General features: G+C 57.8%; 39 protein-coding genes and 1 riboswitch (1 of these 40 running past the window's edge). Of the genes, 22 read left to right on the forward strand and 17 right to left on the reverse strand.

Going from position 1 to position 57,671, the window contains the following annotated elements; translation table 11 throughout:
* The 3 genes from ABSG47_RS00845 to ABSG47_RS00855 form a co-directional block, all read right to left on the reverse strand.
* A partial coding sequence (locus ABSG47_RS00845) for a TIGR03435 family protein (RefSeq protein WP_424165123.1) occupies positions 1-1,088 on the reverse strand: 1,088 nt, incomplete at its 3' end.
* Positions 1,089-1,694: 606 nt separating this feature from the next.
* The gene (locus ABSG47_RS00850) at positions 1,695-5,258 is read right to left on the reverse strand and encodes a carboxypeptidase-like regulatory domain-containing protein (RefSeq protein WP_424165125.1); all 3,564 of its coding nucleotides are present in this window, start codon (positions 5,256-5,258) and stop codon (positions 1,695-1,697) included.
* A gap of 31 nt (positions 5,259-5,289) precedes the next feature.
* Entirely contained in the window at positions 5,290-5,577 is a 288-nt protein-coding gene (locus ABSG47_RS00855) for a hypothetical protein (protein ID WP_424165127.1), read from the reverse strand.
* Positions 5,578-6,115: 538 nt separating this feature from the next.
* On the opposite strand from ABSG47_RS00855, the gene ABSG47_RS00860 reads away from it, so the two are divergent.
* Positions 6,116-10,546 (forward strand): DEAD/DEAH box helicase, encoded by a 4,431-nt coding sequence (locus ABSG47_RS00860; protein WP_424165129.1) that lies wholly within the window; start codon positions 6,116-6,118, stop codon positions 10,544-10,546.
* Positions 10,547-10,658: 112 nt separating this feature from the next.
* On the opposite strand, the gene ABSG47_RS00865 is transcribed toward ABSG47_RS00860, so the two are convergent.
* The 3 genes from ABSG47_RS00865 to ABSG47_RS00875 all read right to left on the reverse strand — a co-directional run bounded on the left by ABSG47_RS00865 (position 10,659) and on the right by ABSG47_RS00875 (position 14,046).
* Positions 10,659-12,515, reverse strand: coding sequence for a glycoside hydrolase family 15 protein (locus ABSG47_RS00865; protein WP_424165131.1), 1,857 nt, complete (start codon positions 12,513-12,515; stop codon positions 10,659-10,661).
* 43 nt (positions 12,516-12,558) lie between these two features.
* Positions 12,559-13,332: an SDR family NAD(P)-dependent oxidoreductase gene (locus ABSG47_RS00870; protein ID WP_424165134.1), complete on the reverse strand. Its 774-nt coding sequence runs from the start codon at positions 13,330-13,332 to the stop codon at positions 12,559-12,561.
* Positions 13,333-13,401: 69 nt separating this feature from the next.
* Positions 13,402-14,046, reverse strand: a complete 645-nt coding sequence (locus ABSG47_RS00875) for a DUF4230 domain-containing protein (RefSeq protein ID WP_424165136.1) — start codon at positions 14,044-14,046, stop codon at positions 13,402-13,404.
* A gap of 175 nt (positions 14,047-14,221) precedes the next feature.
* Between ABSG47_RS00875 and ABSG47_RS00880 the strand changes: the two genes are divergently transcribed.
* The gene (locus tag ABSG47_RS00880) at positions 14,222-14,395 is read left to right on the forward strand and encodes a Ku protein (RefSeq protein ID WP_424165138.1); all 174 of its coding nucleotides are present in this window, start codon (positions 14,222-14,224) and stop codon (positions 14,393-14,395) included.
* Between the two features lie 152 nt (positions 14,396-14,547).
* On the opposite strand, the gene ABSG47_RS00885 is transcribed toward ABSG47_RS00880, so the two are convergent.
* Together ABSG47_RS00885 and ABSG47_RS00890 are read right to left on the reverse strand one after the other, a co-directional pair.
* Entirely contained in the window at positions 14,548-16,263 is a 1,716-nt protein-coding gene (locus ABSG47_RS00885) for an ATP-binding response regulator (RefSeq protein WP_424165141.1), read from the reverse strand.
* On the reverse strand, positions 16,248-22,001 hold the full coding sequence (locus ABSG47_RS00890; protein WP_424165144.1) for a HAMP domain-containing protein: 5,754 nt from the start codon (positions 21,999-22,001) through the stop codon (positions 16,248-16,250). Before ABSG47_RS00890 ends, ABSG47_RS00885 begins: the two co-directional genes overlap by 16 nt.
* 217 nt (positions 22,002-22,218) lie before the next feature.
* Between ABSG47_RS00890 and ABSG47_RS00895 the strand changes: the two genes are divergently transcribed.
* Positions 22,219-23,127 (forward strand): penicillin-binding transpeptidase domain-containing protein, encoded by a 909-nt coding sequence (locus ABSG47_RS00895; protein WP_424165147.1) that lies wholly within the window; start codon positions 22,219-22,221, stop codon positions 23,125-23,127.
* A 44-nt stretch (positions 23,128-23,171) separates the two neighbouring features.
* Positions 23,172-24,884 (forward strand): SpoIID/LytB domain-containing protein, encoded by a 1,713-nt coding sequence (locus ABSG47_RS00900; protein WP_424165150.1) that lies wholly within the window; start codon positions 23,172-23,174, stop codon positions 24,882-24,884.
* Here ABSG47_RS00900 and ABSG47_RS00905 read toward each other — a convergent pair.
* From ABSG47_RS00905 to ABSG47_RS00925, 5 genes are all read right to left on the reverse strand, one after another.
* Positions 24,881-25,642 carry a hypothetical protein gene (locus tag ABSG47_RS00905; protein WP_424165153.1) on the reverse strand — a complete coding sequence of 254 codons (762 nt, stop codon included), beginning with the start codon at positions 25,640-25,642 and terminating at the stop codon, positions 24,881-24,883. The two genes, ABSG47_RS00900 and ABSG47_RS00905, sit on opposite strands and share 4 nt — an antisense overlap.
* A complete protein-coding gene (locus tag ABSG47_RS00910) occupies positions 25,642-30,333 on the reverse strand; it encodes an alpha-2-macroglobulin family protein (protein ID WP_424165156.1) in 4,692 nt (1,563 codons plus the stop codon). Before ABSG47_RS00910 ends, ABSG47_RS00905 begins: the two co-directional genes overlap by 1 nt.
* Complete coding sequence (locus ABSG47_RS00915) at positions 30,330-31,145, reverse strand: DUF1175 family protein (protein WP_424165158.1); 816 nt, start codon at positions 31,143-31,145, stop codon at positions 30,330-30,332. Before ABSG47_RS00915 ends, ABSG47_RS00910 begins: the two co-directional genes overlap by 4 nt.
* A gap of 128 nt (positions 31,146-31,273) precedes the next feature.
* Positions 31,274-31,744, reverse strand: a complete 471-nt coding sequence (locus ABSG47_RS00920; protein ID WP_424165161.1) for a GNAT family N-acetyltransferase — start codon at positions 31,742-31,744, stop codon at positions 31,274-31,276.
* Positions 31,745-31,835: 91 nt separating this feature from the next.
* Positions 31,836-32,870: a 6-phosphofructokinase gene (locus ABSG47_RS00925; protein ID WP_424165164.1), complete on the reverse strand. Its 1,035-nt coding sequence runs from the start codon at positions 32,868-32,870 to the stop codon at positions 31,836-31,838.
* A gap of 211 nt (positions 32,871-33,081) precedes the next feature.
* Between ABSG47_RS00925 and ABSG47_RS00930 the strand changes: the two genes are divergently transcribed.
* Positions 33,082-33,729, forward strand: a complete 648-nt coding sequence (locus ABSG47_RS00930; RefSeq protein WP_424165167.1) for a hypothetical protein — start codon at positions 33,082-33,084, stop codon at positions 33,727-33,729.
* Here the strand turns inward: ABSG47_RS00930 and ABSG47_RS00935 are convergent.
* Both ABSG47_RS00935 and gltB read right to left on the reverse strand, forming a co-directional pair.
* Positions 33,662-35,461 (reverse strand): AMP-dependent synthetase/ligase, encoded by a 1,800-nt coding sequence (locus tag ABSG47_RS00935; RefSeq protein WP_424165170.1) that lies wholly within the window; start codon positions 35,459-35,461, stop codon positions 33,662-33,664. The genes ABSG47_RS00930 and ABSG47_RS00935 overlap by 68 nt on opposite strands.
* Before the next feature lie 94 nt (positions 35,462-35,555).
* Complete coding sequence (gltB, locus tag ABSG47_RS00940) at positions 35,556-40,013, reverse strand: glutamate synthase large subunit (protein WP_424165173.1); 4,458 nt, start codon at positions 40,011-40,013, stop codon at positions 35,556-35,558.
* A gap of 319 nt (positions 40,014-40,332) precedes the next feature.
* Here gltB and ABSG47_RS00945 point away from each other — a divergent pair, with 319 nt between their 5' ends.
* The 9 genes from ABSG47_RS00945 to ABSG47_RS00985 all read left to right on the forward strand — a co-directional run bounded on the left by ABSG47_RS00945 (position 40,333) and on the right by ABSG47_RS00985 (position 48,699).
* The gene (locus ABSG47_RS00945; protein ID WP_424165176.1) at positions 40,333-40,803 is read left to right on the forward strand and encodes an arginine repressor; all 471 of its coding nucleotides are present in this window, start codon (positions 40,333-40,335) and stop codon (positions 40,801-40,803) included.
* Entirely contained in the window at positions 40,800-41,867 is a 1,068-nt protein-coding gene (gene argC, locus ABSG47_RS00950; protein ID WP_424165178.1) for an N-acetyl-gamma-glutamyl-phosphate reductase, read from the forward strand. Before ABSG47_RS00945 ends, argC begins: the two co-directional genes overlap by 4 nt.
* Before the next feature lie 13 nt (positions 41,868-41,880).
* Positions 41,881-42,663: an acetylglutamate kinase gene (gene argB / locus ABSG47_RS00955; protein ID WP_424165181.1), complete on the forward strand. Its 783-nt coding sequence runs from the start codon at positions 41,881-41,883 to the stop codon at positions 42,661-42,663.
* Between the two features lie 14 nt (positions 42,664-42,677).
* The gene (locus ABSG47_RS00960) at positions 42,678-43,940 is read left to right on the forward strand and encodes an aspartate aminotransferase family protein (protein WP_424165184.1); all 1,263 of its coding nucleotides are present in this window, start codon (positions 42,678-42,680) and stop codon (positions 43,938-43,940) included.
* A gap of 76 nt (positions 43,941-44,016) precedes the next feature.
* On the forward strand, positions 44,017-44,967 hold the full coding sequence (gene argF / locus ABSG47_RS00965) for an ornithine carbamoyltransferase (protein ID WP_424165287.1): 951 nt from the start codon (positions 44,017-44,019) through the stop codon (positions 44,965-44,967).
* 96 nt (positions 44,968-45,063) lie between these two features.
* Positions 45,064-46,476, forward strand: coding sequence for an argininosuccinate lyase (gene argH, locus ABSG47_RS00970; protein WP_424165290.1), 1,413 nt, complete (start codon positions 45,064-45,066; stop codon positions 46,474-46,476).
* Positions 46,463-46,984, forward strand: a complete 522-nt coding sequence (locus ABSG47_RS00975) for a GNAT family N-acetyltransferase (protein WP_424165186.1) — start codon at positions 46,463-46,465, stop codon at positions 46,982-46,984. Before argH ends, ABSG47_RS00975 begins: the two co-directional genes overlap by 14 nt.
* 182 nt (positions 46,985-47,166) lie before the next feature.
* Positions 47,167-47,850 carry a lipid-binding SYLF domain-containing protein gene (locus ABSG47_RS00980; protein ID WP_424165188.1) on the forward strand — a complete coding sequence of 228 codons (684 nt, stop codon included), beginning with the start codon at positions 47,167-47,169 and terminating at the stop codon, positions 47,848-47,850.
* A gap of 57 nt (positions 47,851-47,907) precedes the next feature.
* Complete coding sequence (locus ABSG47_RS00985) at positions 47,908-48,699, forward strand: hypothetical protein (RefSeq protein ID WP_424165190.1); 792 nt, start codon at positions 47,908-47,910, stop codon at positions 48,697-48,699.
* A gap of 511 nt (positions 48,700-49,210) precedes the next feature.
* On the opposite strand, the gene ABSG47_RS00990 is transcribed toward ABSG47_RS00985, so the two are convergent.
* Entirely contained in the window at positions 49,211-50,224 is a 1,014-nt protein-coding gene (locus tag ABSG47_RS00990; RefSeq protein WP_424165193.1) for a hypothetical protein, read from the reverse strand.
* A gap of 176 nt (positions 50,225-50,400) precedes the next feature.
* Positions 50,401-50,691 carry a hypothetical protein gene (locus tag ABSG47_RS00995; RefSeq protein WP_424165196.1) on the reverse strand — a complete coding sequence of 97 codons (291 nt, stop codon included), beginning with the start codon at positions 50,689-50,691 and terminating at the stop codon, positions 50,401-50,403.
* 294 nt (positions 50,692-50,985) lie between these two features.
* Here ABSG47_RS00995 and ABSG47_RS01000 point away from each other — a divergent pair, with 294 nt between their 5' ends.
* The 8 genes from ABSG47_RS01000 (at position 50,986) to ABSG47_RS01035 (ending at position 57,567) form a co-directional block, all read left to right on the forward strand.
* Positions 50,986-51,333, forward strand: a complete 348-nt coding sequence (locus ABSG47_RS01000; protein WP_424165199.1) for a FeoA family protein — start codon at positions 50,986-50,988, stop codon at positions 51,331-51,333.
* Positions 51,330-53,249 carry a ferrous iron transporter B gene (gene feoB, locus ABSG47_RS01005; RefSeq protein WP_424165202.1) on the forward strand — a complete coding sequence of 640 codons (1,920 nt, stop codon included), beginning with the start codon at positions 51,330-51,332 and terminating at the stop codon, positions 53,247-53,249. Before ABSG47_RS01000 ends, feoB begins: the two co-directional genes overlap by 4 nt.
* A 58-nt stretch (positions 53,250-53,307) precedes the next feature.
* Positions 53,308-53,580, forward strand: a complete 273-nt coding sequence (locus ABSG47_RS01010) for an AbrB/MazE/SpoVT family DNA-binding domain-containing protein (RefSeq protein WP_424165204.1) — start codon at positions 53,308-53,310, stop codon at positions 53,578-53,580.
* The gene (locus ABSG47_RS01015) at positions 53,580-53,972 is read left to right on the forward strand and encodes a PIN domain-containing protein (protein ID WP_424165292.1); all 393 of its coding nucleotides are present in this window, start codon (positions 53,580-53,582) and stop codon (positions 53,970-53,972) included. Before ABSG47_RS01010 ends, ABSG47_RS01015 begins: the two co-directional genes overlap by 1 nt.
* A 334-nt stretch (positions 53,973-54,306) precedes the next feature.
* Positions 54,307-55,908, forward strand: coding sequence for an ABC-F family ATP-binding cassette domain-containing protein (locus tag ABSG47_RS01020; RefSeq protein WP_424165207.1), 1,602 nt, complete (start codon positions 54,307-54,309; stop codon positions 55,906-55,908).
* Between the two features lie 48 nt (positions 55,909-55,956).
* Entirely contained in the window at positions 55,957-56,637 is a 681-nt protein-coding gene (locus ABSG47_RS01025; protein WP_424165210.1) for an MBL fold metallo-hydrolase, read from the forward strand.
* A gap of 245 nt (positions 56,638-56,882) precedes the next feature.
* The gene (locus ABSG47_RS01030; RefSeq protein ID WP_424165213.1) at positions 56,883-57,110 is read left to right on the forward strand and encodes a ribbon-helix-helix domain-containing protein; all 228 of its coding nucleotides are present in this window, start codon (positions 56,883-56,885) and stop codon (positions 57,108-57,110) included.
* A gap of 175 nt (positions 57,111-57,285) precedes the next feature.
* A complete protein-coding gene (locus ABSG47_RS01035; protein WP_424165215.1) occupies positions 57,286-57,567 on the forward strand; it encodes a PIN domain-containing protein in 282 nt (93 codons plus the stop codon).
* A 51-nt stretch (positions 57,568-57,618) separates the two neighbouring features.
* Positions 57,619-57,671, forward strand: a riboswitch (Fluoride riboswitch); it runs 27 nt beyond the window's last position.

Below are 57,671 nucleotides of genomic sequence, written 5' to 3' on the forward strand. Positions count from 1 at the left end.
GGCGGCACGGTCACTCCGGCGCCGCGAAACTGCGCGAACTGCGACTCGTCGGGCGTCCACTTGAGATGGAAGTCGTACTTGTCGGTTAGCCCGGTCTGGTCCACTACCGGCTTGTCCATCACGCCGGATTGCATCCACGAGGCGAAATCGGCCATGTTCAAGTTGCGCACCGACAGGTCGCCGAGCGCGCGCAAGCCGAACCCCTGCGTCGGATCACCAGCCGGGACTGAGGTCTTCTCCATCTTGGGTCCGCCGCCGGCCACGGTGAGGATGTAGACCGACAGTTCGCGCTTCTCATGATGGAAGGTGAGCTTGAACCGGTCTGTGAACAGCTTCTGCACCATCAGGGCCGTCTGCTTGTGGCTTGGCTGGCCCTCGACATCGGGCACGCCGTCGATATCGTAGAGGTCGGTGCCGAACCAATCCGGCGCGCCGATGATCTGCTTGGCGTGCAGCCCGTAGGCAAAGGCTACCAGGTCGTTGACGTTGGTGTTGAAAGTGCGAAAGTGGCGTCCCTGGAAGCCGAAGCCTTTGCCTGGCCGGTTGGGCTGGCTGGGTTTGATGGTGACCACGTCGAAGCTGGGATTAGCGTCGGCCGGCATGGTTTTCGGCGGCTCGGGGATGACCCATGCGGTATCGGCGTTGGCGCGTTCCAGCGTCAGCGGAATGGGGCTGCCCTGTGTGAAGGTGCCAACAATGGTTTTGCCGTCGGGTGACATTTTTCCTTCGAAGCTGGCCTGCAGAATGTCGGCAGTGAACTTGAGCCCGCCGTCCTCAAACGAGGCTTTGTTGGCCGGCAGCGGCTGCCCGCCCTGGTCGATGCTGTAGAAGACCACCTTCAGCAAGCCTTTGTCATCCTTGGTGATTTTGCTGACGATGCGCAGGTCGCGGTTAGCTTGAGCAAGATGCAGCGTGCCCTGCCAGGTGCCGGCGATGTCGCGCGGAGAAGCCACGGGCTGGGCCTGTGATGGCGTCTGCGGTGGTGGAGGCGGCGGAGCCTGAGCAAAGGCCGTGCAGGCAATCGTGAGCGGAGCTGCCAGAAACGCCGCACAGGCCGTGCGGCGGGCGAGAGCGAGACCCATCTTCATCGAGACCGTCTTCTTTCTCCGACCGCGATTAAAAATGCGGACGGCATCGAACAATTGTGCAGGGACACCTGACAGGACTGCCTTTATGACGCATTTACGAAAGACTCCGCTCCAAGGTTCCCGGTGTTTCTGTAAATTATCATGCGGCTCGCTGGCCCCAATGCGATCGGGTAGTCATTGTATCCGACGGGTATTCCGGGCGCTTGCACGGTAAATCGAGGTTGTGGGCTACTCTTTCTTAGACAGCGAACCGTGTTTTTTTGTTCCCAATCTTTTGAGAAACCGAAACAAAGCTCCCGCAACCGGCGGAGTATTCCCTGGGAATGCTTCGCCTAACCCGGATCAACAATCATTCCTCTGCCGCGGTGTATGAGCGGGCGTGCATCTGCAGGTCGCACAGCTTCCAAGTAGCCCGCTTCCCGATCCTCATCCTCGAAGCGAATCACAATCAGGGCTCAATGAGTGACCTTGCAAGATCTTTTCATCCAGCTCTTGTGCCGCCGTCAGTGCTTGCTCGTGCCATAGACTCGGAGAAACGATTCCACCGAATCGTAAGAAAGGTGGACTCCGCATGCCTGTTCGCTTTCAACCTGCAGCTCACAAATCTCAAAACGAGAATTTGAGCGCGCCCTGAAGAATACGCGGCGATGCGGCGCTGAGAACGTTACCGAATGTTGAGCTGCCAATGTTGCCATCCACCGCCTGCGGGCCGAAGAACTGCGCGTGATTCAAGACGTTGAACGCTTCTATGCGGAAGAGCAGACTCTTCGACTCCGTAAACGGCAGGTTCTTGGCAACCGCCATGTCGTAGTTGTTTTGGCCAGGGCCATAGAAGAAGCGACGCTTGGATGTACCGGGCTCTCCCAGCGCGTTCATGCTGAATGCCGTCGTATTGAAGTAGTTGTTTTTGTTACCGCGCGGATTGTTGCTCAGCCGCAATGCGCCGCCGTCGTAGTCGGGTTCATCGATGCTCGCGTTGTTCACACCGTTTGGATTGGTTCCGATGAGCGAATTGTCACCGTTGTTAATCATTGTCACCGGGAAGCCGGTGGAGAGATGTGTAATTCCCGAGAGCGACCAGCCTTTGGTGAGACGAGTCGGATGGAAGAATTGGTCAACGGGAAGCTGATAGTCGTAGCTGACAACAAAATTGTGCTTGATGTCGAAGGCGGATATGGCATAGCTCAATGCCGGGTTGAATGGGTTCACTTCTTCGCCGATATTCGACGATTGATCCATGGACTTGCCATAGGTATACGAGGCATCGAACTGGAGCCGTCCGGTTGTGTGACGCGCGCTCAACTGGAGAGCGTTGTAGTTGGCGTGGCCGATGTTCGACTGAAGCGCATTGCTACCGAAGTCAGGGCCAAGCTGCTGGCGCGTCCCGTTCACCGTTCCGCCCGCAGTGGGGTAGTAAACCGTATCTTCGCCGAAGGCGCCGCAGGTAAGTGTTCCAAACATAACGTCACTGGACTGGCTCAGGCTCAGGCAGAGCGCAGGGTTCCCCGGATTTTCCGCGATCAGCACGCGCTGGCGGTGCGTGGCCGAGCCAATGTAAGTCGCATCGAAGACAGTATTCGGGCCGGCCTGGCGCTCAATTGAGAGCGACCACTCTTCGGTATAAGGCGTGTGGTTATGAATGTCATATCCGGGAATGCCGCTGATTGGCTCATAGGACGCCCAGTTGATATTCGGATCGGGATGTGTGCGCGACGAATTGAGTGGTGCAAAGGTATAGGGGAACGGCTGACCGTTGTTCGCGCCGTCTGCTGCGCCGACGAACGGAGTTGCGAAGAGCGGTGGCTCAGGGCTGCTATAGGTTGTGCCATAAGGAGCATTGGCCGCAAGCACACTGATAGAAAGCGCATCGATGGCCGTGTAGAAGTCGCCGAAGCTTGCACGCACGCTGGTTGTACCTGGAGCGCCAAGAACCTTTTTGAGAAACGTACCGTCTGGGGCTTGCGGAGTCCACGCGATACCGACGCGCGGGGAGAAGTTAAGCTCGTCGATTGGCGCCAGCGTATTCGGAACACCGGGGTCGCCAGGATAGAGAGTTCCCGGAGGCGCGCCAGGGAAGACCACAGACTGCGCGCCGGGCACAAAGGTCGAGATCTGGTTGTACTTCTCTGACCACGGTGCGACACGATCCCAACGCAGCCCATAGTTCAGCGTCAGGTTTGGCAACACGTGCCAACTGTCCTGAGCAAAGACGCCGACGTATTTATTGCGAGCGTAAAAGGGATTCAACTGGCTCTGGTTGTACTGGCTGGGCACACCAATGAGAAAATCGGCGAAGTCCACGCCGGTCTCCTGCCCCGCAAAAACAAAACTTCCATTGAATTGCGCGATAGGATTTGCATTGATCTGGTCAATATGGAACTCCGCGCCAAACTTCATGGTGTGATTTCCAAGCACCATTGAAAAGGTGTCCGCTGTCTGGTACGTATTATTCGCCTGGGTAAGCTGGTTGGCGGCAGCACCGGTTGAATAGGCATTGAAGTTGAGGTTTTCTACGCCTTGCCCTCTTGGATCGAGCGCCACGATACTGTCCGATCCATCTGCATTCACAAAACCCTGGGAGGCCAGGCTTACATTCCATCCACCAATGGGTTGGCCAAGATTTGTGTTATCGCGCATGTAGCTCAGATGGAACTCATTCACCATCGTGGCGCCGAAGCTCTTTGCATCCCCAAGCATGAGCATTTGTGCGCGGCCGTTAGTGCCGGCTGAAAACCCCGGAACACTGGCTCCGCTCTGCGCAACCGGATAGGGATTGACGAGATAGAAATCGTCGATGAAGTAGTATGCCGACATCAGCCCCCAGCGCGTATTCGCATCTGCACGCGCGCCGGCTTTGTCATCCCGCACGGTTTGGTTGTTGGAAGACGTGGCAAAGGTTCCTGAAGCTGTGTTCGGCGCGGGGATGTATTGCAGCATTCGCTGCGCGGGAACAGACCACGCACTTTGCGGAATGATGGCATTCGGGAAAACGCAGGTTGAAGTGGACGTGCAACCAGACAGGTAGTATGGCTCGCCTGTTACAACTTGATAGCCCAGCTTCTGAGTCAGAATGTTTGCAAAATAGGGACCGCTTACGATACCTGAAAGCTGATTGCCGCTTGCGCCCGTTGTGAAATCGCCGAGGTTTCCCGCGCGGTCATTACTTGATGGCACCGCGATATTTCCGGTATCGAGGCCCTGCGTCTGCCGCGTTCCCTGGTAGTCGAGGAAGAAGAAGAGCCTGTCTTTGCGAATCGGCCCGCCGACGGTCCCGCCGAACTGGTTTTGCTGGAAGTCTCCGCGCGTGGGTGAAAAGTAATTGCGCGCGTCAAGGGAGGTGTTACGCAGGAAGTCGAACGCGTTGCCATGAAGAGTGTTGGTTCCCGATTTCGTAACGACACTGATCTGGCCACCGCTGAACTCACCATACTCCGCATCGAAGTTGCTGGTGACAATGCGGAACTCCGAAATCGCGTCGAGGTTGGGGATCACAGCGGTGCCGGCGTTTACGTCTTCTTCCACGTCGCTGCCGTTCACGCTGAAGTAGTTTGCCGTCTCGCGCTGACCATTCACAGATAGATTGCCGGGGTTCAGCGTTCCCGATGGGTTGAGAATCGTCGCACCTACATCCTGCACCGTGGTGTTTGTAATAGCTGTCTCCGGCGCAACGCCCGGCTGCAGAGAGAGAAGGTCAGTAAAACTACGGCCATCCAGTGGGACTGCTGTCATCTGCCGTCCGGTGATCACCTGGCCTAGTTGTGTGCTGGTTGTTTCAACATGCAGCGTGTTGTCTAATACCGTAACGTTGTCGGAAACTGCTCCTACTTGAAGTGCGGCATTGAGTGTAAGCGCAGCATCTGTATCGAGCGCGATATCTTTTCGCTCATATTTGCTGAACCCTGTGACCTCAACATCCAGCACATAGTGGCCGACCGGGAGAACCGGAAAGGTATAGTGGCCTTTGTTGTCCGTATGCGTCACATGCGAAATGCCTGTACTGGTTTCTTTCACCGTGATCGTCGCATTTGGAACGACACTTCCGGATGGATCTTTTATCGTGCCTGAAATGCTCCCACTTACACTGGCCCAGAGCACGGTGGCCGATAGCACAGGAACTATAAGAATGGCGCGAAGAATGGTAACTGCGAAATGAAGGGCTCTGCTCAACATGGTCTCTCCTTTTAGGGCGGGGCAGAAGCCCTTACTGAATGGTGATGGGAACGTTGAAGCTCGATTGGATCTGCGACGAGCCGCTTCCGGAAGTTGCGGTGACAACAACCGCATATCTAGCGCAAACCTGATCGGCGGCGGTAGTGCCTGCACCGGCCGGCGAAGCCAGCCTGGATAGATCCTGCGCGGAAACAGCTCCGCGGCCCGGATATTTGCGCTCTGTCTGGGCGCTGGATACAACGCCAAGCAGCGTGAAAAGGACAGCAATCAGATAGGGAGAACAAATACGCAATGACAGAGAAATGCCTGCCCGATTCATTACCTTGCCTCACAAAGAACGTGCTAAGCCCTGTGTGCGCGCGATCGCCGACACATGGGAATTGAAACTTTGCGGGCATATCCCTATAGTCAAAACAATCCCGCAGTAGATTTGGCTGGGGTTTCCAGGTCCTTGTGGTCTCCGCCAAGAGTTATCCACGAGGACCTGGCTCTCAATCTCAATGTTTCATTCGCAATTCAAGCCTGGTTTCAGCTCTTGATTTGCACTTTCTAGCAAAGTGAAATACGACCAAATTGGTCCCTAATTAATGTACGACAAATTTAGTCTTATATAAAGAGCATTTTGCACTCATTCACACAAATAGTCACTATATGGGATTCGTTGTAGCGGATTCGATTGACCGGCATACGGTCGCTATTTCACGGCATAGCAATGGTCGTTTTTACCGGGCGGCTGACGGGACTTGCGACGATCGGCACGGAGGGAACGATTTCGTCGAAGCGATTCTTTCAGCCGTGGATTTGGTTGGCAGCAGCATACAGCAGGCAAAGAAACAGCGAATACGCTAGAATTTGCCATGCAGATTCCGCCAGAGCTTTCGTGGGCTCACCCGGTCACGGGTGAATGGTTCACCCGCAAATTCGGCTCGCCGACAGAGCCGCAAATTGAAGGATGGCCGAGCATCCTGGCGGGCAATCCCACACTCATCTCAGCGCCGACAGGATCGGGAAAGACTCTCACCGCTTTCCTGGTTTGCATCGACCGCTTGCTTCGTCAGTCCATTGAAGGATCTCTTCGGCCTGTCACACAGGTGGTCTACATCTCTCCGCTCAAGGCACTCTCGAACGATATACAAAAAAATCTTGACGGGCCGCTTGCTGAAATTCAGCAACTGGCGCTCGATCGAGGCTATCTCTCCGCTGAAATTCGCACAGCCGTGCGCACCGGCGATACGCTTCCGCGCGAACGAGCCGCGATGCTGCGCAATCCGCCGCACATTCTTGTCACCACACCGGAGTCTCTCTACATCTTGCTCACTGCGGCTAAAAGCAGGCAGCATCTTCGGCACGTACAGACGGTGATTGTTGATGAGATTCACGCGCTCGCAGACGACAAGCGCGGATCACACCTTTCCCTATCGCTGGAGCGGCTTGATGCGCTTGTCTGTGGAGAGAACCGACTTTCGGACGATGTTTGTTTGAATGGCCTGATCGCTCCACCACAGCGCATTGGTTTGTCCGCCACGCAAAACCCGATTGAACTTGTAGCCAATTATCTACAAGGCTCAGATGAAAATCGGACGCCAGCAGCCATCGTGCAGGTGAGCCAACGAAGAAAAATCGACATCGCTATTGAGGTGCCTTCCGATCCATTGACTTCCGTGGCATCCACAGCCATGTGGGAAGAGATCTTCGATAAGCTTGCCGTACATGCACAAAACCATCGCTCAACACTGGTGTTTGTCAACACACGCAAGCTGGTGGAGAAAGTTGCGTACGCTTTAGCCGAGCGGCTCGGCACAGATGAAGTTGCCGCGCATCACGGCTCGCTTTCGCGCGCGCTGCGCCTGGATGCAGAGCAACGGCTAAAGAACGGTGCAATCAAGATACTCGTCGCCACTGCATCGCTCGAGCTTGGCATCGACATTGGCAATGTCGATCTCGTATGCCAAATCTCAAGCGCCCGCGCCGTCGCTGTGGCAATGCAGCGCGTCGGCCGAGCCGGTCACTGGCGCGGCGCCATTCCCAAGGGTCGTCTTTTTGCTACTACCCGCGACGATCTTTTGGAGCAGGCCGCACTGGTACAAAAAATGCGCGCTGGGCAGCTCGATGTCCTTGAGATCCCGCCTCAGCCCATCGACGTGCTCATGCAACAAATTGTCGCAGCCTGCGGTGCAGAATCCTGGGAGATCGAAACCCTTTACCGCGTCTTCCGCCGCTCCTGGCCATATCGCAATCTCACTCGCGAAGAGTTCCAAAAGCTTATAGAAATCCTCAGCAACGGCATTCAGTCGAGCCGAGGCAGATATGGCGCCTACCTCATGCACGATGGGGTCAACGGCCGCATCCACGCCCGGCGCGGAGCGCGTATGGTTGCCATTGCTAATGGCGGAGCTATCCCCGACAGCGCGCTCTATCAAGTCATCCTTCAGCCGGACGATGTCCAGATCGCCACCCTGGACGAGCACTTCGCCGTAGACTCCTCACCGGGCGATGTCATTCTTCTCGGCAATACAAGCTGGCGCATCCAAAGAATCGAAGCCGCAGGCCGCGTCCTCGTTGAAGACGCGCAGGGGGCACCACCCACGGTGCCTTTCTGGAATGGCGAAGCCCCGCAGCGAAGCGATATTTTGTCCGATGGCGTAAGCGAGCTTCGCGAGCAGATCTCTGAACGCACCGCCGGCATTACGCCTGAAACTCTTTCGCTTGCCCAGCCACAAGTTGCCGACACCACGCAGTGGTTAAGGGAAGAGTGCGGAGTTTGTGCCTCCGCTGCCCGGCAGCTCATTCAATACATTGTCTCCGGACGTGCTGTACTTGGAGCAGTACCCACCAAAAAGATAATCATCGCTGAGAGATTCTTCGATGAAGGCGGCGGCCAGCAACTCATTCTCCACGCTCCCTTCGGAGGCCGCATTAACAAGGCCTGGGGCCTGTCGCTGCGCAAGCGCTTCTGCCGCGGCTTCAACTTCGAGCTTCAGGCCGCGGCCACTGACAACGGCATTAACATTTCTCTCGCTGAGCAGCACAGCTTTCCGCTTATCGAGGTCTTTCAATTCCTCACAGAGCGCACTGCCAAGGAGTTGCTGGAACAGGCATCGATTGCCTCCCCCATCTTTAAAGCACGCTGGCGCTGGGCCGCAGGCCGCAGCTTGCAACTTCTACGCTTCGCAAAAGGTAAACGCATTGCTCCGCAGATTCAGCGAACGCGCTCAGACGATCTGATGGCCAGCGTCTTTCCCCAGGCAGCGGCCTGCTTTGAAACTATCGCCGGAGACATCCAGATTCCCGACCATCCTCTCGTCCGCGAGGTCATGCAGGATGTATTGCAGGAGGCCATGAATCTTGAAGGCCTGCAGGAAGTTCTCCGCGGCATTCAATCCGGTGCGATCCGCTGCCTCGCCGTCGACACACCGGTTCCATCGGTCTTTGCTCACGAACTCATCCATGCCAACGTCTACCATTTTCTTGACGATGCAGGCCTGGAAGAGCGTCGGGCGCGTGCTGTATCGCTTCGCGGTTCCCTTCCTCCCAGCGTCCTCGAACAGGCTGGCAGACTCGACCTACATGCCATTGAAACTGTCTGCGAACAGTGCTGGCCCGATCTGCGTAGTGAGCACGAGCTGCATGATCTTCTGCTGAATGTTGTAGCCTTTCCGCTTAACAAGCTGAGGCCGCAGGCTGAGTCTATATGGATGCAATGGTATGAAATGCTCGAGCACACTGGACGAGCCTCCACAGTCAATCTTGATGGCAACCCTTGCTGGGTTGCTACCGAGCGCATAGAGTTTTCTACCGCTCTGCATTCAGGCGCTTCCACTTCCGAAGCCGTTTTGCAAGCTGCGGATACAGTCGTCCGCGGCTGGCTTCAGATCCTGGGTCCAGTGACAGCCAGCGAGCTCGCGAGCCTGTTTGGAATCGAAGCCTCAACCATCTATCAGGTCTTCATTGCCATGGAGACGCAAGGCTTGCTCATGCAGGGAGCTTTCAAATATCCCGCCGCCGTAGAAACCTACAATATCGAGTGGTGCGAACGCCGCATCTTGCAAAGAATTCATCAGCTCGCCCGTAACACTCTGCGCAAACAGGTTGAAGCAGTCACTCCAGCGGCGTTCATGCGTTGGCTGCTCGCCTGGCAGCATCTTACCCTGCAAAGCAAGCTCACAGGCGAACAGGGACTCTTTCAAGCTCTTTCGCAGCTTGAAGGCTTTGAAGCACCCGCAATCGAATGGGAACGCACCATCCTGTCTGCGCGCATCGCCAACTACAACCCCGCTTGGCTCGACCAGCTTTGTCTCTCCGGTTCGGTGGGCTGGGGTCGCGTCTCACCACATGCAGCCTGGTCCGGTGGCAACGAATCTGCTCCCGTGCGCGTCATTCCGTCGAGTGCCGCACCCATTACCTTTTATCTCCGCGACTCTGCAGAGTGGCTGCCCTATGCCCTCGCAGAACAAAGCGTAGAAGAGTCAAGATTGCAGAAAGCATTGAGCGCGGCTGCGCTCGAAATCCGGTCCTGCCTCCAGCAAAGGGGAGCGTGCTTCGCTGAAGACCTCGAACGCTCTCTCGGTTTGAGCCGCACCGCAGCGCTTGAGGGACTGTGGGAGCTGGCAGCAGCGGGACTTGCTGCCGCAGATGGGTTCGATCAACTTCGCGCGATGATTGACCCGGCGCGTAAATCGGTAATGCGTCATGGATATCGCAAGATGCGTAGCACTGCGGGACGCTGGTCGCTCTTTCATCGCGAGTTGAACGACCGCTCGAGCGAAATCGGACAAGTCCGACATCGCGATCTGGCACTTGAATCTGCTGCGCACACGTTGCTTGCGCGATATGGCATTGTTTTTCGCGATCTCCTTGCACGCGAATCAAATTTACCTAAGTGGCGTGATCTTGTTGGCATGTTCCGGCGTCTTGAAGATCGTGGCATCATCCGCGGCGGGCGGTTTGTCAGCGGTTTCAGTGGAGAACAGTTCGCTCTCCCGGAGGCTCTCGATAGCTTGCGAGCATCGCGGCAGATTCATTCAGACGAAGTGATCACGGTCGCGGCTGCTGATCCAATGAATCTCGCCGGCATTCTGTCTGCGGGAAATCGCGCCGCCTCAATTCCCGGGCGCTCAGTTCAATATCAAAATGGCTTCGTCGCGGGAGAGTCAGAAGAGACGCAACCTCCGCGTAACCGGCGGCAGCGTTCGGGACAGATCACGGGCGAAGTTCTCAAGCGTATGCCAACGACCAAAATCGCGACAAAGAACGGTTCCATGTCTCTCTTCGACAATTATTCATCCTGAGTGTGTTCGCTTGGCATGTTCATCTCGTTCGCCCTCGACTGACGCTTACCTCTATCTCATGTTCAGAGGTTTATCAGCACAATATTTTCCCGCCTGTCTGTTTAAACTTTTCCTATTTTAGAGAGTCCGATGATTGCGAGGTGCGCGAGTTCGATCTTTTCGCCGTTTTGTGGTGAGCATTACGATGGGCGCGCTTGCGGATTTTGACGCCATCAGATTCAAGATCGAAGGCGGCATTGACCAGGGCTATATGGCTAAAGGCTTGTGGGAAATTTCCGACCATGCGGTTGTGCTCAAAGTCAAATTCTTCGCTGAGCAGTCCCACGTCATTACACAAGGCAAGCAGCTTTTCAAAGAGCTTTTTTGCATCCCGCTTTCGGCCAATGGCCTTGAGAGCAGAGACCATCCAGAAGCTGCAAGCGAGAAAGACGCCTTCGCCTGGAGGCAAGCCATCCTCGACCTTCGCAGTGTCGTAGCGCAGAACAAAACCATGCGGCATCAGCTCGCGTTCAATGGCTGTTACCGTGCCTTTCACACGCGGATCGTGACCGGGTAAAAAGCCCACGGCAGGCATCAAGAGCAGTGCGGCATCGAGTTCTTCTGAGCCATAGGCCTGTGTGAAGCTGTTCTTGCCATGATGGAATGCGTGGTTGCAGATCTCCGCATGAATGGCGTCGCGGATCGTCTTCCATGTTTCAATCGGCGCATCGTAACCGAACTGTTCGGCTAACATCACTGCGCGGTCGAAGGCGACCCACGCCATCATCTTTGAGTAAGTGAACTGCTGGGGACCGCCTCGTGTCTCCCAGATACCTTCATCGGGCTCCTGCCAGATCACTTCCAGACGCTTGAGCAGCAGAATCACCACGCGGAAGTTGTTTTGATCATGGCGACGCATTCTGTGCGCGGCGTGAAAAAAAGAATCAAGCACTTCACCGTAAATATCAAGCTGCATCTGCTCGGAAGCAGCATTTCCAACCCGCACCGGGCGGGAGTTTTCATAACCGGCAAGCCAGGGAATTTCGCTCTCGGTGAGCAACTGCTCGCCACGCAGACCATACATAATCTGCGCCTGATCAGGACTGCCGGCGAGTGCACGAAATAGCCAGTTGTTCCATGCTTCAGCCTCCTGATAGAACCCGCCATTCATGAGTGCAAGCAGCGTGAACGTAGAGTCGCGCAGCCAGCAGTAACGATAGTCCCAATTGCGGACGCTCCCGATTTTCTCAGGCAGCGAGGTGGTGGGTGCCGCCACGATGCCGCCTGTGGGGCGGAAGGTGAGGGCCTTGAGCGTGATTAACGACCGTTCAACCGCCGTACGATATTTTCCTTCGTACTTGAGATGGCGAGTCCAATTCCGCCAGATGCGCACCGTATCGTCGAATGCACTCTCCCAATTGATCTGCCCTGGGTCATCCTCCCACGAGTTGCCATAGGTCAGTGTGAACCAGACGCGCTCTCCTTTTCTCACTGTGAAATCAGCAACCGTTTTGAACCCTTCACCAAGAACCGGGACGGAGGCGTGCAGCATAGCGAGGTTGGGCCCGGCCACTGCGCGAATGCCATCGGGAATGCTTGTGACCCATGGAACTACGCGGCCGAATTCGAACCGTAAAGCCAGTTCCATCCGCATGGGCACGCTACCGCGAACACCTTCGATAATGCGGACGACATCGGAGTGATGACCGCGAGGAGGCATGAAGTCAATCAGGCGAACCGCGCCGCAGGAATGATTGAAGGTGGTTTCAAGAATGAGCGTGTGTTCGCGGTAACGGCGAGAGGAGCTCCACTCCCCTTCCAGAGGAGCGATGGTCCAGTTGCCATTCTCAGGTGAGCCAAGGAGCGCGGCGAAGCAGGCATTTGAGGAAAAATCGGGCCAGCACAGCCAATCAATCGAGCCATTGCGATCAACCAATGCAGCCGCTTCCATGTCCCCTATGAGCGCGTAGTCTTCGATTTTTGAGGCCATGAATCTCCAGTTGACGGATGTCCCGGAAAGTTCCGATTGTGATTTATTGTTCGTGATAGTTACGCATCAGTCCGCCATCTACGGTGTAGGTGGCACCATTGACGTAGGCAGCTTCATCCGAAGCAAGAAATGCGACGACGGCAGCAACATCCTCTGCGGTGCCGAGGCGGCCAAGTGGAATGTTCTTTAGAAGCGCCTCAAGCTTAGGCTTGTCTTCCAGGAGCGCCTTGTTGATGGGAGTAACGATAGCACCCGGAGCCACGTTGTTAATGGTGAAGCCCAAGGGCGCGAGCTCGACTGCAAGATTGCGCATGAGCATGCGCAGACCGCCTTTACTACAGCAATATGTAGAAAACCCCGGAAACGCCATGTCTTCATGCACGGAGCTGATGTTAATGATGCGGCCACCTCTGTATTGGGCATCCATCAGTCTTTGGACGAATCTTTGGGTGAGAAAAAACGGGCCGCGAAGGTTTACAGCCAGCACCTTGTCGTATTCCTCTTCAGTTGTTTCCCAGAAATTCGATTTGTGCTCCATGCCGGCGTTGTTGACCAGAATATCGGCCGAGCCGAACCGACTCCATGCGGCATCTATGAGCTTATCGACATCGGCACGTTGAGTAATGTCGGCCTGGACGATTTCTGCATCGCTGCCAGATTCACAGATGGCGCGTTTTGTCTCCTGGGCTCCTTCTGCGCTACCAATGTAGTCAATGACCACGCGGGCACCTTCGCTACCAAGCCGTTTGGCGATTGCTTGCCCGATGCCGCTACCAGCGCCTGTGATAATGGCAATTTTTCCGTCAAGACGTCCCATAATCCACCTCTCGGAGTTGAGGTGCATTCGAGCAAGCACCGTTGACGACTATTAACGCATGTTATCTAACTAATCGCATGTCACCTGAGTGAAATTCAAGCCGAGCAAGAGTTTGGTGACTGTGACGCACGCGTTCTGGTGAGCAGTGGCGAGGATGCCGGCTGCGAGAGCGGACTGGCGGAGATTTTCAGCAGCTTTCTCGCGAACTTCGCCTTCGAGACTTGGATCGACAGGAACGAGAAACCCGGTCTGGCGTTCGTAGACATGAGTTCTGGCGTTGTCCAAGGCAACGGTGAAGAGCTGCGCGGGCGGCAGATGAACATGGATTGTGCGAGCGTCAACACGGACATTCTGAGAAGAGATCTGAGTGAGGTCAACGCCGGCAATGGCCTCGCCATGAACCTCAAGCAAGACCCGGTCACCCGTGAGGAATGGAGGAAGGATGCGGCCTTCGCGGTCGCCGGTGACCATCTTATCCATAGAGTAAGACACGGATTCGAGGCGGGCGAGCCTGCGAATCTGCATGACAACGGTAGGTTGTGAAGTATCGATGCGAGTCATACGCGCGGATACGGCTGTTGCAAGCCGGTCCCAGATGCCGACTTTGGCGGAGTGGAGGAAGACGACGAGAAGCAAGATGCCTGCCAGCATACCAACGAGCCCTGACAAGGCGGCTGTAGTAAGGGTGCGCGTGCGGCGATCGGGTTCAGTCATTACGGGCACGTTGGGTTAGATGCACGATATGAAATTGAAGCTGACTAAAGAGCTAACGAGGCCGAGGATTTGTTTACTTGCAAAACAATTCTCCAGGTTCGTAAGTGAAGGATCCTGGTTCGCGAAGCAACCGATATTGAGATCAGGAATCTCAATATCAGAAGGTGTTTTATCGATGGCGTCCCATCATACGATTGAGCTTGAGAAGTTTGTGAAGACGAGCGAGATTGATCCTGCCTATTACGAGAAGCCATATTTTGTTTTGCCTGAAAATGCAGCGCAAGAAGAGGCACGCTATCCGTACGTTATCTGTTGCTCACCGTCATTGCCGGAACTGTTCCTGGTGTGAAGCGAAGAAAAACGGTCATCCCGCAGCACAGAGCTTCTGATTCCCACGATCCAGCGCAATGAGAGCGATATCAATATCGCGACGCTCTATTGACGGGACGGAAGCGAACAGTTTCTAAATGTCTTGTCTTCAAATTGGATACGAATAGCCGCTCAAGCGGCAGGCCAAGTGGGTGCCGGTATCTTTGAAAACTCCCGCAGGGATGACCGGTCGCCGGAGATTGCTTCCTGTTCGATCCGCAATCCTCCGCCGACAACCGTTGTTGGCGCATCCAATACGCCTTCGGCAGGAATAAAGATACGAAAAGAAGTAGCGCAGCCGGATGTATAAAAATAACTCCGGCACACAATGCGGCCATTATATTTCTGGATAATTCCTTTGCTGATCCAAAGCCCCAGGCCAGTTCCCTTGGCTGACTTTGTGGTAAAAAACGGCTCGAAGAGCCGGCTTTTATGCTCAGGCTGAATACCCTTCCCTGTGTCAATGATGGATATAGATACTCCGCGTTTATGGGTAACCAAGTCAATTTTATCTTGCACACTTAGCCGCAAAATGCCGCCTTTTGGCATTGCCTGTATGGCATTCGCGATCAGGTTCATAAATACCTGTCGCAGCTCAAACGAAAAGCCATACACGCTGGAAGAGCCGGAATACCGCTTCTGCAACACGATATTGCTGCTGTGAATCCGAGTCTCCTGAAGCTCAATGACTTCATCCAGCAGTTCTCCGATGGAAACTGATACTGGCTGCTTTGATTCACGATAGAAACTCAGCGTTTGACGAGTGATGTGAGAAACCCGCCGCAACTCCTGATCCGCAAGAGAGGCAAAATGCCGCGCTTCATCATTCAAGGATGCATGGTTCTGAAGCAGATAGAAAATGTTCGTAATGGCAGCAAGAGGGTTATTAATCTCATGCGCAATAATGCCGGCGACACGTCCCATTGCCGCGAGTTTTTCTGTCTCGCGCAGAGCCTCTTCCGCACGCAACTGGGCAGTAATATCTCTTCCTACTTCCAGAATTGCGTTGCTCTCCTGATTCACCGTCTTGCGGAAGGCGACTACGATCTCAGATCCGCTTCTGGTCTTCTGAAGCAAGTTCCCCTGCCAGGAGCTTTGCATTTCAAGCGTTGCGGCAACTTCTTCCCTGGAAGTAGGAAAGATCGTATGCAACAAAGCATGCAGGTCCCGGCCAATGGCTTCTTCCCTGCTCCACCCGTAGAGATTTTCAGCGCCAACGTTCCAGAGTTGGATTGTTCCGCTCAAATCCCGCACGATGATGGCCTCAGTGGCCAGATCGAGCAACTCTGCACGAGTGCGAAACGCGACTTCACGTTCCCGCAGCTCCTGGGTTCGCTCTTCAACGCGCCGCTCAAGATCAAGGTTCAGCTTTTCGAGCATCCGTGTCTTGCGGTGCAATTCGGCAAAGATGCCCACCTTGGCACGCAGTACTTCCGGCACAACCGGGACCGCGATATAATCCACGGCACCGCTACGATAGCCCTGAATTTTATCTGAGTCTGAGAGATGCACGCCGGAAATGAAGATGATTGCAGTTTTCTGAAACCGGGGATGCTTGCGAATGACATCCGCAAGCTCAAATCCATCCACGTCCGGCATGCTGACATCCATTAGAACGACAGCAATGTCGTTTTTCAGCAGGATATTCAATGCCTGAGACGCAGTGGTGGCCTTGATAAGATTCGCATCCAACTGCTCGAGAATTACCTCGTAACTGAGCAGTTTAGCCGGCTGATCATCCACCATGAGGATATTGACTTTTTGATCCCAAGTCATCGTTAGTCCCCTGGTCCCTTCTTGAACGTCTATAGTGAAACTGTAGTTGTCATCATTTACCGGTGAAGCCACAAACGCAATGCGGACAGCAATTGTTCAGTATTTACCGGCTTTGCAAGATATTCTGAGGCTCCTGCTTCAAGGCAGCGTTCGCGATCGCCTTTCATTGCCTTGGCAGTGAGGGCGATAATGGGCAGGCGCCGCAAGGCCGCATTCTGACGGATCATCTGCATTGTCTCGTAGCCGTCCATCTCCGGCATCATAATATCCATCAGCACAATCGCAAGATCAGGGGTCGATTCAATCATGTGGATGGCTTCGCGGCCTGTGCCTGCTGAAAGCACAGTCATGCCTCGACGTTCCAACGCGCTGCTCAAAGCAAAGATATTTCGCACATCATCGTCAACAACGAGCACCTTGCGTCCGATCAACGCTTCATCCGAGCGATGCAGCTTTTCGAGCATCTGCTGTTTTGCCGGAGGCAGATCTCCAACGACACGATGAAGGAATAGCGCTGTCTCATCCAACAAGCGCTCGGGAGATTCAACATCCTTGAGCACTATACTGCGCGCCAAGGTGCGCAACTGTAAATCTTCTTCTCGTGTGAGGTCTCTGCCCGTAAACACTATTACGGGAAGATCCTTTAAGTTCGGTCTGGTGCGAAGCTGCTCGAGAACTTCAAAACCTGTCATATCCGGTAACCGGAGATCGAGCACGACGCAATCATATTTTTGCTGGTCAAGAGCCCGTAACGCCGCTGATCCAGAATCCGCAATATCGAGATCGATATCGTCATGCCACAACAATTCCCTTGTGCTCAATTGCTCCGCAGGATTGTCTTCCACGACGAGCAAGTGCCTACGACGCGTATTTGAGAATTCCCGAACGTTCGTTAAAGCAGAATCCAGGTCTTCTGTCGAAGTAGGCTTGGTGATAAACGCAAATGCGCCGCGCGAAAGACCATGGTGGCGGTCTTCATCGAGTGTAAGCATTTGAACCGGAATGTGGCGGGTTTTGGGATCCTGCTTCAGGTGGTTGAGCACCGTCCATCCCAACATATCGGGCAAAAACACGTCGAGTGAGATTGCAGAGGGACTATATTCGCGCGCCAGAGATAATGCCTCAGTTCCAGTTTGAGCGACGAGGATTTTGAATCCTTTCGTACGGGCGAGATCACGCAAGAGGCGCGCGTAATGCGGGTCGTCCTCGACGATCAACAGGGTTGCATCGCCTGTCGACAGGCTTCCGCGATCATCCTCCACGCGAGATTCCTGCTCAACAACCGAAACCTTGGCGAGAAAGACCGGCACCTGCAGCTGCGCACCACTCTTTTCTGTCTTGGAGATATTTGGCACAGCCGGTCCCACATAGGTTTGTGGGAGATATAACGTGAATGCGCTTCCCTGACCGGGCGTGCTCTTCAACTGGATCTCGCCGCCAAGGAGATTGGCGAGCTCGCGGCTGATGGCCAACCCAAGCCCAGTGCCGCCAAACTTGCGGCTGGTGCCTGCGTCTGCCTGCTGGAAAGCCTCAAAGATGATGCGTTGTTTTTCTGCCGGGATTCCGATGCCCGTATCTGAAACCTCGAAGGCAATCACAGAGCCGGCTCCCCCCAGCAAAGGATGATCGGCGCTCCATCCAATTTTTGCACGCGAAATGTTCAACCGCACGCTGCCCTGCTCAGTGAATTTGAATGCATTCGAGAGCAGGTTTTTGAGAACTTGCTGCAGACGTTTTGAGTCAGTGACAAGGCTGCGGCCCATTCTTGGATCGCTGGTGACCTCGAAGAAGAGCTTGCGATTTTCCGCCTCGTGACGGAATGGCCGCGAAACAGCTTCGAGCAGCGACCCGAAGAAGACTTCCTCAGCTTCAACGGAAACGGTGCCTGATTCGATCTTGGAAAGATCGAGAATATCGCTGATGAGGTTGAGCAGATCGGTTCCGGCACCGTGAATGGTGCGCGCAAACTCAACTTGCTTGGCCGAGAGGCTGCCATCGGGATTTTCCGCGAGTTGCTGACCAAGAACAAGAATGGAGTTAAGTGGCGTGCGCAGCTCGTGGGACATGTTGGCGAGGAACTCCGATTTGTACTTGGAGGTAAGAGCAAGTTCGCGCGCTTTTTCTTCCAGGGCGCGCCGCGCCTGCTCGATTTCCTGGTTCTTGCGCTCCACTTCATAATTCTGTTCGGCAAGCTGCTGAGCCTTTTGCGCGAGCTGCTCGTTGGTCTGCTGCAGTTCCTTCTGCTGTGTCTGCAACTCCGCGGCAAGCTGCTGCGATTGTTTCAGCAGGCTTTCCGTCTGCATGGTGGCTTCAATGGAGTTGAGCACGATGCCTATAGAAGAGGTGAGTTGCTCCAGGAAGGCCAGGTGAGAAGCGGTGAAGGAGCTAAGGCTTGCAAGCTCGATTACAGCCTTGACACGATCTTCAAAAAGTACGGGGAGAACGATAACATTCTTTGGCTTGGCCTTGAAGAGGCCGGACTGGATGGGCGTTGTTCCTCTAGGTAATTCTGTAATGTGCATGCGGCGCTTTTCCGCAGCACATTGGCCGATCAGACCTTCGCCGATGCGCACTTCGCGGACATTTCTCTCGGGAGCATCAGCATACGTGGAAAGCGACACCAGCGTGCCCTCAGACGCAGAGGACTCGCTACCCATCTGGTAGATGACACCCTGCTGCGCATTCACGAGTGGGGCGAGTTCGGAAAGCAACATCCGACCGACAGTACTAAGATCCCGCTGGCCTTGCAGCATGCCAGTGAAGCGGGCCAGGTTAGTCTTGAGCCAGTCCTGTTCTGTGTTGCGGTCGGTGGTGAGCCGCAGGTTATCGATCATCGTGTTGATGTTGTCTTTGAGCTCGGCCACTTCGCCGCGGGCTTCTACCTGGATCGAACGAGTGAGATCGCCCTTGGTCACAGCAGTAGCTACTTCCGCAATGGCGCGCACCTGGTTGGTGAGGTTGTCGGCCAACAGGTTCACGTTGCCGGTAAGGTCTTTCCAGGTTCCGGATGCGCCGGGAACATTGGCCTGACCGCCGAGACGACCTTCCACGCCGACTTCGCGGGCCACCGTGGTGACCTGATCAGCGAAGGTAGCCAGTGTGTCCGTCATATTGTTGATGGTCTCGGCCAGCGCTGCGACTTCACCTTTCGCGTTCACCGTAAGCTTCTGGTTGAGCGCGCCGTTGGCCACGGCGGTAACGACTTTTACGATGCCGCGGACCTGTTCCGTCAGGTTCACAGCCATCACGTTGACGTTATCCGTAAGGTCCTTCCAGGTTCCAGCCACACCGGGCACCATTGCCTGGCCGCCAAGGTTTCCGTCTGTGCCTACCTCGCGGGCCACACGCGTTACCTCGGCAGCGAAGGCGTTGAGCTGATCCACCATCGTGTTGATGGTGTTTTTCAGTTCGAGGATTTCGCCCTTCACATCCACCGTGATTTTGCGGGATAAATCGCCACGCGCAACGGCCGTGGTGACTTCAGCGATGTTTCTCACCTGTGCGGTGAGGTTACCCGCCATCGAGTTCACTGAGTCGGTGAGATCCTTCCAGGTGCCGGCGACACCGGGAACATTGGCCTGGCCGCCAAGACGGCCTTCCGTACCGACCTCGCGCGCCACACGCGTCACTTCACCTGCAAACCGGTTGAGCTGATCGACCATCGTGTTGATGGTTTCTTTGAGCAGCAGAATTTCACCGCTAACGTTTACGGTGATCTTCTTGGAAAGATCGCCGCTCGCGATTGCCGTTGCCACCTCGGCGATATTGCGCACCTGCCCGGTAAGGTTCGAGGCCATGGAGTTGACCGAGTCCGTAAGGTCTTTCCACGTTCCCGCTACACCGGATACTTGGGCCTGACCGCCGAGCTTGCCGTCCGTGCCCACTTCACGCGCCACGCGCGTCACTTCGCCCGCGAAGGCGTTGAGCTGGTCCACCATGGTGTTGATGGTGTCCTTCAGCTCGAGGATTTCGCCCTTCACGTCCACTGTGATCTTGCGTGAAAGGTCGCCGCGCGCGACGGCTGTTGCGACTTCGGCGATATTGCGCACCTGGCCGGTAAGGTTGGATGCCATGAAGTTGACGTTATCGGTGAGGTCTTTCCATGTTCCTGCTACTCCGGATACCTGCGCCTGGCCGCCCAGCTTGCCGTCCGTGCCGACTTCGCGCGCGACGCGTGTGACTTCGCCGGCGAAAGCGTTGAGCTGATCCACCATCGTGTTGATGGTGTTTTTCAGCTCGAGGATTTCGCCCTTCACGTCCACAGTGATCTTGCGCGACAAGTCGCCACGAGCGACGGCCGTTGTTACTTCGGCGATGTTTCTCACCTGTGCCGTGAGGTTGCCCGCCATCGAGTTCACGTTGTCGGTAAGATCCTTCCACGTGCCGGCCACGCCGGGCACCTGCGCCTGGCCGCCGAGCTTTCCTTCTGTGCCGACTTCGCGCGCTACACGCGTCACTTCGCCAGCAAAACGATTGAGCTGATCCACCATCGTGTTCAGCGTTTCTTTGAGCTGAAGGATTTCGCCACGCACATCGACGGTAATTTTGCGGGAAAGGTCGCCGTTCGCGATAGCTGTTGCTACTTCAGCGATATTACGTACCTGACCGGTGAGATTGCCGGCCATGAAGTTCACATTGTCGGTAAGGTCCTTCCAAGTACCGGCGACACCGGGAACGCTAGCCTGGCCGCCGAGCTTGCCTTCCGTGCCGACTTCGCGCGCCACGCGCGTTACTTCTCCCGCGAAGGCGTTGAGCTGATCGACCATCGTGTTGATGGTGTCCTTCAGCTCAAGAATTTCACCCTTCACGTCTACGGTGATCTTGCGGGACAAATCGCCGCGCGCAACGGCTGTAGTGACTTCGGCAATGTTTCTGACCTGCGCTGTGAGATTGCCGGCCATTGCATTCACTGAGTCTGTGAGATCTTTCCACGTGCCGGCCACGCCGGGAACAACTGCCTGACCGCCAAGCTTACCGTCAGTGCCGACTTCGCGCGCCACGCGCGTCACTTCAGCGGCGAAGGAACGGAGCTGATCGACCATCGTGTTGATGGCTTCCTTGAGCTGAAGGATTTCGCCGCGCACATCGACGGTGATCTTGCGGGAGAGATCTCCGCTGGCCACGGCCGTTGCCACTTCAGCGATATTGCGAACCTGACCGGTAAGGTTCGAAGCCATGGAGTTGACCGAGTCCGTAAGGTCTTTCCATGTGCCGGCCACGCCGGGAACGACAGCCTGGCCGCCGAGCTTGCCATCTGTACCGACTTCGCGCGCCACGCGCGTCACTTCAGCCGTGAAGATCCCGAGCTGCTGAATCATCGTGTTGACGATATTGGCGGAGCGAAGAAAGTCGCCTTCGAGCGGTCGGCCGTCCACATCGAGACGTACGGTTTGCGTCAGATTTCCCTGGGCCACGGCAGCAATTGCACGGGTAACCTCAGTGGTGGGACGCAGCAGATCTTCGATGAGCGTATTGACTGAGACTTCCATGTCATCCCAGGCGCCGCGGTGCCGCTCGACACGGATTCGCTCACGCGTTTTGCCCTCTTTGCCCACAGCCTGGCCGACGCGCTTCAATTCGCGAGCCATCTCTTCGTTGGCCGTCACGATTTCATTGAAGATATCCGCGATTTTCCCAGGCAGACCTATCCACGTACCCGGCAAGCGGGTGCTGAAATCGCCGTCCTTCATGGTTTGGAGGCTTTGCAGGATAGCGGCCAGGCACTCGTGCGAAGGCAGTTCTGCTCCATTGGCCGGATACGAAGAGGTCGTTCCTCCCTCGTTCAGAGGGGGCTGTACGTAGGTCCCCATGCAAGGAACTCCTACCATATATATGAAATGTCAGGCGGTCGTTGATGCACGAAACATACCCCAGCCAGCTTATTTCTGGAAGCGCGGAAGCGCGTCTGCAAAAACACAAATGTTGAGATGCGAATATCCAATGCCAGGTTGTTTTATAACACTCTACGCCGATTCGAAAATCCATTTATTTGAGACATTTAGCTCTGGGGTCGTGGATACTCGTGGTGTGCGGCAATTGATTTGGCTGATAAGCGCTCTGATTATTGTGGCGAGAGGGCCGCTATGGGCGGCGCAGGCTACTGGGCAGGCCGTTGCGTGGCGGTGGGCTGTGGCAGATGCGGCGAAGAGCGCGCCGAACGCCGAGATTGCGGTTGTGAACCTAATGTCGGGACGCGTGGTGGCGGCGCGAAGGTTAGCTGAAGCGGCCCGAACACTGGCTGCGCCCGGCTCGACGCTAAAGCCGATTGCACTGTACGGACTGCTCGAGCAGGGAGGATGGAATCCCGCGCAGCGGATTGCGTGCAGCAGACAATTGCATGTGGCGGGGAGGGAGCTGAACTGCTCGCATCCGGAGATGCCGGCGCTGGATGCGCACGAAGCGCTGACATGGAGCTGCAATACATACTTTGCCGCTGTAGCAGGAAGCGTACCGCCAGCGAAACTTCGCGGGCTGCTGGAACGCTCGGAACTGCTTGGGACAACAGGGCTTGTGGAGAGCGAAGCTGTGGCGCGATTCCGTGAGCCGCGGACGGCGGATGAGACAAAATTGGCGCTATTGGGCATGGAGGGGATTGAGGTAACGCCGCTGGAACTGGTGCGGGCGTACCGGTGGCTCGGGCTGGAGTTTGCTGCGCATCCGAAGACAAAGGCAACAGAGGTAGTAAGCGCAGGAATTCGGGATTCGGCGAGCTTTGGAGTGGCGGGGGCGGCAGGTTTGGGTGGCGTGGCGGTAGAAGGCAAGACGGGAACGGCGAACGCAACTGCTGGCGGACGGACGCATGGTTGGTTTGTGGGGCTTGCGCCGGCGCAGAACCCAAAGGTTGCTCTGGTGGTATATCTGCCGGTGGGACGCGGCGCAGATGCGGCAGGGATCGCGGGAGAGGTATTGAAGCGATCGCCGCTGAGGACAAAGTGAGAACAGGGGTCAGAGATCCGGGAACAGGGATCAGAATCTTCCTTATGATTGCGGCAGTTGTGGCTACGGCGCAGATGGTCGGCGCGCAGCAAAGTGCTTCAACGCTGCGCGTGGGACTGTGGACGCTGTGGCACGACCGCGAAGTGTTGGTGCGAGCGGCGCAGGGTGAGAGTGCAAGTGTGCGAACGTGCGACCGATGTGGTGCGGTTCCGCTGGCGCAGGAAATGAGACTGCGCGCGGAGGACAGTGCGATTGCCTTTGGCGGCAAACACTCTACGGAAATGTGGCTGAGCGGGGCGCTGATCCTGGAAGCGCATGGAGAGCGTGTGGCACTTCCGTACCCTGTGCATGTGATTGCGCGGGGAGGCGTGCTGACGATAGCTGTAACAATGCCGGTGGAGCGCTATGTGGAGCGCGTAGTAGCGAGCGAGAGCGGCGCGGGTGACTCTGAGGAATCACTGAAGGCGCTGGCCGTGGTGGTGCGAAGCTTTGCGCTGCATGTGCGACATGGACACGCCGAATATGACCTGTGCGATGCGACGCACTGCCAACTGCTGCGCTGGAGCGCGACGGGGCGCGAGGCGGCAGCTCATGCGGCTGTGCTGAGAACCGCAGGCGAGACACTGTGGTTTCATGGACGGCGGGCCGCGGCGTGGTTCCACCAGAACTGTGGCGGGCATACGGCTGTACCCGCGGAGGTGTGGGGCGCGAAAGGGGACATGGCTCCGTGGCTTGTGGGGCGAGCGGACCCATATTGCATTGCATACGGTGTGCGGGAGTGGAGTTCGACGCTGACGCTGGAGGAGTTGACGCGAGCACTAGCTAGCGGAGGGCTCGTTGCGCCGGGATGGAAGACGCTGATGGTAGCCAAGAGAGGCGAGTCTGGACGGGCAGTAACGCTGATGGTGGGTGGAACAGCAGTTTCCACAGAAGACTTCCGGCTGGCGGTGGGCCGCGCGCTAGGGTGGAATCGGATTCCGAGCGCATGGTTTGAAGTGTCAAGACTGAGCAATGGGATCGGCGATGGATTTCTGTTTCACGGGCGCGGCGCGGGGCACGGCGTAGGGCTTTGCCAAGTGGGTGCGGCAGCTATGGCAGCACAGGGATTGGATGCGGGCACAATTTTGGCTCAGTACTTCCCCGGCGCAGAAGTGCGAGATGAGGCAAGCGGGCTGAGTTGGCGGAGCTTTGCGCGCGTGGGTTACACGCTAGAAACACTGGAAGATGAGGACCAGACGTATTTGCCGGAGCTGGACCATGCACTGACCGAGGCGCGGAGCCGGTCTGGGTTGGAGCTGACAGGAATTATTACTGTGCGGGAGTATCGGTCGACGCCGGAGTTTCGCGCGGCGACGCTTGCGCCGGGATGGGTTGCGGCGTTCGCCGAAGGCAGTTGGATTGGCACGCAGCCGATGCGGACACTTGCGGGTCGAAAGATGCTTGAACCTGTAATGCGGCATGAGATGCTGCACGCGCTGGTGGAGAGCACAGCGGGTGTGAAGGCTCCACTATGGCTGCGCGAGGGATTGGTGGAGGCTTGGAGTTCTGAAGGACAAGCCGCGGTTGCACCGAAGATGAAACTTGAGGATGTGGACCGCAAGCTGGCTCATTCTGCGAATGAGGGCGAGTCCGAAGCGGCACATGCGGCGGCGCGATGGTATACAGAAAAGCTGCTGGGAAGTTATGGGCGAACGCAGGTGGCTGCATGGCTGCGGAATGGCGTGCCAACGCAGGCTATGACTGCGGTGCAGCGTTAGAGTTTCGTTGCTTCCTGCTGTTTGAGCAGCGCGCAGACCCAGCCGAGAAGCAGAATCCAGCAAAGGAACATAAGCAGGTACGCGCCGATGAACTTGAGCGCGACGGCCCAGATCTGTGCGCTGAGCGTGCCATGCGGCAAGCCGTTGAAGAAGTGGCTGGGCAGGGCTACGCCAAGGAGCGCGAAGAAAACTACGGCGAAAAACCAGCGCCAGTTGTGCATGACGTGAAGCGTGCTAAGCCAGCGGAGACGCCAGGCGCGCACGGCAGACGCTGCGCCGAGAGGGATGAGAAGTGCAGGAATGACGATCCAGCGCAGGAACCACTCGATGCGTGTGAGCCAGAGTGAAAGATGCTGGAAGGTGAAGATGCGCGCTCGCCACCAGGCGGAGGCTTTGGAGTTGAGATACGCAGCCCACAGATAGATCTTGTCGTCCCAACGGTCCAGCAGCGCCCAGAGGAGCCAGGCAATGGCGATCCAGACGAGCAGGGAGAGCGCTCCCGAAATGAGTGAGACGCGAGGTTCACTTTCACTCATCATGCTGCGAACAATTCCTGCTTTGAGCGCGAGCGCGGCGGCGAGAAGCAGTAGTGGCAACAAGACGGAGAGCGCGAATTGCCACCAGTATTTGTCGGGCAGGCGCGTCCAGCCGATGCCGGCAATAGCGATCAGCGGGAAGCCGACGAACTGCGCGAGTATCCAGCCGCGCGCGGCGCGCAGGTTGTGTGCCATATCGCGCATAAGGTCACGTGCGGCCATCAGGGTTGCACCTCCAGCGTCGCGGGATCGGTGGTGGCGGTTACAGAAGGTTGATACATGGGGCCCGATTGCGCAGGACTGATGCCAAAGCGGCCAGGTGTAACAACTTTGAGCAGGTAGACGTACTCGGTGCGCCTGGTGAATTCGGTATTGAAAAAAGCTGCGCGATCATCGTGGAATTCTTTGCGCGTAAACCAGTCCGCCCACCAATCCGGCTTGTTGTTGAGTTTATAGAGATCGCTGCGCTCAAGGAATTCGGTGCCTGCGGGGATGGGATCTTCAGAGAGCATGTATTTCCAATCGGTTCCTGCAATGGCGAAGCGCACGGCGATAATGTCACCGACGTGAACGGGACCATGGAGCGGGACAAGATCGTAGGTGATGGGATCGTCGGGCTTGTCCTGCTTCTTCTGGAGCAGATAGTAGTCGCGCGTAGCGTTGAGAGAAAGCTGACCGTTCTGATAGAGCTTCTTATCGGCGCTGTACCACTGGTTTTCGGCGGACCAGTAGGTTATGCCGTCGCCGGTTTTGCGAATGGTGAGTTGGCCTCCGTTACCGATCTGTTGCGCGGGAATCTTGATCTTCCATGGGACATTGAATGCATCCGCCGGGGCGAAGCGATGGTTTCCGACACTTGCGCCATTGACGAGGATCTCCACGTCGGAACTATTGGCCAGCTCGCCGCTGAGAGCGAGATAGTCCGTAAGACCTGCGATGACCATCGCGGTCTGTTTGGTTGTCTCCCAGTAGTCGCCGCTGCGCTGCTGACCGAGCCACAAGACAGCTTTCGACACGAGACTGCTGGAGCGATCCTGGCGAATGAGCAGCTTGAGCGCTACGGAGGTAGCTTCGGGCGAGTTGTCACCCCAGTCGTCGAGCAGGTTGTCGTAGCGCGATTGCCACCAGGCATCGCCGCTGTTGACTTTGGCCCTGAATTCGAGAATCTGCGCTGCCTCAAGAGCGCGGCTGTCGCCTGCTGCATCGAGAGCGAGTCCTGCGAAGGCAAGAGCTTCTGTGCCGAGCTTGCCGCGGTCGCTCCAGAGAGGGTCTATTTGTTCCTTCGGGACGCCGCCAGTGGTGGCGAGCGCGTAGAGCGTGTATGCGCGGAGATCAGGAACCATGTCCGGATGCTGAGAGAGAGTCGTGAGCAGCCACTGGCGACCGCGGTTGAGGCGGTTGTCCTCGATCTTGTAGCCAGCGTTGCGCGCCTGGCCCAGGCCGCTGACGACATAGGCGGTCATGAAGACGCGACTGGGATCGTCTGGCCACCAACCCCAGCCACCATCGTCGTGCTGATAGTTGTAAAGACGCTCAAGACCGGCGTTGACCATCTTGTTAAGCGTGGCACGGTCGATGGGGGATTTGAGATGAAGCTTATCGACTGTCTGCGCAACGATGACGTCCGGCAGGAAGCTGGACATGGTCTGCTCGGTGCAGCCCCAGGGGTAGCCGGTGAGGTAATCGAGCGCATCGAAGACGGTTCCGGCAACGGAGGGCGCGACGGTAACTGTGATGGAGCGCGTGCCCGCGTCAGAGTTTGCAGGGAAGCTGTAACTCCACTGCGCCTGGCCTGAGCCTGAGAAGACTGTGCCGGAGCCGGCGTTACGCTGCTTGACTCCGTAGGGCAGTACAGGCAACGGGATTTCGATCGCGTCGGACTCCTCATTGGTGAGGGCTTTAGCTGTGAGCGTGGCGGAGCCAGTTGTGCGAGCGCGGACACGCCACTCCGCAACACTTTCACCGCGCGCAGGGATGTTGATCTTCGTGGTTTGGCCGCTGAGAACGTCGAGACCTGCAACATCAAGTGCGAAGGTGACGTCTTTGGCGGATTCGAGATAGTTGTGCGCGATGACTTTCAATGTGGCCTCATCGCCCTGGCGCAGGAAGCGCGGCGCGGCAAGACGGACGATGAGGTTTTTGCGAACGAGGACACGCGTGATGACACTGCCGGCTTTGCCATCGTCGGTCATGCCGCGAACAGTGGCGCGCCAGGTGGTGAGGGCGTCGGGGAAGGTGAATTCGACGCGCGCATGGCCGTCGGGGCCGGTGCGGACGGTGGGGTTCCAGTAAGCCGTGTCAGGGAATGCCTTGCGCACCTTGGGTACAACGAGATCTGAGCCTGGTTTGACTTGCGCCATGCGGGGATGGAAGAGGCCATCTCCAATGAGGCGCGCGAGAAGCGGGCTCTTTGTGCCGGCCTCGCCGTGGAAGTAGTACTCGAAGGACGTCTCGGGGTTAAGCCAGGAATAGCGCCGTGGATAAAAGAAGCCAAGGATATCGCTAGTGGTATCAGGGCGAACCGAGTAGAGGGCTTCATCAACCGCGCCTAAGCTCAGGTCTGCCTGCACGGGCTTGCTGGACGCATCCTGCGCGAGGATGTCAAAGGAGCCTTTTTCGCCGGGAAGGTATTTGTCCTTGCTGGGCGTGGCGGTTATGGTAAGGCGGCGCTCGGTGAGCGGCACGGAAAGACTCTTTTGCGCGGTGATGAGCTGGTCCGCATGGACAAGCATGGCGCTGACGGTGAGATTGGGCTGGGCGCGGTCGGTGATTGGCACATCAAATGCAATGCTGGTGCCTTTGCCGTGGAGTAGCTGACGCGACTGGATGCTGTTGCCCTCCGCTGTGACGACAGCCCAGAACTCCTGATCGGGTTTGTCGTCGAGACCGGTGACGAGGAGTATGTGGGCGGTCTCGCCGACTTTGTAAGACTTTTTGTCTGGAACGAGCTGCGCCTGGACGTTCTGGTTGTAACTTGCGCCGGCGCCGTTGTAGATCCAGAGCCAGGTGCGGCCTTCCACGGTACGTCTCTCCGGGGTGAAGGCCGAGGCTACAACGGTGAAACTGCCGCTAGTGCTGATGGGTAGATCCACAAAGACTGTTCCGTCCGCTCCTGTGATGGAATCGCGATTATCTACAACGGATTTAGTGGCCGTGCGCGTTACGGAGTCCCATTTTGTCTGGCTGGATTCAATGTGGATGGGGGTCTGCACAGGCTTGCCATCGTAGTCCTGCGCGGTGACTTTGACGCGTGGCGTCTGGCCGGGCGAGATGATGTAGCTGGTAGGTTCCACGCTCAGGCGGAAGGAGCCGTAAGTGGCGAGAACAGTAGCGTGGCCCGCGACCTCGCGGTTGGCTGCGTCGGTTACGCGAGCTTCGATGCGGAAGTCTTCGTCGTCGTGCTTGCGATCAAGCGGAACGGGTAGCGAGACGGTGAGGCGGCCATTGGCGTCGAGCACGCCCTCATGCTCCTGCTGCTCCTCGGCGCCCCAGGTCTCGTCGGAATCGCCGGAGTTATCCGAGCTGTCGGAATTGTCTGCGCCGGCCTGATCGCGTGCATCTTCTTCGCCTTCGTCCCACCACCAGTGTGTGGAAGTGTGCACGACGTACTTCACCTTGGCTCCGGCGACCGGCTCGCCGAAGAAGTAGCGCGCCTCAATGACGGCCTGGAGGGAGTTGCCCTGGAGGATGCGCCTGGCGGCAGGTTTGACGGTGACCTGATACTCAGGCTTCTTATACTCCTCTACGTAAAAGCTACCCGCCCCCTGAACCTGGTCGCCGAGCTGGATGTTGTAGTAGCCGAGTGAGGCGTCGGAAGCAAGCGTGAGATCTGCCGAAACAGTGCCGTGAGCGGAGACTGGCAGGTCTTTCTTGAAGATGGCCTTGTCGTCGGCGTCCCGCACGGTAAGCTGCACGGTTTTGTTAGCAGGCAGAAGCAGATTGTCGTCTTTCTGGCCGCGCAAGATGGCTTTGATGTGGACATCGTGGCCGGGACGATAAACAGGACGGTCGGTATAAATGAATGCGCGCGTGTTGCCTGCAGCGTTCTCATTGAAGCCGTAGCCCCAGGGCGTGACGATGGCAGCCTCGCTGCCCTTATGAGCGAGAACCCAGAGATTTTCCGGCTGTCCTGCATGCTCGCCCATGCTGAGCGGGGCAAAGCCTTCAGCACTGGTTTTTGCAGTGGCTTGTTGATTGCCGCTGGCCCAGAAAACCACGTCGGCGTCAGAGATGGGCGCGCCGGTTTTGCGATCGGCGACAAAGACCTCAAGGTTACTGTTAAATGACCGTTCCACCAGCACCATGCTGGTGACGATGGCGAGGGTGTAGGCCTTGTATGTGCCATCTGTGGCCTCAATGAGGTAGACGCCAGGGCCGGGATTGTCTATGGGCAGAATCTGCGTTTCGCTTACCAGCGAAGGCGGCATGATGAGCTTCCAGCGGGCAACGAGCTGGCTTTCGTTGAGCAGCGGAATGCCGGCGAATTCCGTAGCGCCGACGATGCGGCTGCGTTTGCCCAGGCTGGCCTGATGCTCGCGGACGCTGTCGCGGGCTTCCGATGTGAACTGGCTACGGAAGAAGTGACGAATGTTCCACCAGATGCCGGCTTTAAAGTCGTGCAGGCGTTCGATCAAGGTGCGCTTGTCAATCTGCTCGGATGGCGAGTAGCTCTGCGTGCCAAAGCTGTGCAGATCCTTGAGGCCGGAGAAGAACTTTTCCGTGTCGCGAACCTTGTAGACACGGAACTCGAGCGCGGACACGTTGCGTGAATAGAGCTGGATCTTCATCTGCTCGCCGGGAGCGAAGGTGCGCTGCGTGGAGAGCGAAAAAGAACGCGGCTCGGCCGCGTGGGCTGCGGAGCCAACGAAAAGGAGAGCAAGAACCAGAGCCAAGAGCAGCCGCGAAAATTTCATTCGGCCCCTCGCAAGATATTCCAGCGGTAGACGCCAAGGAAGTTAGGGTTAGAGGCGACCGGTCGCCACTGCGGCTCCGGATGATCGAGCAGCTCGGCGAGGAGGACGCGGCGTAGCTCACCGGGGCGTCCGTGATCGGGTCCGGTATGATAGACGACGCGTGCCTGCGTGCCGACGGCGGCAACGATCATCGAATGCCAGGGCGAAGACTGGCCAAATTGCCGGTAGAAGAGCAGATCGCCCGGCTGTGCGGCGCGTACGTCGCGGCTGACGAGGAAGGCATTGCGCTGGACAAGTGTTTTGGCGTCAGCGAATTGAGCGAAGCTGCCGTTGGTGAGGTCAGCGGGCTCAAAGCTGCCGGGCTGGACGCGGAAGAGCTGCGCACCGAGCGGCGTATCAGGATAATGCCATACACGGATTTCGCCGGGGAGTGCGTCAACTTCAATGCCTGTCGAGAGGAACCAGGAATCGTCATGCCGCTTGAGGGCTTCGCGGTAAGAGTAGCGCAACAGGCTGGCGCAATCGGTAATCTCGGTTGGGATCTGAGAGGCAGGACGCAGGGCCTGCTCATCCGCAATGAGTGCGAACCAGCGCCGGAAGGCAGCCTGGTCGGCAGGATCGGTAAGTCGGAGAAAATCCGGCGTGCCGTCTGAGAAGCGGTCGGTGAAGGCTGCCGTGCGAGCGCGGGCAGTTGTAGAGATGGCGTGGATGTGGGTGTGATGTGGGGCGAGGCGGCCGATCTGCATGAGCACCAGTATTGCCGCACCTAAAAGAAGGACTCCTGCGAGTGAGCGCAGAAGTGTGCGAGGCAACTCGCGTGGCCGGACTGTTCCAGTTGGCAGTGCGATCGGCAGCATATACGGAGACGAACGATATAGTAACCCAAATTCATTTCTGTGGAAAAATACAGAGAGGTGGAATCCCGCGCAGCGGGACCGCGCTATACTTTGCCGAGCGGCTTGGCATAAATCTCCGCGCCATGACTGTTTTGGTAGTAGCGGGGGTGGTTGCCGTGGCGCTTGTAACCGCAGCCGCGGTAAAGGGCGATGGCGGCTACATTGGTTTCATCCACGTGCAGCCAGATGTAGGTGGCATGGGCCTGGCGGGCAGAGCCTTCAGCAAGGCGAAGCAGTTCACGGGCGACACTGCGGCGGCGAAATGTGGGATCGACCTCGATGGTCTGGATGTAGGCGACAATGCCGCGCTGCATCCGTGTCCACTCCACGATAACGAAACCCGCGAGTCTGCTGCCTTCTTCGGCGGTCCATTCCGCGGTCCAGGTGACGCTCGAGGCACGCTCGGTGAGCTGCTTCATGTAGCGGCGGTCAAAGCGCAGGACGCCATCGAAGCATGCCTCTTCAATGGCGTAAAGCTGCTCAAAGTCCGCGGGATGGTAGAGGCGGTATTGCACGGATTCATCCTGACATGAATTCACGGTGCGAATGCGAATAAAAAGCCATCCCCTCCGGGATGGCTTTTCATATCAAATGGAGCGTGCTGCGCTAGACCTTGGCTTCAAGGCCAGCGATCACGTCGAAGAAACGCTGGTCAAGGCGGCGATTGGTGGAGATGGCTTCCTTGATGGTGATGTCAGTGATGTCCGTGCCCTTGAGGACGGCGATGCGGCCCCACTTGCTCTGGTGCACCATATCAATGGCGTGAAGGCCGTAACGCTGGCCGAGCAGACGGTCGTACGCCGTGGGCACACCGCCGCGCTGGGTGTGGCCGAGGTTCACGCTGCGGGTTTCAAAGCCGGTCTTCTCTTGGATGAGCTTGGCGAGCGCTTCTCCGATCCCGGAGAGCTGCGCGTGGCCGAAGGAATCGACCTTGCCTGAGCCGAGAATCTGGCCACCTTCCGGCAAGTGGCAGCCTTCGGCGACAACGACTACGCCATAATGCTTGCCATGATCGTAGTTGTACTTGAGTAAGGCACAGACGTGATCGAGATCGATAGTCTGCTCCGGTACGAGAACGACATGCGCGCCGCCCGCGATGCCCGCGGCCATTGCGATCCAGCCTGCGTCGCGGCCCATAACTTCCACAACGATGACGCGATTGTGTGAGTCGGCGGTGGTATGGATGCGATCCACGGCTTCCGTGGCAATGGAGACGGCTGTATCGTAGCCGAATGTCGCGTCGGTACCATTGATGTCGTTGTCGATGGTCTTGGGCACGCCGACCGCGCTAATCCCGTGCTCGGCAAGGAAGAGCGTGACGGACTGCGTGTCGTCGCCCCCGAGCGCGATGAGCGCGTCAATCTTGTTTTCTTTGAGAACTTCCTGGACCTTTTCGATGCCTCCGGGAATCTTCTTCACATTGGTGCGCGAGGAGTGAAGGATGGTGCCGCCCTTGAGCTGAATGCCGTCTGTGCTTTCGAGCGTCAGCGGAATCCACTGGTTTTCAAGAACGCCTTTCCAGCCGTTGAGGAAACCAATAAATTCGTCGCCGTAATGATTGATCCCCTTCTTCACCGCTGCATAAATCACTGCATTCAAGCCAGGGCAGTCTCCGCCGCCGGTCAACAAAGCTACACGCATCGAAAAGCTCTCCTAGTGAGGAATCTGTGGGGCGCGGTGGCCTGCAGGGCGCTTCTATTTCTCACGACATTCGTGAAGCGTTCGGCCAGTTCGACGCCATATACAGTGTACTCCGAGAGAGTCAAGAGAAAGTGTTGGCGGCCACGCCCTTACAATCAGGGACAGTTTGCTTTTCACTCGGAATTTACAGGCTGGGATGTTCCAATAAACTATGCCCGGAACCGGAGCACTGCTCTTACTCGCCTTTGCAAGTTTCGTCGTTGCGGTGCTTCTGGTGCTGCTGCAATTGACGCGGCTGGGCTATCTGATCCGCGCTACGATTCCAGACCGTCCGCGGCGGCGGTTGTTTCTGGCTTCAGTCTCTTTCCTGATTACGTTCATGGGCGTGCGCTTCATTGTAGACATGGTTGTGCGGGATCGCGGACCCTTTGACTGGGTGACGGTGCGCGGAGTACACATCCATCACCTGGTATGGGGAATCCTGATTCTGCTGCTGGTCGGTTATGGATGGCTGCTCGATGTGGGCCGCTCGCACTCGCCGATTTCTATTTTTCTGAGCAGGCTGATGTGCGTGAGTTATGGAGCAGGCGCGGCGCTGACACTGGATGAGTTTGCCCTATGGCTGAATCTGGATCCGAATACCTACTGGACGCGCCAGGGACGCGTCAGCATTGACGCGGTGATCCTGTTTGGCGGACTGCTGGCCGTGAGCATGTGGGGCGCCCCGTTCTTTCGCGGCCTGCACCACATGTGGACAAAGCGAGGAATCTTTGGTCGCGGTTTGGTTTCGCCTATTCGCCGCGTGAGGTTGCTTCGTCCGCGTAAATCTCGGCGACAAGCGAAGCATAACGCTCCGTAATTACGCGGCGCTTGAGCTTCATGGACGGGGTAAGCTCTCCGGTCTCTTGCGTCCACTCCTCGGGTACGAGCCGGAATCGCTTCAGAGACTCGAAGCTGGCGAGATCCGCATTGATGTCATGAACGATGCCGTGATACAGCTTATGCACTCGACTGTCTACGACAAGTTCAGCGCGGCTGGAAAAAGCGACTCCCTGCTGGCGAGCCCAACCTTCGAGAGCTGTAAAGTTGGGAGAAATGAGCACGGAGATGAACTTGTGCTTGTCGCCGATCAGCGCCGCATTGCCGACGAGGACGTTCGTCTTGAGCTTGTTCTCAATAGGTTGCGGAGCCACAAGCTTGCCGCCGGATGTTTTTAGCAGTTCCTTCTTGCGGTCGGTAATGTAGAGAAAGCCGTCGGCGTCCTGATGGCCGATGTCGCCGGTGTGGAACCAGCCTTCGCCGCTGAAGCACTCGGCATTGGCTTGCGGTTTCTTCCAATAGCCCTGAAAAACGATGGGGCCGCGGATGAGTAGCTCGCCGTCCGATGCAAACTGGATTTCGATGTTGGGCTGGAGTGGGCCAACTGAACCGAGGCGTTGCGCGTTAGGATTGTTGAGCGCAATGACAGGAGATGTTTCCGTAAGGCCGTAACCTTCCCAAACGGCGATGCCGGCCGATGCAAACCAGCGAGCGGTGTCTACGCCGAGCGGCGCACCACCCGAGACGAAGTACCGTACACGCCCACCGAATGCCTCCTGCACCTTGCTGTAGACGAGCTTATTGGCGAGCTTCCATCCAAACGCGGAAGGCTTATGGCTGCGATAGACCTCATCGCTGTGCGCCAGGCCCATCTTGAGCGCAAGAGCGAGCAGTCGCTTGCGAATGGGGCTGGCCGCAGACTTGTGCTCGACAGCCTGACGGATCTTTTCATAGACGCGCGGAACACCCACGAAAAAGGTTGGCCGAATTTCCTTCATGGCCTGCGGCAGCTTATCGAACTGCGCGCAATACGCCACCTGCGCGCCGGCGTTGTACATGGCGTAATCCAGTGCGCGCGCAGTAATGTGCGAGAGCGGTAGAAACGAGATGCAGGTGTCGCTCGGAGAAATCTCGTAACCGCCAATGCAATAGCACTGGTTGGCGGCGATGTTACCGTGCGTGAGCATTACGCCCTTCGGTTCGCCGGTGGTTCCTGACGTATAGATCAGCGTGGCCAGGTCTTTCGGCTCGGCGGAGTGCGCAAGGGCATCGAAGACTGGATCGCGTTGCGAGCCAAGCGAGTCTGCGCCTTCGATAAGACTGCTGTAAGGAATCGCGCCTTTGGGTGCGTCGGCATCCATCATCACGATACGCTCAAGCGGCGTCTGATTCCGGACGGTGTTAAGCTTATCCAACTGCGCGCGCGTAGAAACAAATGCGATACGGCAGTCTGCATCCGTGAGCAACACGGAAATCTGCTCACCGGTAAGCGTGGGATAGACGGGCACGTCTGCCGCTCCGATGGCAAGAATGGCGAAGTCCGTAACGGCCCACTCCCAGCGATTTTCCGAGATGAGTGCGACACGGTCGCCTTTTTTCACGCCCCATTCGAGCAGCCTGGAGCCGACAGCGCGCACGCGCTGATAAATCTGACCGGATGAAAGCTGCTGCCACTGGCCTGCGTGATCCTGGCACAGAACGGCGCGCGGATTGGCAGCGTCCGCAATGCGAAAAAAGAGATCATTGATGGTGCTAATGGGAGCCGATGTCATGGGTGCGCCAAAAGTTGCGGGATGATTCACTCCAAGTCTGTTTTCAGACCAAGCGAAGTGTATCAGTCTCGCACCTGTTTGGTCGCTATGCGAGCTACGCTTGCGGCTTTGGTGTGAGGCGCACAAAGCGCTGCGACTCGGTCTCCCAGTTCGCCAGCAACCACCGCGCGCGGAGGCTCTGCGTCTTGGCGGCGTGCAGTTCCACCAGTTCATAGATGGATTTGCGCGCGGCATGGTCGAGGTCATCCCACGTTTCCGGCTGCAGGAAAGAGTTGTGAAAGCGGCCTTTGTTGAGGAAATCGCCCTCCTCGTCATACACCCATGCGAGACCGCCGGTCATGCCTGCGCCGAAGTTGATGCCAGTTTCGCCGAGGACAACGGCGAGGCCGCCGGTCATGTACTCGCAGCCGTGATCGCCCACGCCTTCCACGATGGCCAGCGCGCCGGAATTGCGAACCGCGAAGCGCTCGCCGGCACGGCCGGCAGCAAAGAGCCATCCGCCAGTGGCCCCGTAGAGAGCCACATTGCCTAGCAATGTATGGGCAGCAGAATCCTCCGCAGCACGACCCACGGCACGCAAAATCAGTTCGCCGCCGCTGAGACCTTTGCCGACGAAATCGTTGGCAAGCCCATCGAGTTCCAACGTCATGCCAGAGCCGGCAAAGGCCCCGAAGGACTGGCCCGCAATGCCGTGCATCTTGAAGACAAGCTTTGAGCCGGTCGCTGCCGGATTCTGTGTTTTAAAGAGCGCCAGCTCGCCGGAGAGCCGCGCTCCGAGCGTGCGGTCTTCATTGGTGACGCGCGTTACAAGACGAAATGGCTTGTTCGACTTGAAGGCTTCGAGCGCCGGCTCGACCCATGCGTTGTCAATGGGAATGTGCTGCTCGGGGCGATCATTGCGGCTACCCTCCCAGCGGATGGCGCCGCCCGTCTCCTCTGCAATGGCCACGGCCTTCAACATGGGCTTAAGATCGAGACCTGCATCCCAGCGTACCTGCTCAAGCAGATCTGCACGGCCCGTGGCTTCAGAGAGTGAAGAAAGACCCAATTTGCCCAGAAGCTGGCGGACTTCCGCGGCCAGTTCGTCAAAGAAGCGGACCACGTGCTCCGGCTTGCCGCGGAACTTGGCGCGCAGCTCAGGCCGCTGCGTGGCAATGCCGGTGGGGCAGGTGTTGAGATGGCACTGGCGCGCCATATCGCAGCCAAGCGCGACAAGAACTGCCGTACCGAAGGCGTACTCATCCGCCCCGAGCAGCGCGGCCATAACAATGTCGCGCGCTGTGCGGAGACCGCCGTCCGTCCGCAGGCGAACGCGGCCACGCAGCCCATTGTGCACCAGCACCTGCTGTGCTTCGGCCAGGCCGAGTTCCCAGGGGTTGCCCGCGTACTTGATGCTTGAAAGCGGCGATGCGCCGGTTCCACCGGAGTTGCCGGCAATGACGATGTAATCGGCATACGCCTTGGCCACGCCGGCAGCAATGGTGCCCACGCCGCAGCCCGAGACGAGCTTGACGCCCACGGCAGCGCGCGGATTTACGCGCTTTAGATCCCAGATGAGCTGGGCAAGGTCTTCGATGGAGTAAATATCGTGGTGCGGCGGCGGGGAAATGAGCTGCATTCCCGGCTGCGCGTGACGCAGGCGCGCGATCAGCTCCGTTACCTTGTGGCCGGGAAGCTGGCCGCCTTCACCGGGCTTCGCGCCCTGCGCGACCTTGATCTCAAGCTCTTCCGCATGGGCCAGATACTCGGCCGTGACGCCGAAACGTGCGCTGGCTACCTGCTTGATCTTGTTATTGAGCAGCGAGGGCGCGCCGTTGATCGGAGAATAAACGGCGGGATCTTCTCCGCCTTCGCCGGTGTTGGAACGCCCGCCAAGCAGGTTCATCGCTTCCGTAATGGTCTGGTGCGCCTCCGGCGAGAGCGAGCCAAAAGACATAGCGGAGGCAATGAACTTCCGTGTGATATTGCCCGCGGATTCGACGGACTCGACGGCAACCTCAGGGCCTGCTGGACGGATTTCAAGCAGATCGCGAAGATTCTGCGGCTCGGTCTCTGTGGCTTGCGCAGCGAAGGATGCAAACGGGGTAAGTGCCAGGGCCGCGCCCTGTTTGGTGGAGCCGACAACGGTCTGTAATGCGCGTACAATCTGCGGCTGCCACTGGTGCAACTCGGCGCCGTCAGCCTTGCGGAAGCGAATGAAGCCGTAGTCGGACAGATCCTTGGTCTGAGTGGTCACCTGGGCCGCGGCCACAACGGTTGTCTCGTCCTCAGAAGGCTCGTCGGCGCTATCGGAACCGGACCATGACTGGCGCACATGAGACTCGATCTGCTCGAAACCGATGCCGCCAATGGGCGCGGGAACACCCGGGAAGCATTTATCGACGATGTACTGCGCGAGGCCGATGGCGTCAAAGAGATGCGCGCCGCGGTAGCTGTCCACCACGCTGATGCCCATCTTCGACATGACCTTGGCCAGGCCCAGCTCCATTGCGTGAATCAGATTTGTCTCGCCGTTTACGGCGTTAAGGTCACGCGCTGTTTCAAGCGCCAGCCACGGGCACACCGCGCCTGCACCCATGCCCAGCAGCACAGCCAAATGATGAATCTCGCGGCAGTCGCCAGCTTCGACAGCAAGGCCCACCTCCGCACGCACGCCGCCGCGAATAAGTGCATGATGCACGGCTCCAGTGGCCAATGCCATGGGAATCGGCAGCGCGTCCGGCGATGCATGGCGATCCGTAAGCATAAGCAGAGCGGCTCCTGAGCCTACCAGCTCGACGGCGCGCGCTGCGAGGATGTCTACAGCGACTTCGAGTGAGGTATCAGGCGTCCAGGTGCAATGCAGAATGGCGTGCTGCATCTTGCCGGACTGCGCGTGGTCGCCTTCCATAAGCGCGTGCATCTGGCCGAGCGTAAGCAGCGGCGAGTTGAGGCTGAGGCCGGGCAGCGGCTCACGCAGCTCAAAGATATGCGGCCAGGGGCCAAGGCGCGTATGCATCTTGAGCACCACGGCCTCGCGCAGCGGATCGATGGGCGGATTGGTGACCTGGGCGAAGCGCTGGCGAAAGAAGGCGTAGAGCGGGCGCGGAGCCCTGGCCAGTGGCGCAATGGCAGTGTCGTCGCCCATGGACCAGACAGCGTCCTTGCCCTCGGCGGCCATCGGAGCCAAAACCATGCGCACATCTTCACGCGTATAGCCGAAGCTGCGCTGCAGGCGGTTCAACTCCGCGGCAGCGAGTGGCGCAGGTGCGCCGGCCGCATCCGTGAGCGGAACGTCCTGCTGGATTAAATCTTCGTATTGCCGCTTCTGATCGTAAATGTTGAGAATCTCATCATTCTCAAAGAAGCGGTTGAAGTCGAGATCGGCCACGATCATCTGGCCAGGGCCCAGCCGACCGCTATGGACAATATGATCCGGGTCCATGTCGACGAGGCCCACCTCCGAGCCCGCGACCACGAGGCCGGTGTCATCTACGGCGTATCGACAAGGACGCAGGCCGTTGCGGTCAAGGATAGCGCCCACCTGGCGGCCATCTGTAAAGGCCAGCGCAGCGGGGCCGTCCCACGGCTCAATGCAGTCGCCGCTGTACTGCAAAAATGCGGAATTATAGGCAGGGTTTGCGGGAGGCAGCAGCATACGCGCGGCCTCACCCACGGTTCGGCCATTGTTAGCCAACAGTTCCACGATCTCATCAAGCGAGGTCGAATCCGAGCCGCCCTCGCTCAGCACCGGATACAGATCGAGCGGCAGGGTGGCTGCGCGAGCTTCCATGCGCGCACGATTGCCCCAGATGGTGTTGATTTCGCCGTTGTGCGCCAGGGTGCGGAAAGGCTGCGCGCGATCCCATGAGGGCAGCACGTTGGTAGCGTACCGCTGATGGAAGAGTGTGATCGGAGTCTTGAACTCCCGATCCGCGAGATCGGGATAAAACTCCTTCAGCAGGCGGCCCGCGCACAGCGCCTTGTAGATCATGGTCCGCGAAGACATGCTGCAGATGTAACCAGGCAGAGCTGAACGCTCAAACTGTTTCCGCGCCAGATACAGCCGGCGGTCGAAGTCTTCCGCATTGCGCGTGGTGATGAGCAGTTGCCAGATGGCCGGTCGCGAGGAGTTGGCGATCTCGCCCAGCACCTCCGGCCGCACAGGCACCTGCCGCCAGAAAAGCTCGTCGAGATTTTGTGCAGACAGGGCCGCAGCCATCTCGGCGCGTTGCGCGGAGTCATCCTGCGGCAAAAAAAACACAGCCACGCCCAGCGGCTTATGTTCGACCAGAGTAAGGCCTACCTGCTTCAGCAGCCACTCACGCGGCACCGTGGTAGTGACACCCACCCCGTCGCTCGACTTCCCATCCGCCGCAACCGCGCCGCGATGCTCCAGGCGCGAAAGCGCCGTAAGCGCGTGAGCCAGAATCTGGTGCGAGGGCTCGCCTGAAAGTCGGGCCACAAAACCTACGCCGCAGGAATCGGAATCAAAACGCGGATCAACCAGGCTGCCCTGAAGATGGCAGGCGGTCTGCACTGGATATGAAGCAGCACGAGCATAAACTTCCATGAATAACTGTAGCCCTTAAATTGTTAAATTTCGAGTCTGCTACAAAATTTTGCCGCATTTTTCGATTGAATACATATTTTCTTGTCATAAAAGAAGAAATGTTCCGGGCCGTCTCGAAGGTGACACAAGGACGGAATCCAAAACTAAGAACAAAATTCAATCGGCACAGCTCATGAGCCAGAAAGCGCCAGGACTTTCAAGGAATCTTCTTTGCATAGTTATACAGTTTCGTTGTATATTTATGCAAGCGCGGCACCTCACGGAGCCGCGCTCATTCTTTTGCTCTGAATTGCACGAACGCATGGGCGAGGCGGCGAAGTTGAAGATACGGCGACACAATGCGATACGCGAAGTTGTTGCCAACTCTCCGGTGACGAATCAGGATGAGCTGCGCCGCAAGCTGCGCCGCCGCGGCATTGCCGTTACGCAGGCCACACTCTCGCGCGACATTCACGAGCTGCATATTTACAAGGGGCCCGCGGGCTACTCGCTGCCGAACGGCAACGGCAATGGAGCTATTGCGGCAGCAGCCGAAAAGGATGACGATACGCCCCCCTCCGTACAGGAAGTAATCGACAGCTTTGGCCTGCGCGCGCTGCAAGCGATGAATCAGGTGATTATCCGTACAGTGATGGGCGGAGCGCAGCCGGTAGCTGCCTCACTCGATTACGAGGAATGGCCCGAGGTGGCCGGCACCCTCGCGGGAGATGATACGGTTTTGGTGATTTGCAAGGACGCGCGCCGCGCCGCCGGAGTGGAAGCACGGTTGAGGATAATGCTGGAGTCATGAGCAACGGGGTACAGACAGCGGTAATCGGCGTAACAGGATATGCGGGCGCGGAGCTTGCGAGGCTGCTTCTGCGGCATCCACGGCTGAAAGGAACGCCTCCGATCTTTGCGGGCAGGCTCGATCAGCGCGAAGCTGAGCGCGGCGGGGTCCCACTCGCCGAGATTCATCCGGAGCTTGTAGATTCGAAGGGCAGCGGCGACTTGCGGCACCAGCCGTTTTCATGGGAGCTGCTGTTAGACCACGACGTTGAGACGCTGTTTCTCGCCACACCGCATGAGTTGTCGCGCGAATGGGCTCCCGAGGCGCTTTCACGCGGAATGCGCGTGATTGATCTGAGCGGCGCATGGCGACTGACCGAAGCGGCCAACCGCGCAATCTACGCCTTCGAGGATGAAGGCTCTGCGCAGGCGCTGAAGATTCAGGATGAAGCGGTGTATGGAATGCCGGAGCTGCATCGCGCAAAAATTGCCGGTGCGCGGCTGGTAGCGAATCCAGGCTGCTATGCGACGAGCATAATTCTGGCGTTGAGGCCGCTTGTGGCAGCAGGACTGGTGGATGTAGAAGCAGGAATTGTGGCCGACTCCAAAAGCGGCGTAAGCGGCTCGGGTAAGGCCCCCACTGCCAAAACGCACTTTATGTATGCGGCGGACAACCTCTCCGCGTATGGAGTCTTCGGACATCGGCATACGGGCGAGTTACTTGAGCAGATTGAAATTCCAGGCGATGCAATTGTGTTTACGCCGCATCTGCTTCCGATTCCGCGCGGAATTCTGTCTACCATCTATCTGCGCTTTAAGGAGCCGCAGACGCGCGATAAAGTGCTGCATACCTACAAGACGTTTTTCACCGGCAGTCCGATGGTTCGGCTGCACAAAAACGGGCTGCCGCAAATTTTGCACGTGGCGCGGACCAGCTATGCGGACATTGGTTTTCAGCTTTCCGCCGATGGTCGTCGCGCGGTGATTGTGAGCTGTCTTGACAATCTGTTGAAAGGGGCATCCTCACAGGCGGTGCAGAACTTCAACGTTATGCATGGCTGGGATGAGCAGCAGGGGCTCGAATGAAGGAAGGTCTCGGATGAAGTATGTGGTAAAACTCGGCGGCGCGGGACTCGAAATACCTGAGCTGCTGGCCGGCTCGCTGAAGGCGATCGCGGACCTGGTGCGCGATGGCAACCAGGTGGCAGTAGTGCATGGCGGCGGCGTGCAGCTTACCAAAACGCTTAAGGCGCTCGGCAAGCAGAGCGAATTTATCAACGGCCTGCGTGTAACCGATGCCGAAACGCGCGATGTGGCGCTGATGGTCTTTGCCGGACGCGTGAACAAGCAGCTTGTAGCCGGATTAGGAGGTCTGGGGCAGCCGGCAGTGGGACTTTCTGGCGGCGATGGGCTGACCTTTCGGGCGCGCAAGAAGCGCACCTCACCGGATCTCGGTTATGTAGGCGAAATTGCCGCAAGCGATCCGCGCTTGATTGAAGCGATCTGGCAGATTGGCGGCGTGCCGGTATTCTCGTCGATGGCGCTGGGCTTTGATGGCGATTACTACAACATCAATGCCGATGAGATGGCCTCAGCCTGCGCGATTGCCTGCCGCGCCGATGCGCTGATCTTTCTCACCGATGTACCGGGCGTGCGCGGTGGCAGCGGCGAAACACTGCGATGGCTCAGCATTGACCAGATTGCCGAGATGGCGAAGAACGCCATTATCTCCGGCGGCATGCTGCCCAAGCTGAGCGCCTGTCGCGAAGCGCTTTTGAATGGAGTGAAGCGAGTACGCATTCTGCCCGCAGAGGCTGCCAGTTCTCTTCCCGATCTGACAAGCACGCGCGTTACTTACGGCACTGAAGTCATGGTGGCATAGAGGAGATTAAGAGCATGTCGAAGCTGGAACAAATTAAGGCTGCGGAAGCAAAACTACTGCTGCATACATACGATCGCAACTCGATTCTCTTTGTGCGCGGCGAAGGCGTACACATTATCGATGAGAAGGGCGACCGCTATCTCGATCTGCTCAGTGGCATTGGCGTCAACGCACTGGGCTACGGTCATCCGGCGATTGAGCGGGCGATCCTCAATCAAAGCAGAGCGCTGATTCACACCTCAAACCTCTTCTATCACGAGGGACAGGCAGAGCTGGCACTCCGGCTCACCGAGCGCGCGGGCCTTGACCGGGCCTTCTTTGCCAATACCGGAACTGAGGCTATTGAAGGTGCGCTGAAACTGGCGCGCGCGCATGCCGGCTTACTGCGCAGCGAAGGCAAGCTAATCGGCACCAAGGTGCTGGCGCTTGAGTGCGGCTTCCACGGGCGTACCTTCGGCGCGGTCTCCGCCACGCACAAGGCCAAGTACCGCGAGCCCTTCGCACCTGTGGTGCCTGGCTTTGAATTCGTGAAGTTCAATGATGTAGCCGATCTGCGCGAGAACTTTTCAAACGAAGTCTGTGCGATTCTCGTCGAGTCGATACAGGGTGAAGGTGGCATCCGTCCGCTCACGCAGGAGTTCTTCGCTGAAGCGCGCGAGCTCGCGTCGTCCACTGGCGCTTTACTGATTTCAGACGAAATTCAAGCGGGTCTGGGTCGCACCGGCAAGTGGTTCGGCTATCAGCATTACGGCATTTTGCCGGACGTTACCACACTGGCCAAACCGCTTGCGGGCGGCCTTCCCCTCGGGGCGATTCTCTGCACGGAAGAGGCTGCGCGCGCCATTCACGCAGGCATGCACGGCACCACCTTCGGCGGCGGTCCACTGGCCTGCGCCGTAGCGATTGCCGTTCTTGAAACTATCGAAAGCGAGGGCCTGCTCGCGCATGCAACTGAAGTGGGCAACTACTTCCAGCAGCAACTGCGCACACTGGCAAATAAGCACGAAAGCATCGTTGAGGTTCGCGGCAAAGGTTTGATGATCGGCGCTGAACTCGATTCCGCCGATCTGGCCAAGCTCATCGTAGCGGAGATGCTCAAGCGACATATCGTCATCAACTGCACCAGCGATACGGTGCTGCGCTTCCTTCCGCCGTACATTCTGGAGCGCGCGCATGTGGATGCAACCATTGCCGCACTGGATGAAATCTTTACCGAACACGCAGCCGCATTCAGCGGCACAGCGGCTTCGCAGGCCGCAGGAGGAAACCGTGTCTAGCAAAGCAACCCTGGAACGTTTGCATCTTGAAATTGACGTCGCATCCGATCCCGACATTCTGACCGCTGCCGCACGCATGGCAGGCGAAGATCTGTGTTCGATCGCGGATCTTTCGAGCTCTGAGGTGCGCGCGATGCTTAAGCTCGGCCATGACGTGAAGCGCAATCCGCGCGACTACCGTCATGCGCTGGATGCCAAGCAGATGGTGCTGATGTTTGAGAAAGCCAGCCTGCGCACTCGGCTCAGCTTTGAAACCGGCATCAACACCATGGGCGGCAACGCAATCTTTGTTGACCAGACCAACTCGCCGCTGGGCGAGCGCGAATCGATTGCCGATGTGGCCAAGAACGTGGAGCGTTGGGTGGATGTAATTGTGCTGCGCACCTATGCGCATGACACCATCACGGAGATGGCTGCGAACTCGCGTGTGCCGGTCATCAACGCGCTCTCGGATTTTGAGCACCCGTGTCAGGCGCTTGCCGATTTCTTGACACTGCAGGAACATTTCGGCACTGTTAACGGCTTGAATCTCACTTACGTGGGGGATGGTAACAACGTTTGCCACTCGCTCATGCTGACCGGCGCGCAGCTTGGCGCGAATGTTACCGTGGCAACGCCGCGCGGGTATTCGCCAGACATTGAGATTGTGACCAAGGCGCGCGAGATGGCCGACATCAATGGCTGCGAGATTAGATTGCTGCAGGACCCGCATGCAGCCGTCGAAGGCACGGATGCAATTTACACAGACGTCTGCGTGAGCATGGGAATGGAGCACGAGTCTACGAAACGAGCGCCCATCTTCCGGCCCTTCCAGGTAAATGAGGCGCTGATGGCAGATGCCCCTTCGCATGCCGTCTTCATGCATTGTCTTCCGGCACACCGCAACGCTGAAGTTTCAGACGCGGTGCTGGATGGACCTCAGTCGATTGTTTTCGATCAGGCGGAGAATCGCATGCACGCGCAGAAGGCTCTGCTGCTTCTGCTGCTGGGCGGGCTGCCGAGGGTAACTAAATACGGCGGGCGATAAACTTGTGACGGTGAGCAGCGGAATACGCGGCGTCATGTCGCATAATTGCTATTCGTTGTTCACTCTGCGCTATTCACTGGAGAGATTAAAGTGAAGATGTGGTCGGGCCGCTTTCGCGAGCCCCTCGATACTGAATTCGAGCAATGGCAGAGGTCGATTGTCTTTGACTGGCGACTGCTTCCGCAGGAAGTTGCCGCGAGCAAGGCTCACGCCTCTGCTCTTTGTGCGGCTGGAATTATTACAGAGAGTGAAAGAGCGGAACTCCGCGCGGCGCTGGACGCAATTGCCGCGGAACACTCGTCAGATACAGGCAAGGCAGCGGTGCGCGATCACGCAACTGCCGAGGACATTCATCATTTTGTCGAGCTGTCGCTGGTGGAGCGCGTCGGCTCGATGGGCCTGAAGCTGCACACGGGCCGTAGCCGCAACGAACAGATCGCAACCGATCTGCGGCTGTATGTTCGCGAGCAAATTGAGCTGACTATTACATCGCTTGCCGCATGGGCCAGCGCGCTTGTGGAGCAGGCGAAGCGCGCAGGCGAGGCCGTGATGCCGAGCTATACGCATCTGCAGCGCGCCGAGCCTGTGCTTATCGCGCACTGGCTGCTGGCTTATGCGGAGATGCTGCTGCGTGACGTATCGCGGTTGCATGATTGCTCCGTGCGGCTCAACTACTGCCCGCTCGGTTCCGGTGCAATCGCCGGGGCAACGCTGGCGTTGGATCGCACAATCGCCGCGCGTGAGCTTGGCTTCATCGCGCCGACTCCGAATTCGATGGATGCAACGAGCGACCGGGATTTTGTGCTCGAGTATCTCACCGCGCTCACCTTCATCGGTCTGCATGCCAGCCGCTTTGCCGAAGAGATCACTCTCTTTGCCACGGCTGAGTTTGGATTTGTAGCACTGCCAGAGGCATTTTCGACCGGTTCCAGCGCGATGCCACAGAAGAAAAATCCTGATCTGACCGAGTTGTTGCGCGCGAAAGTCGGCCGCATTCACGGCGCGGCAGAGGCCGTAACGCTGCAGATCAAGGGATTGCCGCTGGCCTACAACAAGGACTTGCAAGAGACGCAGGAGCAGGCTTTTGCTGTGGAGTTTGTTCCTCAGATGCTGGCCCTGGTGGCGCGTTTTACCCTCGCGCTCAAATTCAATCACGATGCGATGCGGACTGCTGCGCAGAACGGCTATCTGAACGCGATGGCCGCGGCTACGTACCTCGTCTACAAGGGCGTTCCCTTTCGCACGGCGCATGAAAAGATCGGCAACGCTGTTCGCTATGCACTTGAGAAGGGCGTGGAACTGAACGCGCTATCGCTCGCGGAGCTGAAAGAGTTCGGCCAGGAGTTCGATGCGGATTTCTTTCCCGCCATCGATCTGAATTCCACACTTGATTGCCATGATGTGATCGGTGGCACGGCACGCACACGCGTGCATGAGGCGTTGCATGCGGCAGAGTCCAGGATTGCGGCACTGACGCATCAGCGGGAGGCCATGCATGCTGGTGCGTAAAGCCCGGCTGCATGACGCGTCACACGTCTACGACCTGGTGAACTCGCTCTCGCATGATGGCACACTGCTCAAGCGTTCTTTCGCGGAAGTCTGCGAGAACATTCGCGACTTCACCGTGGCAGTCTCCGATTCGGGTGTCTTTCTGGGCTGCGGCGCGCTGCATTTGTACGGCCCGCATCTCTCTGAGGTGCGCTCCATCGTTATTCAACCCGAGGCGCGCGCACAGGGCGCAGGCGGCCGCATCCTGGGCGCGCTCATTGACGAGGCCGAGGAACACGGCATCCAGTCCGTATGTCTTTTTACGCGCATTCCGGATTTCTTCTTCAAATACGGCTTCCGCGTGGTGGAGGATAAGACCGAATTACCGGACAAAATCTTCAAGGATTGCCAGAGCTGTCCCCGGCTGCACCGCTGCGATGAGGTGGCGATGGTGCGCGGCAGAATTCCGCGCGTCTCCATCCTTGGGCCGCGTATCGAAGCCGAGCAACTGGTTCGCATCGGTGGTTAATCCCCATTCCATACGCCCGGCACGGGCAACCAATTCTTCAGAATCGGTCATTTATTCTTCAAAAGCTGTTATCCTTTGCCACGTGCCCGCGACTTGCCGGTTGCGGCAACGTTCAGTGCATTCCGGAGTGGCGCAGAAGGCGCGAAGCGGTTTCCCGTTGCTACACAAGAGGAGAAGATCGCATGAAGAAACAACTGATCGTTTTGAGCGCGGCGCTCTGCGCCGCTTCCTTTACATGGTCCGAGTCACGCGAAGACGCAAACAAACGGCTGCAGAATGCAGCCGAGGTTCTGACAGCCATTACCACGGCGCCGGATAAGGGCATCCCGCTCGAGGTTCTGAACAACGCCAAGTGCATTGCGGTGGTGCCGCACATGCTTAAGGGTGGATTCATCTTTGGCGCGCAGGGCGGCCGCGGCGTGACCACTTGCCGCACGGCCAAGGGCTGGAGCGCGCCGGCCTTCTTCACCATCGCGGGCGGAAGTTGGGGCCTGCAGATCGGCGTCGAGGGCGTAGACCTGGTGATGATCGTGCAGAACCAGCAGGGCATGGATCACCTGCTTTCGGGCAAGTTCCAGATCGGCGCAGACGCCTCGGCTGCCGCCGGCCCGGTGGGTCGCCATGCTTCGGCGGGCACGGACTGGAAGATGAACGCCGAAATCCTCACCTATTCGCGCGCCAAGGGAATCTTTGCCGGGCTGACACTGAACGGCAACGGCGTAAGCGCTGATGGCGATACGAACAAGGCTGTCTACGGCACGGATGACGAGCGGGCCATTCTTACAGGCAAGATACCGCCTACGCCCGCAGGATTGACCTTTATCCACTCTGTCCGCCGCGCCCGCGATGCAGCCGCCGGCAAGTAACGGCGTCCGCGTTTTCACCCATCCCCGGCCCGCCGCGCGCGTGCCGGGGATTTTCATTTGCCGCTGCACTATACTGCACACGTGATGCTTTTTCCCGGCGACTGGAAACTTGATGCTGCGCTCGGCTCCTGCCTGCTGTTAGGGCTGCGCCACGGTTTCGATTACGACCACCTGGCCGCCATCTCCGACATTACCGCCGTTCAGCGCAACTGGCGCAGCGGTTTGCGCCTGGGCATGACCTATGCGCTGGGCCACGCCTTTACCGTAGCGGCGCTCGGCATAGCCGTGCTGCAACTGCATATAGGCCTGCCGGAGGGACTGGATCACTGGATGGAGCGGCTGATTGGCCTCACGCTCATCGTGCTCGGCATTGGCGTCGTGGCGGGAATTCTGCGCAGAGACGCACACGGACACGCGCATAGCCGCATCGAAAGCCGGCTGGCGATCGCCATCAACGGCGTTCGCTGGCTGGGTTGGCGGACGCGACGCATGTGGAACGCCGAAGCTCCGCGTCCGGAACGTTTTCAGTGGATGTACACCGGGAAATCGGTCTTTCTCATTGGCGCGCTGCATGGCGTCGGCGCGGAAACTCCCAGCCAGCTCGCACTGTTTTTCCTGACTGCGAATCTCGGCGGGACATCGCGCGGGATGCTCGGGCTGGCGGCGTTTGCTGTGGGCATGGTAGCGATGAATACGCTGATGACTGCCTCTCTTGGCGGAGCCTTCCAGGCAGGGATTGGCCATGCGCGCTTTTACCACATCATTGCGTGGACCGGCGCAGCCTATAGCTGCTTCATCGGCACCATCTTCCTCTTCGGCCTGTCGGAAAAATTGCCGCCGCTCGGCTAGAGCGAATCCTGCGAGGGTGTGCGCCCCGGAGATTTGCGTAAGATTGCGGCCTGGGGCTGCAGCATCTGAGGATTTGCCGGAACAACTTTCGCTTTTTGTTTTCCCGGCCAGGCTGTTTTTCGAGGGGTGAAGAATTATGCCGCTATGTAATTATTTTTGTGTAACTTACCGGTGATTTATGGTGTTTACTACTTGATTATCATGAGCGGTTACTTTTGGGGGGACACCCTCGAAAAAAAAATTCTGGGCTGCCTTGAATGAGCTACGGCCCGAATCTTTTTGGGGTTCGGGCCGTGGCTTTTTCTTCCGCTGATTCTGAGTAAAGCATAAATGGGGTTAATTGCATGCAAAGTTTCTGAAGGAGGTGGGGTTACGAAAGGGTGGTGGACTTTGGTAATTAAGGACGAGGGACGAAGGACGAAAAGGCACGCTCCGCCTGAAAGACGGGTACGCATAGATACAAGGAGGACGGTCGTTTGTTGGGGGCTCCCGGCGCTTGTACACTACGGGCTTATTTCTGCCGCGGCCATGCTGCCTGCACAGCTTCGCTCAGTTTTTCCTGTCCCGCTGCATTCGGGTGTATAGCGTCGCTCATCTCAGCGCTGGTGGCTTGCAGATACTGGCGCGTATCGAAGAGCAGCACGTTCAGCCCGTCTCCGGCAAACATATTTATGTCCGCCAGAATATCGCTGTTGTAGGCCAGGCAGGGCGCGTCCGTGGACTGGCATCCAACGTTCTGGCCGGTATGCAGTTGATATGGAACCGTGCCCGCAAGCACGGTAGGAAGCTGGCCTGCCGGCAAAGCGGATGGCGCCCCGATGCCCACGACGGAAACTCCAACTGTACCGGCGCTGGTCTGTATGAATGTGATGGTATGCGAGCCCGCCTGAACCCACGGCCAGCGCAAAAAACCCAGCGAGCGCGTGGTCCCATTCTTTGTAGCAATCTGTGGAGTGGTCTGCACGGCGGAGGTTCCGGTCTCCACCCCGTCCAGCACATAGCCATAGGTCGCTGTTGAGGCATCGTCGATCAACGGCCACGCATAGATCGGCCCTCCCGTTGCCAGAGTGACAGTAAAGCTCACCGTCGATCCCTGCCCCTGCGTGGTCCAGGCATTCCAGCCATTTGTGGTGTCTATCTGGCCGGGTCCATCGGCGACAAAGCCCGCGGCCCCTGCCAGTACTTTGCCTTCCGCGGGCAATGCCAGCCACGCCAAAGCGGCCTGATGGCATTGGATAAAGACTTGCTCGTAGGCTCCCTGGCCCTGGTTGTCCACGTCATTGACGCCAATCAGCATGGAGTATGTGGAGTGATAGGCCATGGTGGGCGAAATGCTGTTGGGAAAGATCTGCCGCGCGGACACGTCGCAAGCCTGATCGCCCGCGATGGCCAGATTGGTCATGGGCGCGTTCTTCTCATGTGAAACAAGCGCCGGATACGCCTGCTGCAAGGGATTGCTCAGCATGACGCCGTCGGTGATAAAGTCTCCCAGCGCAAGGTACGAGGCATTGGGATTCAGCATCACCCCAGCGCATCCGGAAAGGCAAGCGAGAACCGCAAGTAGAGCAAGGGACGCAACCAGGAATCGCAGCTTCATAACAACAGATTGATCGGCTGCAAGCACGAAGAGCTTGCGGTCACACAGGTAATATGTGGAACGCTGAATTCCAGATCTGAACCTATATCTCAATTCGGGAGAAGCTATTGCTCGCTAAGCCCCTCCACGAGCGCCTGCCACTCTTCTTCGAGAGATGGCCGCCGATATGTTTGCCCGGCGCAGCGATACCAATAATCCGCATTCCCTTCCTCACCTTCTTTGCGGTGCAGATAGGCATGGACCGCCATCGCTTCCGGCGTCTCCAGCTCGTCTACCAGGCCGTGTGCGCGTGGCCAGTTCCCTTTGGCGTCCCACCAGAGTGCGGCCAGTGGGGTGCTCAGCCCAGCCGGAGGCTCGTGATTCTGCAGGCTTTCGTTGAATTCAGCTGCCTTCATTCCGTCCTCCGATCAAAAGACGATGTGAGATCCGTTACATTCTGCGCTGCGCCTACATTCGCAGGGCCTAAAGGCCAGACTCTTTTTTCGATATTTACGGCACGACTCAAGTCGTGCCCTGTTACAAAGCTGGTCCGATTTGAGTTTTTCCGCAAGCTGTGAAGGCGTGCCCTGTTACAAAGCAATTCAGATTGAGACACTGCCCCAGGCGGTCCTTGTAACTCAGACCGTTTCGGTCGTATACTGAACTCCGACTGTTCTGGTCGCAGATTCAGGTTACGCGGAGTTTACCGGGTGAGCGTGCTGAGCGAATTGAATGTTGGTCAACACGGTGTGGTAATGGCGCTCGAGCTGCCGGAATCTGTCCAGAACCACCTGATGCACATGGGATTTGTGCCGAGCGCGCTGGTGACGGCGCTGCGGCGCGCTCCGGCCGGCGACCCTATGGTCTATCTCGTGGATGGGCTTGAAATCGCGCTGCGGCGTGAAACCGCCAAGTCGATTCGAGTGAAGATTCCGCGTACGCTGAGCCGCCAGCAGGAGCAGGACCTGCTCGAATCCGCTCGGCAGGCGGCACAGGCCGATCCCGTTCAGACCGATTCCTCTCAGCTTGAGGCTGCCCCGGTTGAGGCAATTCGATGAACAGTTGTTGCGAAACTCCGGCCTTTGTTCCGCCATCGGCTCCTGCGCCGGGAGGAGTGCTGCGGACGATTGCGCTGATTGGGCCGCCGAATGCCGGTAAATCCACGCTCTTCAATCGCCTGACCGGCCTGCGCCAGAAGGTAGCCAATTATCCCGGCGTGACGGTGGAGCAGCGCATGGGTTCCATGGCCGGTGTGGGCCGGCCCGATCTCACGTTGATCGATCTGCCCGGTATCTACTCGCTTACGCCATATTCGGAGGACGCGAAGGTTGCCGTGGATGTGCTGAAAGGGCGGATGACGGGTACGCCCAAGCCGGATGCGATCATTCTCGTTCTGGATTCGCTGCACCTGATTCGCCAACTGATGCTCGCGGCTCCGGTGCTGGCCCTGCGGCTTCCTACGCTGGTGCTGTTGAACATGAGCGACCTGATGGAGTCGCGCGGCGGGGCCGTGGATGTGCTGCAACTGGCGCGCGAGCTGGGGGCTCCGGTGGCGCAAATCTCCGCAGCGCATGGAATTGGCATCGATGCGGTGCCGCTGTTTCTGAACCAGCATGACCGGCCGGCTGAGGCGCCGCAGCGGCCGCTCACGCTGCCCGTACTGGGCAACGCGGCCAGCACACATAGCTGGGCTACGCAGGTGAGCCGCAACACAGGCTACCGCGCCCCTCTCTCCGCTGCGAGCACGCGCAGGCTGGACGACATTCTGCTGCACCGCATCTGGGGACCGCTGCTGTTTCTCATCGTTGTGGTGGCCGTCTTTGAGGTAGTCTTTGCGCTCGGACAGCCGCTCTCAGACGGCTTTGGCGATCTGCTGACCAAGATTGGCGATCTGGCGCGGCCATTTCTGCCTGCCGGATGGATTCAATCCCTGGTGCTGGACGGCGCATGGAAGGGCATCGGTTCGGTGCTGGTCTTTCTGCCGCAGATTCTGCTGCTGTTTCTCTTTATCGGGATTCTGGAAGACACGGGCTACCTGGCTCGCGCCGCGCTGATTGCCGACCGCGTGATGCGCGCCATCGGCCTGAACGGCAAGGCGTTTATTCCGCTGCTCTCCGGCTATGCCTGCGCGGTTCCGGCCATCATGTCCACGCGCACGATTGAGAACAAGCGCGATCGCTTTGCGACGATTCTGGTGACGCCGTTCATGACCTGCTCGGCGCGGCTGCCGGTGTATCTGCTGCTGATCGCGGCGTTCATTCCGAACACGTATGTCGCTTATGGCTTGTTGAGCCTGCGGACGCTGGTGATGCTGGGGCTGTATCTGGCAGGCTTTCTGGCTGCGCTGGCCACGGCTCGCCTGCTCAAGAGCTCCATCCTGAAATCGAGTGAGACGCCGTTCATTCTGGAGCTGCCGCAGTACCGCATGCCTACCCTGAGAGCGCTTGGCCTGCGTTTGCTGGACAGATCGAAGATCTTCTTGAACCAGGCCGGGCGCGTGATTCTGCTTGTCACCCTTGGCGTCTGGGTTCTTGCGCATCTGCCGGCTACGCGGACGGCTGCTGGCGTGCTTACCGCGCCGGAGCTGGCAGAAAGTCTTATTGGACGGCTCGGCCACTTTATTGAGCCTGCGATTGCGCCGCTGGGCTTTAACTGGAAGGTTGGCATTGGACTGCTTTCGAGCGTTCTGGCGCGCGAGGTGATGGTGAGCACGATGGGCACGCTGTATGGCGCGGACCCAGGCACGCAGGCCCTCAGCCTGCAATCCGCCATGCATCATGACATGACACTGGGCGGCGCGCTGGCGCTGATGATCTTCTTCGCCTTCGCCATGCAGTGTACCTCCACCATGGCCATAGTGAAGCGCGAGACCAATAGCTGGAAATGGCCCGCACTGCAGTTTGTGTACATGCTGGTGCTGGCGTATGGTGCGGCGTTTGTGGTGAACCATGTGGTCACAGCGATCTGGGGCTGATGCACAACCTCTCCTTTCCCTTTTCGCCTTCTTAAAGTTGGGGTAGGATTGTCTTACCATGCGGGCCAAAGCAGTCACAACGCGGGTTTCCACCAAAGGACAGGTCGTACTACCTCTGCCCATCCGGCGGCGCCTTGGCATTCAGGCCGGCGATGCCCTGGACGCCACCGTTGAGGACGGCAGGATTATGCTTAGTCCGCAGCCGAAGAAAAAGTTCAAGGCAAAGCTTACGACGGATAGACGAACTGGTTTGCCGGTTTTGAGTTTTGGCTCCGGCGCGCCCATTCTCACCAACGAGATGGTGAGAGAGATGCTTGCCGATTTTCCGTGATGCGATATCTGCTCGATGTAAATGCGCTGATTGCGCTGGGAATCAAGGACCATGCGCATCATGATCGGGTCAGCGACTGGTTGCTTGCCCAAAGTGGCGCGGCTTTTCTGACATGCTCGATCACGGAGCTTGGATTCATTCGCATTGTGGCGCAGGTTTCCGGCTACAACACCGATGTGGAAGAAGCACAGTTGACTCTGGCAACCCTCAAAGCAGGCAGCACATTGCAATTTGAATTTATCGCCGACAACAACGACAGTTCCCGCCTTCCGGCCTGGGTGAAGATGCCAAGTCAAACCACCGACGGCCACCTGCTCGAACTCGCGAAAACCAGCGGTGCTGTTCTGGCCACGCTGGATGCACAAATTCCCGGCGCATTCATGATTCCGTAACGCAAGGGTAATGGCTCAGTTTGAAAAAATCCCGCAGGGGCTAAAGCCCAAAGACTTTATCAGCCGGATTTTCGGCACGACTAAAGTCGTGCCCTGTTACAAAGCTGGTCCGATTTGAGTTTTTCCCCAAACTGTAAAGTCGTGCCCTGTTACAAAACAATTCAAACTGAGCCAGTACCAACGCAAGAAGCCGCTCCGCGCTTTATGCGAAAATAGAAGTGTTGCAGTTCACTATGCGTCGCCCTTGTGTGCGCATCCACTATTCAACTTGAGCGGATTCGGTCCGGCTTTGCAGCCCTTTCGCCGCGGTTCGCCTACGGGAAACAGACAGAACATGATCAGCGTCAGCAATGTATCCATGCGTTACGGCTCGAAGATACTCTTCGACGAAGTCTCCGTCACTTTTACACCGGGTCGCCGCTATGGCCTCACTGGCCCCAATGGCTCGGGCAAGTCTACCTTCATGAAGGTTCTTACCGGCGAACTCGACGCTCAGAAGGGCACTGTAGTGCGCCCGCGGAAGCTCGGCATACTGCGGCAGGATCAGTTCGCCTTTGACAACTATCGCGCGCTCGACACCGTGATCATGGGCAATGGCCCGCTATGGGCAGCGCTTGAAGAGCGCGACCGCATCTACGAGAAGACCGACATGACCGACGCAGACGGCATGCGGCTTGGCGAGCTCGAAGGCATTATTGGTGACGAAGACGGCTATACGGCCGAAGCCGATGCAGCCGTGCTGCTCAGCGGCCTGGATATTTCCGAAGAGCTACATGAGCGCAAGATGGGTGAACTGCAGGGCGGCCAGAAGGTACGCGTGCTACTGGCGCAGGCGTTGTTCGGCAAGCCGCAAGCCCTGCTGCTGGACGAGCCGACGAACTATCTCGATCTCGATTCGATTCACTGGCTGCAGGATTTTCTGCAGAGCTACGATGGCACGCTGATCGCGATCTCGCACGACCGGCATTTCCTCAACAGCGTCACCACGCACACGGCAGACATCGACTATCAAACGATCATCGTCTACACCGGCGGCTACGACGACATGGTGATGGCCAAGACGCAGGTCCGCTCCACGCTGGAGCAGCAGAATGCGCAGCGTGACAAGAAGATCGCGCAGCTCAATGAATTTATCGCTCGCTTTGCGGCCGGCACACGTTCCTCACAGGTCACCAGCCGCCGCAAGGAAGTTGAGCGCCTGCAGACTAGCGATCTTGCGCGGTCGAATATCCAACGCCCCTTCATCAAGTTCGACCAGATACGGCCCAGCGGCAAGCATGTGCTGGAGTTCAAGGCACTAACCAAGTTCTACGGTGACGTCAAGGTGCTTGATAACTTCACCGCCAACGTGCTGCGCGGCGAAAAGGTCTGCCTGATGGGCCGCAACGGCGCGGGCAAGACAACCGTGCTCAAGAGCCTGCTGGCCAACTATCCTGGCCTCTCCGATCCTGAATTTGCGCTGGACAATGGCACTGTTTTCTGGGGCCATGAGGCGCAGGTGGGCTATTTTCCGCAGGACGTAGGCTCGACGATCGAGCACGGCCTCACGGTCTCCGAATGGCTGCATCGCTTTGACCCCAAGGCCAGCACCGAAGAGATTCGCGGCATCCTGGGCCAGATGCTCTTCAGCGGCGAGGAAGGTCAGAAGCCGACGAAAGCACTCTCCGGCGGCGAAGCGGCAAGGCTCATCTTCTGCAAACTGATACTCACCAAGCCGAATATCCTGATCCTCGACGAGCCGACCAACCATCTCGATCTCGAATCGATCAACGCGCTCAACGTCGCGCTGCAGCGCTTCGAGGGCACGGTGCTGCTGGTCACGCACGATCACGATTTGATCGATGAAGTGGCCACGCGCCTCTGGATTTTCAAGGGCGAGCACGAGATTGAGGACTACAGCGGCCCGTACCAGGAGTGGAAGGGCAAGCACGCATAGCCGCATCCATAGCATGGCGCGCGTCATCTCATACAAGGAGTGTTCCGGATGAAGGTTACGCGCGTTGCCCAATACGGCCTGCAGCTCACTCGTCTCAACTTTGTGAATTGCTATCTCGTCCGCGAAGACGATGGCTATACGCTGGTCGATGCCGGGCTCAAGGGCTCAGAAGACGAGATTCTTAAAGCTGCCGGCAACATCCCCATCAAGCGCATTCTCCTGACGCATCCGCACGTCGATCATCTTGGATCGGTCGATGCTCTCATCGCGCGCATTCCCGGCGTCATCCTCGGCGCCTCCGAGCGCAGTATTCCATTGATGCAAATTCCACCGGACCTTTCGCTGCGTTCCGGCGAAGTGGGCAAAATTGCCGGTGGCGTACCCGGTATAAAAGCGAAGCCTTCACTCGTGATTCAGGCTGGCGACCGCATCGGCTCGCTGCTCGCTATCGATACTCCAGGCCACATCCACGGGCATCTGTCTTTTCTCGATGAGCGCGACGGCACGCTCTATGCCGGCGATGCACTCTTTTGTCTTGGCTTCGTCGCAGTTGCCAGTTGGACGCCGTGGTGGTTTCCGCTCAAGGTCTACTCCAGCCGCGCCCAGGCGAAGGAAAGCGCCATCCGGCTGCTTGAATATCCCATGCAGCGCTTCGCCTGCGGCCACGGAAAGGTTCGCGGAGGCGGCAGAGCGGCGCTTGAAGAAGCTATCGCACGCGCAAAACTGTAGAGTATGTTTCCAGGCAGGCGCAATTCAGGCAGGCGCAATTCGGTAATGGCTCAGTTTGAAAGAATCCCGCAGGGGCTAAAGCCCAAAGACTTTATCAGCCGGATTTTCGGCACGACTAAAGTCGTGCCCTGTTACAAAGCTGGTGCGATTTGAGTTTTCCGCAAGCTGTAAAGTCGTGCCCTGTTATAAAACAATTCAAACTGAGCCAGTACCCGCAATTCAGGGCTCCGTGACATACTTATGTCATGGCAGTTCGCACCACGGTTGACATCCCTGAGCCGCTGCACGATGCATTGCGCAGTCGGGCGCAAGCCTCCGGCACATCTATTCGCGCGCTCATCGTGCAGGCCATCGAACAAACCTACTCTTTACCAAAGAAGGGCCGGCCTGTAACCGGACCGTTGATTCGCGGCAAGGGCAAGCGTGGTCCTCTCTATCCTGTCAATGAAAATCCCTGGGATCTCATTTTCTAGCCCCCATGAGCCTGTTTCTTCCTGACGTGAAGTCTGGCTTGCGCTTTCAGATGGAAGCCACACGCACAACTCCGGCGCGTGGTATTGGAAAACGCATCTTCCCGCAAGCTCAAAGTTAATTTTTTGCCGGCATACTCAGATCGGGCTGCTGCGATTGCTGACAAATCCAGCCGTAATGAGCGGGCAAGCGTTTACCCTGAATAAAGCCTGGCAGGCTTACGAGCGTTGGCTGGAGGATCCGATCGTCGAATTCTATTCGGAGCCTTGGACAATCGATGCCGAATTCCGCAGAACAACCCAGCCGCTCGGCTCCAGACGCGCCTCAAAGTGGATCGGCGACTGCTGGCTTCTCGCATTCGCGCACTCAGCGCAAGTACGTCTTGCCACATATGACCGCGCGCTTTACGACTTTGCACACAAGCAAGGTAACCAGGCAGTGATGCCGATTGCGCCCTGAACCCTGTATAGCGGTCTTTTTCTTGACAGCCGCACACGCTGCCACTTTAATCAATCCAGCGGGGATGGAGTTCCCCCTTAACCGCTGTCCTTCCGAAATGGAGC

This window comes from Occallatibacter sp. (genome assembly GCF_049510455.1).
Classification (GTDB): domain Bacteria; phylum Acidobacteriota; class Terriglobia; order Terriglobales; family Acidobacteriaceae; genus Telmatobacter.

Bases quoted from the DNA above. Each gene is read 5' to 3' on its own strand.
- ABSG47_RS00975 (WP_424165186.1), top strand. From the start codon at position 46,463: ATGCTGGTGCGTAAAGCCCGGCTGCATGACGCGTCACACGTCTACGAC.
- argF (WP_424165287.1), top strand. From the start codon at position 44,017: ATGGCAGGCGAAGATCTGTGTTCGATCGCGGATCTTTCGAGCTCTGAG.
- ABSG47_RS01020 (WP_424165207.1), top strand. From the start codon at position 54,307: ATGATCAGCGTCAGCAATGTATCCATGCGTTACGGCTCGAAGATACTC.
- ABSG47_RS00865 (WP_424165131.1), bottom strand. From the start codon at position 12,515: ATGGCCTCAAAAATCGAAGACTACGCGCTCATAGGGGACATGGAAGCG.
- ABSG47_RS00930 (WP_424165167.1), top strand. From the start codon at position 33,082: ATGCCCGGAACCGGAGCACTGCTCTTACTCGCCTTTGCAAGTTTCGTC.
- ABSG47_RS00850 (WP_424165125.1), bottom strand. From the start codon at position 5,258: ATGTTGAGCAGAGCCCTTCATTTCGCAGTTACCATTCTTCGCGCCATT.
- ABSG47_RS01030 (WP_424165213.1), top strand. From the start codon at position 56,883: ATGGCAGTTCGCACCACGGTTGACATCCCTGAGCCGCTGCACGATGCA.
- ABSG47_RS01015 (WP_424165292.1), top strand. From the start codon at position 53,580: ATGCGATATCTGCTCGATGTAAATGCGCTGATTGCGCTGGGAATCAAG.
- ABSG47_RS00855 (WP_424165127.1), bottom strand. From the start codon at position 5,577: ATGAATCGGGCAGGCATTTCTCTGTCATTGCGTATTTGTTCTCCCTAT.
- ABSG47_RS00905 (WP_424165153.1), bottom strand. From the start codon at position 25,642: ATGGCCGCACGTGACCTTATGCGCGATATGGCACACAACCTGCGCGCC.
- ABSG47_RS00960 (WP_424165184.1), top strand. From the start codon at position 42,678: ATGTCGAAGCTGGAACAAATTAAGGCTGCGGAAGCAAAACTACTGCTG.
- ABSG47_RS00925 (WP_424165164.1), bottom strand. From the start codon at position 32,870: ATGCGTGTAGCTTTGTTGACCGGCGGCGGAGACTGCCCTGGCTTGAAT.
- ABSG47_RS01025 (WP_424165210.1), top strand. From the start codon at position 55,957: ATGAAGGTTACGCGCGTTGCCCAATACGGCCTGCAGCTCACTCGTCTC.
- ABSG47_RS01010 (WP_424165204.1), top strand. From the start codon at position 53,308: ATGCGGGCCAAAGCAGTCACAACGCGGGTTTCCACCAAAGGACAGGTC.
- ABSG47_RS00995 (WP_424165196.1), bottom strand. From the start codon at position 50,691: ATGAAGGCAGCTGAATTCAACGAAAGCCTGCAGAATCACGAGCCTCCG.
- ABSG47_RS00935 (WP_424165170.1), bottom strand. From the start codon at position 35,461: ATGACATCGGCTCCCATTAGCACCATCAATGATCTCTTTTTTCGCATT.
- argB (WP_424165181.1), top strand. From the start codon at position 41,881: ATGAAGTATGTGGTAAAACTCGGCGGCGCGGGACTCGAAATACCTGAG.
- ABSG47_RS00910 (WP_424165156.1), bottom strand. From the start codon at position 30,333: ATGAAATTTTCGCGGCTGCTCTTGGCTCTGGTTCTTGCTCTCCTTTTC.
- ABSG47_RS00860 (WP_424165129.1), top strand. From the start codon at position 6,116: ATGCAGATTCCGCCAGAGCTTTCGTGGGCTCACCCGGTCACGGGTGAA.
- argC (WP_424165178.1), top strand. From the start codon at position 40,800: ATGAGCAACGGGGTACAGACAGCGGTAATCGGCGTAACAGGATATGCG.
- ABSG47_RS00980 (WP_424165188.1), top strand. From the start codon at position 47,167: ATGAAGAAACAACTGATCGTTTTGAGCGCGGCGCTCTGCGCCGCTTCC.
- ABSG47_RS00890 (WP_424165144.1), bottom strand. From the start codon at position 22,001: ATGGGGACCTACGTACAGCCCCCTCTGAACGAGGGAGGAACGACCTCT.
- ABSG47_RS00900 (WP_424165150.1), top strand. From the start codon at position 23,172: ATGATTGCGGCAGTTGTGGCTACGGCGCAGATGGTCGGCGCGCAGCAA.
- ABSG47_RS00875 (WP_424165136.1), bottom strand. From the start codon at position 14,046: ATGACTGAACCCGATCGCCGCACGCGCACCCTTACTACAGCCGCCTTG.
- feoB (WP_424165202.1), top strand. From the start codon at position 51,330: ATGAACAGTTGTTGCGAAACTCCGGCCTTTGTTCCGCCATCGGCTCCT.
- ABSG47_RS01035 (WP_424165215.1), top strand. From the start codon at position 57,286: ATGAGCGGGCAAGCGTTTACCCTGAATAAAGCCTGGCAGGCTTACGAG.
- argH (WP_424165290.1), top strand. From the start codon at position 45,064: ATGTGGTCGGGCCGCTTTCGCGAGCCCCTCGATACTGAATTCGAGCAA.
- gltB (WP_424165173.1), bottom strand. From the start codon at position 40,013: ATGGAAGTTTATGCTCGTGCTGCTTCATATCCAGTGCAGACCGCCTGC.
- ABSG47_RS00870 (WP_424165134.1), bottom strand. From the start codon at position 13,332: ATGGGACGTCTTGACGGAAAAATTGCCATTATCACAGGCGCTGGTAGC.
- ABSG47_RS00880 (WP_424165138.1), top strand. From the start codon at position 14,222: ATGGCGTCCCATCATACGATTGAGCTTGAGAAGTTTGTGAAGACGAGC.